Here is a 57,351-nt window from a genome sequence, read left to right as displayed (position 1 = left end):
GCGTCCGCTCGAAACACCAGCGCAAATCCGCGCCGACGATGCGCGCATGGCACAGAGCCTGGGTGCAGCCGTCCTGGCCATGCAGGCAGCGGGACAGCCGCTCGACACGCCCCTTGGCCGGGACCTGTTTGCGGGTGAAGGCAAGGACCATGTGGCCTTGTACGGCGGCTGTCATCAGGGCGGCTACTTCACGGTGGCCTGCCGGCTATTGGGCAGCAAGGGGTTGACCGAGGATTTCATCGGCAACAGCTATTTGCAGCTGGTGCGCTTCAACGAGCGGGGCGCAGTTGCGGAAACCCTGCTGGCACATGGCCAGAGCGAAACCGGACTGGATAACGTGACGCGCAACGCCGGCCTGCAGGACTATGCCGCCAAGCGTTGGCGCGCCTTCCCCTTCCACGATGCGGAGGTGCGCGCCGCCACCGTCTCACGTACCGTACTTACACCGTAACCAAGGATATTTATGCTGCGTTTTCTGATTCAACAATCGCGGGGCCTGCTGCTGGCCGCCGCCGCCGGCAGTGTGGCGCACGGTATTTGCGGCGTTGCGTTGATCGCCCTGATCAGCGAAGCGCTGAGTGCCAGTGCCGAGGCGCGTTCCGGCATGGCGGTCACTTTTGCCTTGCTGGCCCTGGGCTTGATGCTGACCCATATCGTCGCCTCCGTGCTGTTCGAGCGTCTGAGCCAGCATGCGCATGCGGAGCTGCGGCGCTATGTGAGCGGGCGAGTGATCGCCGCTGACTACCGCAACCTCGAATCGATCGGTTCAGCGCGCGTGCAATCGGCCCTGTCGGAGCATAGCGCCAATGTGGCGGCGTTTTTTGTGACCTTCCCGGCGATTCTGAGCAACGCCGTGGTGGTGCTGGGCTGCCTGGTGTATATGCTGCTGCTGTCGTGGAAAATCTTCCTGTTTGCGGTGGCGTTGATCGGCCTGGGCTCCTTCGGCTATCACCTCGCCAACCTGCGCGCGATTCGCCATCTTGACCGTGGTGCGGAAGAACAGGATCGTTTGTTCGGCCATTTCCGCTCCCTGACCGACGGCGCCAAGGAATTGCGCCTGCATTTCGGCAAGCGCAAGGTGTTCCGCGAGCAGGTGCTGGGTGCCTCGATCGAAACGGTGCGCAGCGAACGTGCGCTAGGCATGTCGATTTTCGTGATTTCGGCCAGCTGGGCGAACTTCCTGATTTATGCATTCATCGGTCTGGTGTTGTTTGTGCTGTTGGGGGATGCATCAAACCAGACCCGCATCATGACCGGCTTTGCGCTGGTATTCGTGTACATGGTCACGCCGCTGGAGGTGCTGCTGCTGAATATACCGCGCGCCAATCTGGCCAAGGCCTCGGCCACGCGCATCGATGAAATTACGGCCGGCATGAGCGACTCGGAGCAGGCTGTCAGCAGCGCCCAGGCCCAGCCACTGCAGCAGCTCGTGCTCGATCACGTTGAACACCGCTATTATCACGAGCAGAGTGATGATTTCTTTGCACTGGGACCGGTCAGCTTTACTTTCAAGCCGGGAGAGGTGGTATTTCTGGTCGGCGGCAACGGCAGCGGCAAGACTACGCTGGCCAAGCTGCTGGTCGGCCTGTATCCGCCGGAACGCGGCCAGATAGTCCTGAATAACCAGGGTGTCGATGACGCCAGCCGCGACCAGTATCGCCAGTTATTCAGCACGGTATTCTCCGACTTCCATCTGTTTGACCGCCTGCTGCACGGTGGCGAGGCTGGCGCCGACCTGGATGCACGGGGCAATCGCCTGATCGAGCGTCTGCATCTGCAGCACAAGGTACAGGTGCGCAATGGCGCGTTCACCACACAGGCCTTGTCGCAAGGGCAGCGCAAGCGTCTGGCGCTGGTTGTGGCCTGTCTGGAGAATCGCCCATTCCTGGTGTTTGATGAATGGGCTGCGGACCAGGACCCGGTCTTCAAGAATGTGTTCTATCTTGAAGTGCTGGCGGAGCTGAAGGCGCAAGGCAAGACTATTCTGGTGATCTCGCATGATGACCGCTACTTCCACGTGGCAGACCGCCTGATACGCATGGAAAACGGTCAGCTCAGCGAGGACACCGTGCCGCAACGTCCAGCGCAGGCGGCATGACTTCAGCACCACTGACTTTGCTTTGTCTGCCGAATGCCGGCGGCAGCGCCGCCATGTATCACCGATGGAAACGCCTGCTGCCGGACTGGCTGACGGTGCTGCCGATGGAGCTGCCAGGACGCGGCCATCTTGGCAGCCAGCCGCTCGTATCGGATTACGACGCCATGGTGACGCAGCTGGCTAGTGATTATCTCGCGCTGCCGCCCGGACGTTACGCACTGTTTGGTCATAGCATGGGCGGTCTGCTGGCCTATGGACTGGCACAGCGCCTCAGCCTATCGGTTGCGGGCAGAGCGCCTTGTGCGCTGCTGGTGTCTGCATCGGCCGCACCAACCTGCCGCAATCCGGTCGTCGGTGATCTGCGTGATGGTGCGTTGATTGCCGAAATGCGCAAGCAGGGCGGCACACCGGAAGAAGCGTTTGCCAGCGAAGAGTTGATGCAGATGGTATTGCCCGTGATGCGGGCGGACTATCAGGTCTGCGCCAGCTTCCAGCATGATGCGCGGCGCCAGCCGCTGGCGCTGCCGCTGCATGTGTTTGCAGGCCGGAGTGACCATAATACGCCGCAGCAGATGGCGGCCTGGCACCATGAAACGCAGGCCAGTTTCAGCCTGCACTGGTTCGACGGCGGCCATTTTTATTTGCGGGATGCTCCGCAGGAAGCGCTGCTGATGCATACCATTGAACGTCTACTGCATACGAACCGGATCGAGCGGACAGGCGCCGCAATAGTCCTGGCCGGGCAGGAGATGGTATAGGCAGCATTGGCTGTGCAGTGTAACCAGGCCGTCTGCAGCGGCCTGTTCGCCAGGCTTGGGTGAGGCGCGCTTGCGGCGCATATGCAGCGGATTTGCTTCGCCGCGCCATTGGGCATGATCCAGCAGTTGCGCGCGGTCGCTGTTTGCGGCGCCAGCATGGGGTTCGCCGAAGCTTTGCATCGCGTCGAACAGGAACGTCAGCCAACGCACCGTGTTCCCCCACATGATCTTCTGTGCCAGGCCGGACTGGCGGTTCAACTCGGCGAAGAACGGAGTCAAATGGCCGCGCAATAGTGTATCGTAGCGCTGTACCGCGTTTGTGCCAGGCAGTGACTCGCCCAGCTCGCGAATGTGGAATCCGGCCACCTCGCCATGAGGCGCCAGGCTCACGGCCATTTCGCCAGCGGGAAAACGATGATGCAGCAACGTGGCCGCCGCCACGAGCGGCGGTAGCAAGGCGGCCAGATAGCGGTTACTCCAGGCCGAGGCGGCAGGGCGCAGGTCGTGTACGCCGAAATTGTCAGCGGCTGCGCGTAGCTGGGTTGTGAGCAAATCCGGCTCGGCCAGCAACTGCGCCAGCGGTATGGCGGTTGCTGGAAATGTGGGCGCGTGAGACAGCGACTCGCCGTAGCTGCGCATCTCTCCCTGAAACAGGGGTTCAAGTAATGGGATCATGCCGGATAGACGAATGAGGCGGGCAGAAATTTGAAAACAGTATCAACCTTCGGCAGGGGGCATATGCAGCTACGCCTGCATTCCGCAGCCGGCGACTGCAATGTGCAGATGCTGCGCTATGACCTGGCTGCGTTTGATCCGTCGGCATTCGCTGATGCTGCTATCGTCATGCCGGTTTCGATCCAGCGCAGCGTAAAAAAGCGTCAGGCGGAATTCTTCTTTGGCCGGCTGGCTGCTGCGCTGGCGCTGCGGGAGCAGGGATATGCTGCCGTCGAAGTCGGGATAGGCGCCATGAGAGAGCCGATTTTCCCCGCCGCCGTGAAAGGGACGATTACCCATACCGATAGGGTTGCGGCGGCGGCGGTGTTGCCAGCGCATCGCTGCCGTGGCCTGGGAATCGATATCGAGCAGGCGATTGCGCCTGACGCCATCCACAGCGTCGAGCAACTGGTGCTGCAACCTGCGGAGCATGCCGTGCTGGCTGGTGTGAATGAGCTGGCATATCCGCTGGCCCTGGCGCTGGTCTTTTCCGCCAAGGAGAGTTTCTACAAGGCGCTCGCGCAGGCCGTTGGCCGGGTGCTTGATTTTTCGGCCTTGCGTTTGCTGTCCGTCGATCTTTCAGCGCAGCGCCTGCATTTCGTGACGGAAGAGATGCTCTGCGCTGACTGGCCTCGCGGCCAGCCATGTGAAATCGGCTTTCATCGGCTGGCTGCTGGTGAGGTGCTGACCATCTTTAGCTGGTAGACGGGATTTTGACGGCGGCCTTGCCCGCACCCAGCCATACGGCGCCAAATGCCAGGCTGCTACCCAATGTGACGTACACCATCGGTGCCGCACTGCCGTCGGACAGGCGGCTGGTGACCAGGCTGCATATCGCTGTCAGCGCCATCTGTATGAAGAAGAACAGGCCGGATGCCGACCCGGTGATGCTGGCATAAGGCTGCAGCACGCGGAACTGGCATGCCGGAATGGCGACGCCTACCGACAGCATGATGACGATGAATGGCAGGACGATGGCGGTTATCGAATCCCGGAAGAGCGTCGTTGCACTCATCAGCATGACGGCTCCCGCGATGTTCAGCAGGACGGCCCCGGAGATCAGGCGATCTGCCGGATGGCTGGCGGACAGGCGCCGGAAACCATGGGAGCCGCCAACGTATCCGGTGACAGTCAAGCCAAATACCAGGGCGTAACCGGTGGCCGACAGGTGCATGGTCCTTTGCAGGAGGACCGACGATTCGGCGACAAACGGGAAATAGGTGCAGTACACAAAGCTGATCGCCAACGCGTAGCGCAAAAAATAGCGATCGCTGAGCAAACGACGGTAGGTGCTCAGGATATTGGCTGAGGCTTGGACAGGGCGGGTTTCAGGCAGCAGCAATCCGGTCATGGCGAGCGACACGGTGGCCAGCAACCCCAGTCCGATGAAGACCCAGCGCCACCCGAGTGCGGCGTCGATCAGGCTACCGGCCAGCGGAGCGACTATGGGTGAAAGCGCCATGCCCATGGAAATCCTGCTTAGCATGGCGGCCTGCGTGCGCTGGTCAAACTGGTCGCGCACGATCACGCGTCCGGCTACGGTGCCGCTGCAGCCGCCCAGGGCCTGGAACATCCTGGCGATGATGATGGTCCCGGCGCTGCTGGCCGTTGCGCAGACCAGTGTGGCAAACAGATATAACAGGGTGCCCCATAGGAGTACTGGCCTGCGGCCGATGCGGTCGCACAGCGGGCCGCAGACCAGCATGGAAACCGCGTAACCGGCCATGTACAAGGTCAGTGTGAGCTGTAGCTGTGCGTCGGATGCATGCAGTGCATCTGCCATGGCGGGAAGCGATGGCAGGTAGGCGTCAATGGTCAGGCGGGGAAGACAGACGACGAGCAGCAGGAGGATGGTCCAGGTTCGTGGATGAAGATTTTTTGCGGACATGCCGATGCGTGGAGGGTTGGGTATTTTGCAAGTCTAGTGTCGCTGTGGTCTAATGCCCAGTACCGTTTGGCAGATTAATCATTGGACCACTATGGCACGAGGAAAGGCGGAACTTGCGCTGGACTTGCCGCGACCCGCGGCATTGCAGGCATGTTCTGAAGAGGAGGGCAGCAAGCAGGATATCGTCTACACGGCGTTGCGCGACGCTATTCTGGGCCGCTTGATTGCTGCCGGCGGCCGCCTGCCGTCGAGCCGGGCGCTGGCCGAGCGCTGGGGACTGTCGCGCGGGACGGTGGAAATTGTGTATGACAGGTTAGGCGCGGAAGCTTATGTGATGCGCATGCCCGGTTCCGGCACCCGTGTCAGCGCCGTTGTGCCGGACCGCTATCTGATCCCTGCCGGCCTGGCGCCAGTCCCGCGTTGCGCCGAGCAGGATGAGATCTATAAGACTGAGGAGGTGAGCGTGCGGGCGGGACGGGCGTTCGTGGCCCGGCTGGCCGATCCGGCGCTGTTCCCGATCTCTTCGTGGTCGCGGCATCTCGCCAGCGCTCTCAATGGCGCACATGCTGACGTGCTGTCGGCTGCCGATCCGCAGGGGCTGTTGACGTTGCGGACCCAGATCGCAGCTTACTTGCGCAGCTATCGGGGCATAGACTGCGATGCTGATGATATCGTCGTCCTGACCGGCATACGCCATGCGCTTGACCTGCTTGCACGTAGCGTGCTGCGCGCGGGAGACAAGGTCTGTGTCGAAGATCCTGGCTACGCTGCGGCGACGCAGATTTTTACCGAGGCTGGTGCGCAGGTGGTTCCCGTACCGGTAGATAGCGAAGGTCTGCAATGCGATCAACTGGACCGCCACACCGATGCGCGGCTTGTGTATGTCACGCCTGCGCACCAGTCTCCCACCGGCGTCACGATGCCGGTCACGCGCCGGCTGGCGTTGCTGGACTGGGCCGGCGCCAGCGGCGCCTGGATTATCGAAGATGACTATGACAGTGAGTTTAACTATCTCACTGCGCCATTGGCGGCGCTGAAGTCGCTCGATCATGGCGACCGGGTGGTCTACTGCGGCAGCTTTAACAAGACGCTGTTTGCGGGGCTGCGGGTCGGCTATGCGATCGTGCCCCGGCAGTTGAAACCACGTTTGCTGAAGCTGTGGCAAACCACGGGCCGTTCGGTCGGCGTGACAGAGCAACTGGCGCTGGCCGCCTGGCTCAAGGATGGCGGATTCATTCGCCACTTGCGGACATCCCGCCGTGCCTACCAGGAGCGCCGCGATGCGATTCTGGCGACGCTGGCGTCCCATGCGCCGGGACGCTACACGATAAGCGGCCAGCATGCAGGGTTCCACTTCGTTCTGTGGCTGCCCAAAGGGACGGACGAAGCCGGATTTTGCGCGCGCGCCGCGGCTGCGGGCCTTAGCCTGCAAGGGTTGCGCAGCCTATGCCGGGATACCGTGCCCGCTCCCGCCGTCATCATCGGTTATGCCGCACTGACGATGGCCCAGGCCCGCTATGGCGCACGCCTACTGGCAGATTTGCTGACCGGCTGATTCCATACTCCTGGTTGTGACACAAATGCTTGAAGCACTATTTATGCGTCTTTTGAACAGGAATAGTATTCACGCATAGACCCACGGGGGTGTCACGAAAGGAATGGTATGGCGAACATTGGCATTATTGGATCGGGCAATATCGGTGCGGCATTGACCCGTTTATTTACCAGGGCAGGGCATCAGGTGGCGGTGGCCAATTCGCGCGGGCCGGCGTCCTTGCAGGCGTTGGCAGGCGAGACTGGCGCACGCGCAGCGACGGTGGTGGACGCAGTGCGCGGTGCAGACGTTGTCGTCGTCACCGTGCCGATGGCTGCGGTCAGCACGCTGCCGAAAGACCTGCTGGAGAATGCGGCGGCGGATCTGGTGGTGATCGACACCAGCAACTACTACCCACAGCAGCGCGATGGCCTGATTGCCGACGTCGAGGCGGGGATGACCGAGAGCGGCTGGGTTGAGAAGCAGCTGGGACGTCCGGTCATCAAGGTCTTCAACAGCATCATCGCTCAGCACTTGCTGGACAAGGCCCGGCCACAGACGGATAGTGGCCGTGTCGCACTGGCGGTGGCCGGCGACAGCGCCCCAGCGAAAACGCTGGTGATGCAACTGGTGGACGACATCGGTTTTGATCCGGTGGATGCAGGCACGATGGATGAGTCATGGCGCCAGCAACCGGGCACACCGGGCTATCTCAAGGACTACGACATCGCCGGCGTGCGCCGTGCGCTGGCGGAAGCGACGCCGCAACGCAAACCTGAATGGCGCGCTACGCCGAACAGCCCAGGCACATTCGAGTCTCCAGCCTGAGCACATCGTTGATCTGCGCTTCGTCCATGCAGCGATCAAAAACGGATATTCATGTGCCAGAACGATACTGGCGTATGCGAAGAATGGGATGCGAACGAAGGCGGCAACAAGGCCGGTGCTGCAACTTGGCCAGATCAGGCTTCGCTCCACTGGCGCAGCAGATTGTGGTAGTGGCCAGTGAGGCCGATCGTCTCCTCGCAATCGCCCAGGCGCGCACGCAGGGCCTGGATGTTGCGGTCCAGATCGAGCAGCATGCTGCGGCGGCCATCGTCACGCACCATGCTCTGCGTCCAGAAGAAGGAACACACGCGTGCACCACGCGTCACTGGTTCGACGCGGTGAATGCTGGTTGAGGGATAGACGATCAGATCACCCGCAGGCAGTTTGACTTCATGTGTGCCGTAAGTGTCTTCGACGATCAGCTCACCGCCGTCATATTCGTCGGGATCGGTCAGGAACAGGGTAGACGAGACGTCGGTGCGCAGCCACTGCCCACCCGGATACACCCGGCGCATTGACCCATCCACGTGGTTGCCGTAATGTCCGCCATCGGCGTAGCTGTTGAACAGGGGCGGGCAGGTACGCTGCGGTAGCGCTGCCGAAAAGAATAGCGGGCTGCGCGCCAGTGCATCCAGCACGATCTGCCCCAGCTCTTTCGCCAGTGGCGAGTGTTCCGGCAACTGGCGGTTGCGCTTTACTTGCGCTCCCTGGTCGCCGACGGACTCGCGGCCATCCACCCAGTTGGCGGCATTCAGCTGACTGCGCATATTAGCCACTTGTTCTGGTGTCAGAAGACCTGGTATGTGTAACATCATTTTTGTATTTCTCCGTGTATGAATTTGTTGGCCAGCGAGGTAGCGCTTATTGGTTCGCTGAAGTAGTAGCCTTGTGCCAGATCGCAGCGCAGCTCACGCAGGAAATCGCGCTGCTGCACCGTCTCCACGCCTTCCGCCACCACCGTCAGGCCCATGCTGTGCGCCAGGGCGATGACTGCGCCGGCAATGGCCGCGTCGTCGGTGTCCGCCGGGATGTCGCAGACGAAGGAGCGGTCTATCTTCAGCGCGTGTATGGGGAAGCGCTTCAGATAGGAGAGACTGGAATAGCCAGTGCCGAAATCGTCTATCGCCAGCTGCACGCCCATGTCGCTCAGGCGCTGCAGGGTTTGCGCCGCACTGTCCGGTCGCTCCATCAGCACCGTCTCCGTGATCTCCAGCTCGAGGTAGCTGGCGGGGCACCCGGTATCCGCGAGCACGCGTGCCACCATGGCGTCCAGTCCATGCTGGCGGAACTGCCGTGCCGACAGGTTGACAGCGACCCGCACATCCGCCAGCTCCGCGCGATGCCAGGCCACCTGCTGTGAACAGGCGGTACGCAGCACCCATTCGCCGATCGACACGATCAGCCCCGTTTCTTCGGCGATCGCGATAAAGGCATCGGGCATGACCAGCCGCTGGCCATTGGGTTGCCAACGCAGCAGCGCTTCGGCGCCAATCATCTTGCCGCTGGCGAGGTCGATCTGTGGCTGATACATCAGTTGCAGCTCGCCCCGTTCCACCGCGTGCCGCAGGCCGCTCTCCAGCGTCAACCGGTCCAGCGTGCGGGCGTTCATCTCTTCGCAATAGAACTGGTAATTGCCGCGCCCCAGGGCTTTGGCCTGGTACATCGCGGCGTCGGCATTCTTGAGCAGTGTCTTGCCGTCGGCGCCGTCGCGTGGATAGAGGCTGATGCCGATGCTGCATGCGGGCGCCAGTTCGTGGCCCTGTATCAGCATGGGTTCAAACAGCGCGCACAGGATTTTCTGCGCCAGTGCAGCGGCCACCAGTTCGTGCGGAAGATCGGCCAATAGCACCACGAATTCATCACCACCCAGCCGGGCGACGGTATCGGCATCGCGGACCGACTGCTTGAGGCGGCGGCCGACTTCAATCACTACGCGGTCGCCGGCATCGTGGCCCAGGCTATCGTTGATGGTCTTGAATCGGTCCAGGTCGAGGAACAGCATGGCCACCAGGGCGCCGCTGCGCCGTGCCTGGGCAATGGCCTGCGAGACGCGGTCCAGCAGCAAGGTGCGGTTGGCGAGTCCGGTGAGCGCATCATGGCGGGCCAGGTGCATCAGCTCTTCTTCGAACTGCTTGCGTTGCGAGATGTCTTCGAGTACGGCGACCAGCGTGCCGGGCTGCATGGCCGTCACGGTGGCCTTGACCCACACCAGCCGTCCGTCCTTGCAGCGGTAACGCTTTTCGCGCGCCGAGGTTTGCAGGTCGCCATTGGCCAGCGCTTGCAGCAGCGGCGCGTCTATCTGCCAGTCTTCCGGCGAGATCAGGTCGGGCACGCGCATAGCCAGCATTTCGTCCTCGTCGTAGCCGAGAATATCGAGCAGCTTGCGGTTGACGCGCAACCAGCGGCCATCTGCTGTCACCTGCGCCAGACCAACGGCGGCTTGTCCGAAGGCCGCGCGGAAGCGTGCTTCGCTGGCCCGCAATTGCTGGCGGCCTGCCTGGATATAGGTGTCCAGCGCCAGGCCCATATCAAAGCTGACCACCTTCATCAAGGCATTGTAGGTAGAGATGAACTGCGCAGGGCGGTCGCGCAGGATGTCGTGCAGCACCGGCGCCAGGTCGCCCAGATATTTGCGATAGGCGCCGATGTACCACACCGGCTCCAGGCCGATGCGCTGGTGCGCCAGTCCGACGCGCAGCCGGTGGCGCACGTAGTCGCTACCGTATTCGCCGGCGGTCAGCGTCTTGAAGTAAGCGCCCTGCAGATGATGCAGGCGGTCCAGCACCACCGGATCGCTGAGTAAGGCCTGCAGCACCGGTATCTCCAGCAGGTGCCGGTAGAAGGCGGCGATGACGGCCGGCAGCCGTGGTTGCAGCAGTGGATGGATGTGGCGCAGCAGGGCCACATCGTCCGCTGTCAACTCGAGATAATGCAATCGCTGCTGGATCTCGTCCTCTCCGGGCATCATGTCCGCGACGGTCTGGTCCACTTCGCGAGTGTCTCCCTGCATGCCTCGTATCCTGTAGTAAGGCCGGCGTGCGGGATGCGCGCCGTACGCCAACCACCAGTCTAGCGTGCATACAGCGGCAAAAAAATGCTCTAGATCAAGTCAAGTCGATGGCCAATTCAGTTCGAAGGCCGTACCGCCCAGCGGCGACGAACGGCAGATGGCCATGCCGCCATGCGCCAGGGCGATGGCTTTGACCACGGCCAGACCGAGGCCGCTCCCGCCGGTTTCACTGCGCATGGACTGGTCGCCGCGCTGGAAGGCTTCGAACACATTGCGCGCCAGTGCGGCATCGATGCCGGGGCCCTGGTCCTCGACGCACAGCCGGCATGCGCCGTCGGCCACCGAGACGCTGACCCGCAAGATGCCCGGTGTGGCGTGCTTGCGCGCGTTTTCCAGCAATGCCAGCAGCGCCTGACGTATCCGCATCGGATCGCAGAACACGGGTTCGCGGCACAATTGCAGCTGGAGCTGAAAGCCTACCGCTTGCAGCAGCGGCTCGGCTAACTGGACCACGCTGCTCACTTCTTCTGCCAGATCGGCGCTAAGCCGCTGGAGCGGCAGGTGGCCGCTTTCCGCCAGCGCGACAGTGCGCAAGTCTTCGATCAGCCGCCCCAGTCCCTCGACCTGGGTCAGCAGGCTTTGGAACTGGCTCTGCTCTGGAGCGAACACGCCCTCGGTAATACCTTGCAACCGGCCCCGCAGGATGGTGACGGGGGTGCGCAGTTCGTGGGCGATGGCGGCGTTCCAGAACGCGCGGTGCTGCGCCATGTCCTGCAGGCGCGCGGCCATCTGGTTGAAGTCGTCCACCAGCTGTGCGGTTTCGCCCATCGCGTGTTCGTCGCTGGTGGCGCGTGCGGCCAGATTGCCCTGGGCGACCTGGCGCAGGCTCTCCGCCACCGAATTCAGTGGCGCCAGGATGCGCCGCGACAGTTTGCCGGCCGCCAGTACGGCGATCGCCAGCGAGAGCAGTGTGGTGACGACCAGCCAGATGGTTTCTTCCTTGGTCGGCCAAATGTCCATCGGGTCGGACTGGAACTCGGGTGAATAGCGCAGCAGCCACGCGTATAGCGCGTAAGAACTGATCTGCACCAGCAAAATGATACCCAGCGCGACCAGCGCCATCGACATGGAGATTTGCCGGCTGATGCCTGCATTGAGCTTCATGCACCGCTCCCGAGGCGGTAGCCGACGCCGCGTACCGCTTCCAGCAGGCCGCTGATACCCGCTGCTTCGACTTTCTTGCGCAGTTTGCTGAGATGGCTGTCCACCGTGCGTTCCAGCGTTTCGCCTTCCGGCAGGCAGGCTGCCAGCAATTCGGCGCGGCTGAAGACCCGCTTGGGCGCGCGCGCCATGTGCGCCAGCAGGCGGAATTCGGTCAGCGTCAGTGCCAGTACCTGGCGCGGCGTATTGTCGATACAGACAGCGGCCTCGTAGTGATCGAGGTCGATTTCGATGCCCTCGACGCGCAGCAGCTTGTGCGCCGGCGCGTTGGCGCCGGCGGTGCGGCGCAGCACGGCCTGGGTGCGCGCCACCACCTCGGCGGGATTGAACGGCTTGACCACATAATCGTCGGCGCCGATGCGCAGGCCCATCAGCTTGTCGAGATCCTGGTCCATGGCGGTCAGCATGATGACTGCGGTGTTGCCGCGCTGGCGGATTTGCGATAGCACGGACCAGCCGTCCAGCTGCGGCATCTGCACGTCCAGCAGCACCAGGTCCGGTTTCAGCATATCGTGCATTTCCAGCGCGCGGCGGCCGTCTGGCGCGTGCGCGACGCGCAGACCCGCACGGGACAGGTAGGCCATCAGGATCTGGGCGATCTCCGATTCATCCTCTGCCACCAGCACCAGCGCCTGCAGGTCCGGGTCGCCGCTGGCGCCCGGCAGTTCAGTATTCATGCTCATATCGTCATGATACTGCATCAGCTGACGCCCCCACCCAGCGCCTTGTAGAGGGCGATGGCGGACTTGAACTGGTCGCGGCGCAGGTCCAGCAGCGTGCTTTGGGCGCCGTAGGACTGGCGCTGCGCATCCAGCAGTTCCAGGCGGCTGTCCTGGCCGGCGCCGTAACGCAGCTTGGACAGGCGCTCGCGCAGCGCGGCGGCGTCCACCACGCGCTGCTGGGCGACGATCTGGTGCTGATAGGTTTCATTGCTGGCCAGCGCATCGTTCACTTCGCGGAAGGCGGTCTGTATGGCTTTTTCATACTGCACCACCGCGATGGAATCGCGTACCTTGGCCAATTGCAGCTCGGCGCGCAGCTGGCCGCCATGGAAGATCGGCTGGCTGATTTGCGGCGCGAACGACCAGCTGCGGTTGCCGCTTCTGAACAGCCCACCCATTTCGGCGCTGCTGAAGCCCATGGTGGCGGTCAGCGAAATCCGGGGGAAGAAGGCTGCGCGTGCCGCGCCGATTTCGGCATTGGCCGCAACCAGGCCTTGCTCCGCCTGCATAATGTCCGGACGGCGCACCAGCAGATCGGATGGCAGGCCGGCGGGCAGGGCGGTCATTACCGGTTGCTGCGCCAGCGGTACGCCTTGCGGCAGGCTGGCTGGCATTGACGTTCCGATCAACAGCTCCAGGTTGTTGCGCGCAAGGCGCAGCGCGCGTTCGCGGGCATGCATGTCCGCTTCGGCAGTCGCCACCTGGCCGGCGGCCTGCGCCACGTCGATGCCGCCGCGCTGTTGTGCGCGATGCAGGCGCTGGGTGATATCCAGCGCAACCCGCCAGTCTGCCAGCGTGCTCTGGGTCAGCAGCATCTGTTCCTCAGCGAGGCGCTGTTCGAGGTAGGCATCCGCGACCGCGGCGATGAGCGCCAGGCGCGCAGCGCGTTGTCCTTCCACCGACGCCAGATAGCGCGCCATGGCGGCATCCGACAGCGAGCGCAAACGGCCGAACAGATCCAGCTCAAAAGCGTTGATGGCCAGTCCGGCACTGCTTTGCTTCTGTATCGCACCTGCCGGCGCTTCCGGCGAGGAAGCGCGCTGGCGCGTACCGCCAGCGGTGGTATCCAGTGCCGGGTAGCGGTTGGCATCCTGGATCTGGTACTGCGCCTGCACGGCGGCCACGTTCAGCGTGGCTTCGCGCAGGTCACGGTTGTTTTCCAGCGCCAGTTCCACCAGGTGCTGCAAGGCCGGGTCGGTCAGCATCTGGCGCCAGCCCAGATCTGCAGCGTTGTCTGGCTGCGCTGCGCTGCTGGCGTAGCTGCTTGCCACTGGCAGCACAGGTTTGACCAGCGGGGGATTCATTGAACACGCCGACAGCAGCGCCAGCGTGACGGAAATACTCATTATTCGCATGGTGTGCATCGTTCTGCTCCTTTACCCAAACGCATACGGCCCAGGCGTTCCGCACCGCCGACGACGAGTACAAAGAACACCGGTACAAAGAAAATGGCAAATACAGTCGCCGCCACCATGCCGCCAAACACACCCGTGCCAATCGCGTGCTGGGTCTCGGCACTGGCGCCGGTTGCTATCATCAGCGGCACTACACCCAGTGTGAAGGCGAGGGACGTCATCAGGATAGGGCGCAGTCGCAGGCGTGCCGCTTCAATCGCCGCTTCCACCAGGCCCTTGCCTTCGGCGTGCAGCTGTTTGGCGTATTCCACGATCAGTATGGCGTTCTTGGCTGACAGGCCGATAATCGTAATCATGCCGACCTTGAAGAACACGTCGTTCGGCATTTCACGCAGGATTACGGCTGCCAGCGCACCGAACAGGCCCAGAGGCACGACCAGCATCACCGACAACGGAATCGACCAGCTTTCATACAGCGCCGCCAGTACCAGGAATACCACCAGCATCGACAAAGCCATCAGCATGGGCGCCTGTGCAGCCGAGGCCTTCTCCTGCAGCGACTGACCGGTCCAGGCGACGGCATAGCCTTGCGGCAGCTGCTTGACCAGACGCTCCATCTCGTCCATGGCGGCACCACTGGAGACGCCTTCCGCAGGGCCGCCGCTGATACGAGCGGCCAGATAACCGTCGTAACGCACCAGCTGCAGCGGGGTTTGCTCCCACACCGGACGCACGATTTCGCCCATGGCAACCATGCCGCCCGCGTTATTGCGGATGCGCATGGTGAGCACATCGTCCAGTTGCATGCGCGCGCTGGCATCGGCTTGCACGATCACCTGCTGCATACGGCCGGCGTTCGGGAAGTCGTTCACATAGGTCGAGCCGGTGGCGCTGGCCAGCATGTCGCTGACGGCGCTGAACGGTACGCCCAATGCTTCGGCCTTGCGGCGGTCGATCTCCAGCCGGATGCTGGAACCGGGCGGCAAACCTTCCGGGTACACGCCGGTCAGCAGTTTGCTCTTGGCGGCCAATGCCAGCAACTGATCCTGCGCTGCCTGCAGCGCAGCGATGCCTTTGTTGCCGCGGTCCTGCAGACGCAGGGAGAAGCCGGAGGAATTACCCAGTTCTTCAATCGCGGGCGGCATCACGCTCATAATCATGCCTTCGCGGGCGCTGGCCATGGCAGCTTGCGCCAGTTCGACTTCGTGTGCGGCGGTGGCGCCGTTGCGGTCTTTCCAGTCTTTCAGCATGGTGAAGGCCAGGCCAGCATTCGGGCCGGAGCCCGAGAAGCTGAAACCGATCAGCGACTGGTTGACGTCCACTCCCGGCCGGCTGGCGACGTGCTTTTCATACTGCCGGATGACGTCCAGCGTACGCTCCATGGTGGCATCCGACGGCAACTGGAACGAGGTCATGAAATAACCCTGGTCTTCTTCCGGCAGGAAGGAAGACGGCAGCAAGATAAAGCCCGCAACCACGCACGATACCAGCGCTGCGTACACCGCCATCACACGGCCGCCGCGTTTCAGCAGAGAGGTGGTGCGCGCCGTGTAGCTGGCGGTCAGGCTGTCGAATTTGCGGTCGAACCAGGCGAAGAAGCCTTTCTTCTTGTGGTCTTCCTCACTGATAGGGCGCAGCAGCGTGGCGCACAGGGCTGGCGTCAACGTCAATGCCAGGAAGGCCGAGAACAGGATCGATACCGCCATGGCCACCGTGAACTGGCGATAGATCACGCCGACGGAGCCGGAGGCCAGCGCCATCGGAATGAACACGGCCGTCAGCACCACGGTAATGCCGATCACCGCGCCGCTGATCTCGCGCATGGCGCGCGAGGTAGCTTCGCGTGGCGACAGCTTCTCGGTCGCCATCAGGCGCTCCACCGCCTCGACCACCACGATGGCGTCGTCGACGATGATACCGATGGCCAGCACCATGCCGAACATGGTCAGCACGTTGATCGAATATCCCGCCACCGCCATTACCGCAAAAGTGCCCAGCAGCGCGATAGGCGCCACAATCGCCGGAATCAGCGTGTAACGGACTTTTTGCAGGAACAGGTACATCACCAGGAACACCAGCACCATGGCTTCCACCAGCGTGCTGACCACTTTTTCAATCGACACCTTGACGAATGGCGCGGTGTCGAACGGGATGGTGTACTCCATCCCCGTCGGCATGGCTTTTGCCAGTTCGTCCATGCGGGCACGGATGGCGGCGGCGGTCTTCACCGCGTTGGCGCCGGGCGACATCGCAATCGAGGCGCCGGAGGTGTTCTTGCCGTTTTCACGCGCCTTGAAGGTGTAGTCGCGCGCACCCAGTTCGACGCGGGCGACATCGCCCAGCGTGACAGTGGAACCGTCGCGTTCCGCGCGCAGCACGACGGCTGCGAATTCCTGCGGCGTGCGCAACTGGCCTTGCACCGTCAGTGGTGTCGTGACCATCTGGCCCGAGACGGAAGGCGTGTCGCCCACGCGTCCCGGCGCGATCTGCACGTTCTGCTGGGCGATGGCGTTGGTCACGTCGCCCATGGAGATGTTGTGGGCGACCAGCTTGGCCGGATCGACCCACACCCGCATGGCGCGTTCGGCGCCAAACAGCTGTACACGGCCGACACCGGGCACGCGGCGCAGTTCTTCCACCACATTGCGGGCCAGGTAGTCGCCCAGTTCCTCTTCGTTGTGACCGCGTGTGGAGTTCAGGCTGATAATCATCAGGAAGCTCGAGGAGGCCGATTCCACGCTCAAGCCATTCTGGCGCACCGCCTGCGGCAGGCGCGGTTCGATGGCTTTCAGGCGGTTCTGCACATCGACCTGCGCCATTTCGGGATTGGTGCCAGGCTTGAAGGTGGCGCTGACCGAAGCTGAACCCGAAGTATCGGTTGACGACTCGAAGTAAAGCAGATTCTTCACGCCGGACAGTTCGCGTTCGATCAGGCTGACCACTGCATCATTCATGGTCTGCGGCGAGGCGCCCGGATACACCGCGCTGATGGAAACGCTAGGCGGCGCCACCGACGGGTAACGTGCGATTGGCAGATTGGGCAGGGCAATCAGGCCAAACAGCACAATGAATATCGCCACGACCCACGCGAAGATGGGGCGGCGGATGAAAAACTGTGACATGGTGTTTCCTTATTGTTGGGCCGCGGCGCCCGGCGCTGCGGACAGCTGGGCCGGAGCCTTCCACGCTTTCGGTGCAGTGGCGATGCCGGGTTGCAGGCGCTCGTGGCCTTCCACTACCAGCATGTCGCCGCGCTTCAGTCCTTCGCGCACCACATATTGATGGCTGATGACTTCACCGACGATGATCTGGCGCTGGGCTGCCTTGTTGGACTTGTCCAGCACCCAGGCGACGGCATGGCCATCCGGCGCGCGTTGCACGGCCTGCTGCGGCACCAGGATTTCATCGGATGCCGTGCTGCGGGCGATGCGCGCGCGCACAAACATCCCGGGCAGCAGCGTGCGGTCGGCGTTATCCACCTGGATGCGGATGGTGGCGTCGCCTGTGCCGGCATCCACGTTCAGGTCCGAGAACAGCACGCGGGCCTCGGCGCTGTATGGCTGGCCATCGGCGCCGAGGATGGTGGCGTGCTGGCCAGCAGGCGCGCGTGCCTTGAGGGAGGCCAGCATGGATGCCGGTTGGCGGACGTCCACGTACACCTTGTCGATTTGCAGAATCCGCGCCATCGGGTTGGCGTCGGACTGGCCAACCAGTGCGCCTTCGGACACCAGTTCGGGTCCGATGCGGCCGGAGATTGGCGCCTGTACCGTGGCAAAAGCCAGGTCCAGGCGGCGGCGTTCCAGCGTCGCGCGTGCCTGCGCGACGTTGGCGGCAGCCAGGTCGCGGTCGGAGACGGCGTCATCGTAGGCCTGTTGGCTGATCGCGTCCGCATCGATCAGTGTGCGCAGGCGTTCGGCCTGCCGTTTGGTGCGGGCCAGCGTGGCTTCGGCGTGCTGCAAGGCGGCGGCTGCGGTGTCGAATTCCGCCTTCAGCGGCGCGGGATTCAACTGGAACAGCGGCTGGCCGGCCTTGACTTCGGCGCCTTGCTCAAACAGGCGGCGCAGCACAATGCCGCCCACCTGCGGACGGATATCGGCGGTACGGAAGGCAGCCACACGGCCTGGCAGATCGTCGCTGAGGGTCACTTCCGCCGGCTTGATTGACAACACGGTGACCGCTGGCGGCGGCGTTTCTTCGGATTTATGCGGCTCACCGTTGCAGGCGGCCAGGGTCAGTACGGCCGCAAGCAGAGGCCAGGTCTTGAAATTCATAGTCGTTCCCACGAGCTTACAAAACCTGAAGCTTACTTAGTACTGTTGCAGGTTTTGTGTGGGAAGTGTGGAGATTTTATGGAGAAGGCGGAATTACAGCGCCTTGCTGCACATCTGGAATTCGGGATCGTCCTCGTAAGGACGGATCTCGAACTCTAGGCTGGCCATGAGCTTCAGCATGCCACGATTTTTGCGCAGCACGAGGCCGACGATCTCCGTCAGGCCGCGGTCGCGCGCGACGTTCATAATCTCCAGCATCAGGCGCGTACCCAGGCCCTGGCCCGAGAACCTGTCGTCAACCAGCAGCGAGAATTCGCAGCTGCTGCGGTCAGGGTTGGCGATGTAGCGCGATACGCCGATGATGCTTTCGGTTTCCGTGAAACTGCCGTCATCATCGGCAGTGCGGGTGGTCAGCACGGCGACCAGCGCCATTTCGCGGTCATAATCGATGAGCGAGTAACGCGCCAGCATCTGCGCCGACAACTCGCGCAGCGAGGATGCAAAGCGGTTGTAGCGCGACTGCTCCGACAGGCCGCGTACCAGCGCTTGCAGCATTTCGGCATCGGTGGGCTGCACTGGACGCAGCGTGTATTCGCCACCGCCGCGCATGGGCCACATGCTGGCGTAGCTGGCCGGGTAAGGCATGATGGCCAGCTGGTCGTAGCGCTGGGCGGAAGGCGGCGCAGCGCCGACCACCACGCGTGCGTCCACCGCCAGCACGCCGCGCTGGTCGACGATGAGCGGGTTGATGTCCAGCTCGCGCAGTTGCGGCAGTTCGCACACCATTTCCGAGACGCGCAGCAGGATGTGTTCAATCGCCTGCACATCCACCGCCGGCGCGCCGCGCCATTCGTCCAGTGTGGTGGCGACGCGGGCGCGTGAGATCAGGCGCTGGGCCAGGAACTGGTTCAGCGGCGGCAGTTCCACTGCGCGGTCGTTGAGCAGCTCCACCATGGTGCCGCCGGCGCCAAAGCCGATCACGGGGCCGAACAGCGGATCGCTGGCGACGCCAATATACAGCTCGCGGCCATCGCGCTTGCCTGCCATGCGTTGAACCGTCACGCCGTTGATGCGGGCGGCCGGCTGCAGGCGATGGACGTTGGCCAGCATGTCGTGATAAGCCGCGCCCAATGCGGCGGCATCCGCCAGGTCCAGCACCACGCCTTGTACTTCGGACTTGTGGCTGATGTCGGGCGAATCGATTTTCAGCGCAACCGGGTAGCCCAGCTGGGCGGCGATCAGTTGCGCTTCAGCGGCGCTACGGGCCGGCATGGTGGGCGTGATCGGGATGTGGAAGGCTGCCAGCAATGCCTTGGATTCCATCTCGGTCAGCACGCTGCGGCGTTCAGCCAGTACACTTTCCACCAGGCGGCGCGCACCGTCCAGGTCTGGCTTGGCCAGTTGCGACAGGGGCGGCGGCGTTTGCTGCAAGAGCTGCTGATTCTGATAGAACGCGGCGATATTGCCGAAACCATCGACCGCCGCTTCCGGCGTGCGGAAGCTGGCCAGACCGGACTGCGCGATCAGCTGGCGCGCGGACGTGACGAGTTCATCGCCCATCCAGCAGGTCAGTAGCGGCTTGTTCAAGCCGCGGCCTGCTTCGGCCACGCCGCGTGCGACGGCCAGCGGGTCGCCGTCCAGCTTGGGCGAATAGATGACCAGCAGGCCGTCGATGTTCGGATTCTGGGCGCACGAGCGGATTGCGGCCGCGTAGTGCTGCGCTCCCGCTTCCTCCGACAGGTCCAGCAGGTCGGTCAAGGTAGCGTAGGGCGGCAGTTCCGGCGCCAGCGCTGCGGCGGCTTCTTCGCCGGGCTCGCCCAGCTGCAGTCCCAGTTGATGCAGCCAGTCGGCCGCCAGCACGCCAGGGCCGCCGCCGTTGCTGATGACAGCCAGGCGCGGGCCGACCGGGCGATAGCGCGAAGCCAGGCATTTGGCGGCGGAGAACAGCTGCACGAAGGTGTTCACGCGCACCGCGCCAGTGCGGCGCAGCGCCGCATCAAATACTTCATCGCTGCCGATCATCATGCCGGAGTGGGTGGCGGCGGCGCGCGACGCGGCGGCGGCATTGCCGGACTTGATGATGACCACTGGCTTGGTGTTGGCCGTGCTGCGCAGCGCCGACAGGAAGCGGCGTGCGTCGGTAATGCCTTCCATGTAGATGACAATGCTTTCGGTGGCCGGGTCGGTGGCCAGGAAATCAAGTGTCTGCGCCAGATCGACCGCCGTGTTGGGACCGAGCGATACGACTGCCGACAGGCCGACAGCGTTGGTGCCGGCCCAGTCCAGGATCGCCGACGTCAGCGCGCCGGATTGCGAGATCAGCGCCAGGCTGCCGCTTTGCGCCAGCTTGCCCGCGACGCCCGCATTCAGGTGCAGGCGCGGACGCTGGAAACCGAGGCTATTCGGCCCAAGCAAATACATATCGTGCTTGCGGGCGATGGCATGCAGCTCGGCCGCCTGCGCCGTCGGTACGCCCGACGAAATAATCAGCGCCGACTTGCACTGGATGCGTCCAGCCACTTCCAGGGCAAAAGCCAGTTCCTCATGCGGCAGCGCGATGAGCGCCAGGTCGGCGCGCGACTGTACCAGGTCGGCCAGCGTGCCGGTCATGCTGACATCCAGGAAGGTGATGACGCCTTGATAACCGCTGTCGCGCAACTGGGCGCAGACGCTGCGGCCATAAACGTTCTGGCGCTCCGGCTGATCCGGCGGGCCGGCAAATACCACGATGGATTTCGGTGAAAACAGTGGGGTCAGATAGTGCAGATCCATGACGTTCTTCTGGGCAGTGACTGGCAGACCACACTATACGCCATGCGTCGAAAATCTGCGACGCCTTGACCTGGATCATGGATTTGCGCTGGGCCGATTGGCATAGTACAAGCCGCTAACAGGATAACAGGAGGAATCATGGAAACGACCGCTTTGAGCCCCGACATGGTGCTTGGTATCCCGCTCTTTGACGAAGCGCATGCGGCGCTGGCGGAGCAGATCCAGACGCTGCTGCATGGTCCCGACGAGGAGTTCGAAACGCATCTGGCGGCGCTGGTGGAGTGCCTGGAAGTGGACTTCCGGGTGGAGGAGCAGCTCATGGACGCGATTGACTATCCCGCCACGCGCAGCCATCGCGAACAGCATGCGCGCGTGCTGGCCACCTTGCATGGACTGCCGCCCGGCGATATCGATGCCGGCCGCAAGGTGGCAATGCTGATACTGCCATGGTTCCAGATGCATCTGGCGACGGCGGATACGGCGCTGGCCATCGCCTTGCAGATGGCCGGCCGCGCCGAAAGCGGATCGGCAGAAAAAGCGTGCCTGCCGCGCGCATCGCCCGCCGCCGCCGTGGCGCTGCCACGGCAGTGAACTAGTCTTCCAGCATTAGCGGCGTACCCGCCGCTACTTTCTCGACCTGGAGCCGGCCCGGCAAGTGATAGGCGCGCTGGCCCATCGTCAGCCAGCCGCGCCGCCGCATGGCGCTCAGACAGCGGCTCACCGTGGAGGAGGTCAGGCCCAGGTAGTCCGCGATGTCCTGGCGCGACATCGGCAGCGAGGCCTGTTCCAGCCTTTGCAGCAGAAACTGCGCGACCCGCTGCACCGCCGAGGTGCTGCGCAACATGGCCGCATGCTGCTGGTGACGTGCGATGGTGCCGCTCAACATCTGGCCAAACGCTTCGGCGCTGCGCGGCTGGCGGTCCAGCAAAGACAGCACCTGCGCGTAGGGCACGATGGTCACTTCGCAATCGGTCAGTGCCACCGCGCCTGCGTGGCGGTGCTGCTGGTTGAGCGATTCCAGTCCTACCCACGCGCCGCTGCCCAGGAATTCGATGATGTGCTGGCCGCCATCGCGGCCATGCTGATACAGCTTGATGTCGCCGCTGCGGATCACGTGCAGCTGCTGGTCCACTTCATCGGAAACGCGGAACAGGTGTTCGCCGCTGTGCAGGTGCACGCAACGCTGTTCCAGGCAGGTGTGCGGCACGGCGGCGGCGGGCGGTGCATCATCCCGGCACAGGCCGGACAGCGGGCAGCCATAACACGGGCTGACGCGGTCATTGGATACCACCAGTTTCAGTTTGCTCGCCATGATCAGCCCTCCGTGCCAGCGGCAGTGCGCTCCAGCGCTGCCGGATCAAGTAAGGTCAGGTCGCGCCGGTGAACCTGCATTACGCCCTGACGACGGAACTGGTCTATCAGCCGGCTCACACACTCGGCGCTGACGCCGATGTAGCTGGCGATATCGCAGCGTGACATCGGCAGCCGGAAACGCGATGCCGAATAGCCGTTATTGCGGTAGACCTGCGACAGATGCAGCACCAGGTCGGCCATGCGCTGACGCGAATGGGTGTGGTGCAGCAGTAGCGCGTCCTGCTGCGCGCGGCGGATTTCCGCCGCCAGCAAGGCATGCAGACCGGCGCGCTGCATGGGCTGGCTGCGGCCACGAAAGGCCTGGCGGTCCCAATCGATGCAACAAACTTCGCTGTCCTCGAGAGCGATGGCGCTGGTGCTATGGCCAGCGGCGCCCAGTGTATTCAAACCCAGAAATTCCGGCGCCATGGCGAAGCCGATGACCTGTTCTTCATGGCCGGGGCGTTCCAGCACCAATTTAAAACTTCCCGAGCGTATGCAATAAATGCGGTTGCCGGGAGCGTCGCCCGCGCGGTATAGCGCGTCGTGGCGACGGACCCGCATGCGATGGCCAGCGATCTGGTCGTCCGCCGCGGTGTCCCGGCAAAGATGCAAATGGATGCAGCGCTCGCAGTTGCTACGGTAATTATCGACGCGCATGCAACCCCGCTTAGTGCGCCATCAGGACTGGCAGCGTCATCGACTGCAGCACGCGGCGGGTGACGCCGCCAAGGACGATTTCGCGCCAGCGTTGATGGCCGTAAGCGCCCATGACCAGCAGGTCCGCCCCCAGATCGGCCGACAGCGACAGCAGCGCATTGCCGATATCCAGGCCGGCGGGCGTGTGCTGCTGCGTGACTTCCACCCGGACGCCATGGCGTGCCAGGTACAGGGCGATGTCGGCGCCAGGCTGTTCGCCGTGTACGCCGTACTGCGTCTGCGCGTTGAACACGGCCAGCGTAACGTGCTGGCTGCGGCGCAGTAGCGGCAGGGCGTCGGTCACGGCGCGCGTGGCGGCGCGGCTGCCATCCCAGGCGACCAGTGCGTGACGGTCGATATGGGTATAGCGGCCGGCGTATGGCACCAGCAGGACCGGGCGGCCACTGTGCAGCGTCAGGTGTTCCGGCAGCTTGCGCAGCCAGTCAGGCCCGGTCAGTTCGGGATCGCTCTGGCTCAGCACCAGCAGATCGGCGTAGCGCGACTGCAGTACCAGGCCGGTTTCGGAATCGTCGTCGCTGATGCGGCGCTCGAAACTGACGCCTGCGGCCTTGGCCTGGACCACAAAGCGGTCCAGCGCCTGTGCGCTGTTGCCGGTGACGGCGTCGATGTCGGTCGGGGCCAGCATGCCACCGTAACCGAAAGCGGCGTTACGGTAGCATTCCATGGTCAGGCCGGTGAACGCGGCGCCGACCAGATGCGCTTCGTGACTGAGTGCGACCTGGCAGGCCAGCTCGTAGCGGGACGCAGCGTGAGGCGACAGGTCGGCGTGAAGCAGGATATTTTTGTATGTCATGATGAGCTCCTTGTGATTGCCAATGTCAGGCTATCAAAGCGCATCGATAATTTTTATGATCTGGATCAAATTTCCCCGGATAAATTGTAGTAGGCCTTATTTCGCCGGACGCCGGGACAGGATCAGTGCCGCGATGCCCAGCAAGGCGGTGATCCACAACGGCAGCCGCGCCAGCGCCGTTTGCCAGCCCGATACCGTTGACATGGCCGCAGAAGGCGTAAATACGGGCACCTGATCGAAGTCGCGGAAGCCGTAGCCACCGAGGCAGGTCGCCGGACATGGCTGGCGTTCATCGCCCAATGCGGACAGCTGGATCACGCGCTGGAAGTAGTCGCGCAGCGTGCGTTGATGCTGCTCGACCTCCGCCAGAAAGTGCTGGTGACGTTCATGGCCGTTCCCGGCCAGCGCCGACAAGGACTGATATGCCAGGGTGACAGGGCTGAATCCCTGCAGGCGTTCAAACAGTCGCTGACGGTTTTCGCCAGCCTGCGCGAAGCGGCGATCCACTTCCGCCATCACGCGTTCCAGCTCCTGCGCCCTTTGAAGCCGGGAGACGCTGGAGGATACCTTGTCCAGCGAAGCCGCCGGTTTCCACTCCGGGTGGCTGTCGTAGAAGCGCGCCAGACTGACCAGTTTATTCGATGCCACCGCGTCGCCCGCATCGCGCAACGCCTGCACATAGCGTTCGCGCTGTGGCACCGGCGCCGCTGCCTGCACCGCGGCTGTCAGGGCGCCAGGCAGCAGGATGGCAAGGACCAGCCAGGCGCCGAAGCCGGCGAAAGCCGCCGTCATGCGGTTGCCGCAGGTCGCGCAGACCACCACTGCCACGGCGGCCCAGAACAGCGAATACAAGGTCACGACACCGCTCCACCGCGCCAGCGCCGTGTAACCGTCAGGGTTGGCGGGAACCGCGCCCGACGCCAGCGCAAGCGCGCAACACGTCAGCATCAGGAGCGCGCTTGCCGCGAGTGTGCGTGCGGCCGTCTGCGCGACCAGCATGCGCCCGATACGCACGCCCTGCAACTGCAAGGCGCGCAGCCGCAGGCTTTCCCGGTCTTGCGTCAGTACCGATGTGGTCAAGGACAGCAGTATCAGCGGCCAGAGATAGACGACAAAGAACATCAGATCGAAACGTCCCACGGCAAGCAAGGCGGGATGTTCGATTTCCAGTGCGGTGCGCGCGGACTCCATCGATTCCGCCCGTACCCGCACGTAGGCGGGAAGCAGGTCGGCCTGGCCGACCGCCAGCGCCGCACCCGCCATCTGCGGCTTGGCGGCAAAGCCTACATGCTCGCGGAAGACATAGCCACGGATATCGATGGGGCTGCGGAACCATTGAAGGCCGCTGAACTCCGCAGCATCGGGATGCGCAAAATAGCGTTGCGCCAGTGACTTGGCGTCATTCCGGGCCTGCGACTCCTGCATCGCAGCGGCATTCACGGCACTGCGGTTCTGGCGCTCAAAGCGATTGCCCTCGTACAGGCCAAATATGGCCAGCAGCAGCGCTGCCACTAACAGCATCAGCGTGCCGCGTTCGCGCAGCTGGCTGCGCAGATCGTAGACGATCAGTGTAAACAGTTGTTTCATCGTAGATTTCCATAACGAAGACGACGCAGACCGGCCGCGCACAGCAGCAAGCTGCCGGAAAACAGGACGACCAGCGGCAGCAAATGGCGTTGCAGCAGGGCGGCGAGATCCAAGGGCTGATAGGTAAAGCGGAACGGCGGCACACGATCCCATAGCGCCTGGTCGCCGTCGTAGCGGGCGCCGTTTTGCTCAGGGTGTGCGGTAATCGCCTCATTCAGTACCAGCTGTATGGTGCGGCGCTGCTGTTCCGCGCCGTTGACGAACTGGATATGGTGCTGCGTATCGCTACCGGCTGCCATGCCAGACAAGCCGGCTACCGCAGCGGACGGCGATATCCAGCCGGCCAGCGATGCAGCCTCGCTCTGGCGCCGCATGGCGTCAAACAGCTGGCCATAGTGCTGGTCAAAAATGCGGTCGCCATGCTCCTCGCCGCGTTGCAGGCTGATGCCGGCCCAATTCACCGGCAAGTCCCTGGCGTCTTTTACACCATATTTACGCAGCAGCTGCAGCTTGTCGCGGCGTGCCTGCTCCGGATCGTCCGGCATGCCCAATGCATTGTCCAGCGATGCACGGAATGCCTGCATGGAGGGCAGCGGCACCGCCAGCTGCGCCAGTTCTGCGGCGGCGCGCGGCACTACCAGCGCGGTGACGGCCCACAGCGCTATCAATACCGCCAGCGCAGAACGCAAGGTGCGCGTCCAGGCGGAGACACCAGCAATCAGCGCCGCCCACGTTGCCAGGTAAAGCAGGTAGCCCAATGCGAACAGCAATGCACGCAATGGCCCGTCACTGAATGGGCTGCGGCCATGCATCTGCCACTCCACGGCGCCGACGGCAACGCTGGCAGGAATCACCAGCGCCATGGCCATGCAGAACAGCACAGAGCCGCGTGCCATCGCGATGGCGCCGAGCGGCGCGGCATTGATGCGCAAGGCCGCTAGCGTGCCCCGTTCACGTTCCCCGGCAAACATGCCAAAGCCGAGGAAAATCATCGCCATGGGCGCCAGCACTTGCAGCACCAGGGCCGGATTCAGGCGAAACTGGCGATTGACACCCGGTTCATCGTTGGCGGGACGGTACACCAGCTCATTCTGCTTGTGCGCCTCCAGCCAGACGCTGGAGCCTACATAGTGTTCTATGCCCGGGTCCAATGCGGATAATGCCGACAGGGGCTTGAATACGTAGACGCCGTAGTGCGCCGCAGCGTGCGGGTATTTTTTGCCTTGCTGGGACCAGCGCTGCTGTTCCGCTGCCTGCGCACTGCTGCGCGCATCGAGCGCAGACTGTAATTCCAGCGAGGACAGCGCGGCCGCGCCAGCCGCCAGCGCCAGGCCTATGCCGATCACCAGCCACACGCGCCAGTCACGCCGCCGTTCGCGCCAGTCCGCAAGCCAGGCGGCGCCAAAAGCCAGCAGCCAGTGCGCCATGCCGCGGCGGCGGTCAGACGCGTCGGGCGAGGATGTCAAGGTAGTTGCGTTCAAGTTCGCCTGCATTCAAGTCTCCCAGTTTCCATTCCCCAGCCAGTTGGCCACCTACCAGCATGCCGCAGCGATCGGCCAGCTCCTGCGCGCGGAATAGATCGTGGGTTGCCATCAGAACCGCCGCGCCATCGTCGGCCAGCGTGCGTACCAGTTCACCAAAGGCCACGCTGGCCTCGGGGTCCAGCCCGGAGGTTGGCTCGTCCAGCACCAGTACCCTGGCGCCTTTGGCCAGCGCCATCACGATGCCGACTTTCTGCCGCATGCCTTTGGAATAGCCTTGTGCCATGCGGTGCCACGCATGTTCGGGAAGGCCGGCCCGCTCCAGCAACGCCTCAATCTCCGCACGGCGCGGCGTGCGCCCCAGCAGGCGCATGAAGAACTCGACGTTTTCCACGCCAGTCAGGCGTTCATACAGCGCGACGTTTTCGGCGATGTAGGCTGCATGTTCGACTGCTGCCTGTGCCGGGGGCAGGCCGGACCCCGCCAGCTGTATGACGCCGTCGTCAGCCTGGACGAAACCCAGCAGGCAGCCGATGGTGGTCGACTTGCCGGCGCCATTCGGTCCAAGCAGGGCATAGACCTCTCCGTCGTGGACGTGCAGATCCAGCCCATGCAGCACCGTGCGGTTGTCGTAGCGCTTCACCAGTTTTTGTATGCGTATCATGCGGGCTCCTTAAAAGGCGTAACGCACTTCGGCAAATAGCGTACGGCCCGGATAGGGGTGTAGCTGATATGCCTTGTTGTTATTCAGGTTATCGACACCCAGCGACACTTCGGTGCCCTTGACAGGCTTGAGCAGCAGGCGCACATCCAGTTGGCTCACACGCGAGACGCCGCCATAGACATCGGTGTTGTAGTCGGTATTGTTGATTTCGTTGAATTGCGGCCCCGAATAACGGTAGCTGGCCGCCAGGCTCCAACGGTCGGATGGTGCGTATATCAGGGTGCTGGCGGAGCGCACCCGTGGCACGCGCGACCAGTTCTTGCCGACTGACGGCAGATAGTTGGCGTTTTCAAGGATGGTGGATTTGCTGAAGGCGATATTCGCTTCCGCGCTCAGGCCAGGAATACCCAGGCGATCGATCTGGCCCACCAGCTCCAGTCCACGCGTACGCACGCGCCCGACGTTCTGCACATTGGTCACATTGGGGAAGACGTTTAGATTGAGCTGGCTCCAGATGGTATCGCGCACGTCGTCCTGGAACAGCGAGGCGCGCAGACTGCCCAATGCATAGCGCTGCTCGGCACTTAGCTCAAGCGCGGTTGACCGTTCCGGTTTCAGGTCGGGATCATTGACGGTGATGCTGCTGCCTGCCGCCGTTCCCTGGAACAGTTCCGCCACCGTTGCAAAGCGCGTGCCGCGTCCAGCTGACATGCGCAGCGTGGTTTGCGCATCCATATCCCAGGCCAGTGACAGCTTTGGCGACCACGCATGGTCGTTGCGGCGTGGGTAGTCCACGCTGGCGCCTGGAACTACGCGCTGCGTGCCGCTGCTGGCTTGCCAGGATTCCGCCCGCAGGCCCATGACCAGGTGCCATTGCTGCGTGAAATGCCACGCATCCTGTCCGTACAGCGCCAGGATGCGCGTTTCTCCGCCCACGTACTGCGTCTCTGTGCCATTGGCGTTGCGCCAGTCGGCTGTGGCGCGCGTCGACTGTTTGAGTTGATAGGTATCTGCGTGCAGGCCAAAGGTCAGTGCGTGATCGCCTGCGGCATTGCTGGTGCTGGCGTCCAGCGACTGGAAGCCGCTGCCGTCGCGTACCACAGCACTGCCTGCGCCACCGCTGGCCGCAAGCGGATCGGCCACCGTGGCATTGCGCTGTACATCGTCAAGGATGCGGTAGGCGCTGACGGTGACGCTGGCGTTCCATCCCGCCTTGTTACGCGTCTTTGCGCTGAATCCCAGCAGGGCGTGGCGCTCTTCGCGCGTGTATGGTGCAAATGCCGAAGTGGGAATGTTGAACACATTGATGCCATCGGTAACGCGGCCAGACCAGACGGCGTTGCCGGCGGCATCGCGCAGGAAGGTTTGATTGCGTGTGGTGCTGTCGTTGCTCCACCACGCCAGCATGGCTTCGGTGCTGATGGTGGGGCTGAAATCGTAGCCGAGCGTGACTTTGGCCGTGTTCTGGATCGTGTGATCGATGGCGCCAGTATTGGCGCCCATGATGGCGCGGCGTGTCCCGAATGGCCCGGTGTCGTAAGCGATGCCGGTGACTGGCGTCGCTGCACCGCCGCCGGTGACTGGCGTGGCGGCGTAGTAGCCCATCGGCTGGCTGGTGGCGTCCTGGTGATTCACCATCAGCTTGTACCAAAGTCCCGATGGCAGTTTATCCGCCAGCAGCGCGGAAGCCTGGTAGTTGCGGAAGTGGTCGGAGACGCCGTACTGGTCGTAGCTCTGGTCCTGGCCGGCAATGCGAACCGCGCCAGAAAACGCGGTCGGTCGGCTGGTGGTGACGGCAATGCTGGTGCCGATGGCGTTACCGGGATAAAGCGCGGAGTAGGGACCATACAGCACCTCGACGCGTGTCATTTCTTCCGGCGCGATCATGTTCCAGCGCGGCGCATCAAAGCGGCCCAGGAAGTTGGACAGCAGGTAGCCATCCATGTACACCAGCGCGCGCGGCGCCTGGGTGGTCGAGAAGCTGCGGCCGCCGACCAGCGCATTACGGTCGCCGCTGTAGCGCTTGCGGATCGTCATGCTGGGCAGATTGCGCAGCGCATCCTCGGGGTTGAAGATATTCTGCTGCTGGCGCAGCTCTTCCTGTGTTTTTGTGATGCTGGTGCTGGGCAGGTCCGGATCGAGCGTGCTGCGGGTGCTGTTGATGGTAATTGTCTGTAGTGTGGCGTCGTCTTCCGCCTGCGCGTAGTGAATCGTCAGGGCGAGCGGGATCGCCACGGCCAATGGCCGCATTATGGTTTTCATGGTCTGGAGTGAAGTGGTGTTAATGCAAGAGACTTGCATAATAGACCGGCTTGGTTGTTAACGCAACATGGTTGCATTAAATTTTCAGTCGGCCAGGGTTTTCCAGATCAGGACCAGATTCAGGCTGACGATGAGGCTCATCATGCCCCACGCAAGCCAAGCCACGGGACGCGGCGTGGCAAAGCGGCCCATGATGGCGCGAGAGCTGGTGTAGCGTATCAATGGCCACATGGCGAAGGGCAGCTGCAGGCTGAGTACCACCTGGCTGAAAATCAGCAGGCTGGTGACGCCGCGGTCGCCATACACGCTGGTAACCAGCAGCGCTGGCACAATGGCGACCGCACGCGTTAGCAGACGTCGCGCCCATGGCGCCAGCTTTAGCTGTACGAAACCTTCCATCACGATCTGGCCAGCCAGGGTTGCGGTGACTGAAGAACTCAGGCCGGCCGACAGCAGGGCCACCGCAAACAGCACGCTGGCCAGGGTCGCGCCAGTCAACGGGCCAAGCAGCAGATAGGCTTGTTCCAGATCAGCGACGCCTGTGTGCCCGGTGGTATGGAATACTGCTGCGGAAGTAATCAGGATGGCGGCATTGACCAGAAACGCCAGGCACAATGCCACCACGATGTCCACCGAAGCGAAGGAAATCGCTTTACGCGTGCCGTCTTCGCTGGTATTGAAGCGCCGTGTTTGCACTGTTGAGGAATGCAGGTAGAGGTTGTGCGGCATGACGGTGGCGCCGATTATGCCGATCGCCAGATACAGCATGCCGGGGTCGGTAACTGTCTGTGCCGACGGAATAAAGCCCGCCGCCACGGCATGCCACTCCGGCTGCGCCAGCAGCAGGTTGACGGCAAAGCACAGGAAGACGATGCCCAGCAATGCCATCACGAACGCCTCCAGATAACGGAAGCCGCGCTGTTGCAGCCACAGGATGACCAGCACATCGAGTGCGGTCAATACCACGCCATAGCTTAGCGGTATGTCGAACAGCAGCTTGAGCGCAATGGCGGTGCCGATGACTTCCGCCAGATCGCAAGCGCAGATCGCAACCTCGCACAGCAGCCATTGTGCCAAGGCGGAGCGACGGGACGAGTGGCGGCGGCACAGCTGCGCCAGGTCGGCTTGCGCCACAATGCCCAGGCGCGCGGACAGGATTTGCAGCACCATCGCCATGCAGCTGGACAGGCAGATAATCCACAGCAGCGTGTAACCGTAAGCGGCGCCACCGCCAAGGTCCGTGGCCCAGTTGCCCGGGTCCATATAGCCGACTGCGACGAGGTAGCCGGGGCCGATGAAGCCAAGGAAACGCCGCGACCATGGACCGTGACCGGCGACTGCCACACTGCGCTGGCCATTGGCGCCTGCTGGTTCGGCGGTGATTACGGGCGGCGTCATACATACTCCTGTTTCAAAAGGAAGAAATGCGTGGCGCCGGCGGGTTGGCTACGTCCTGGCTGCTATGGTACGACATTTCTCCGGCTTTTGCGCACTGGCGCGGCAGTGCGGTCAGGCGGTTGCCGCGCGTGCGGTTGCTGCATAACGTATCAGGGTGTCGCCAAAGCCGCCGCGCGCCTTGGCATCGCGGCGCGCACTGGTGTTGACGCGCGGCGCAGCGCTCCAGGCGAATTGGGCGCCGCTGCGCTGTAGCGCTTCCACCAGTGCCACGTCTTCGCTGCAGGCCAGCGGTTCGAAGCCGCCCGCACGCAGGTAGGCGGCAGCTGAGACGCCGAGATTGGCGCCGTGGATGTGGCGGTGGCCATCGGCGTCGGTGTAGCTGTTGCGGAAGTGATTGCGCAGCAGTTCAGCATCGTCCTGATGCGGCGACCAGTCGTCCACCGCGACGGTGCCGCAGACCACGTCCACGTTCAGGCGTAGCTGCTGCACCAGCCAGTCCGGCGAAACCTGTGTATCGGCGTCGGTAAAGGCCAGCCAGCGTGCGCCGAATTGCAGCAGATGGCGGGCGCCGGCCGCACGCGCGATGCCGACGTTATGTGCGTCCACGCAGATGCCGTCGATGCCTTGTTCCTGCGCGGCGTGCTGCGCGACGATGGCGAACGAGCCGTCCGTGCAGCTGTCCAGCGCGACGGTGATGCGTACCGGTTCGCCGCACAACGCGGAATGCCCGGCCGCGATGTGGGCCGCGTGCAGGCAGGCGTCGAGATAGCGTTCTTCGTTATGGGCGGGGATGATAATGCCTATCATGGCGAGATTCCTTCATGTTGGGCCACGGAGTGCGGGTTGTTCGACCACACATCCAGCAGGAAGTCGGCTTCCTGGTGGTTGACGATGCGATGCAAGGCCGGGCTGGCGTTGAATGCCGCGTGGATGGCGTCTGTGTCCAGCAGGCGGTCGGCAAAGGGACGACGCCAGTGACACAGCACGACCGCACCACCGGGCGCCAGGGTACGCAGGCAGCGTTCCAGCAATAGCGGCAGGTCGGCGGGCGGAAGGTAGTACGCCATCTCGCTGATGACGATGAGATCAAACTGCTCACTGGGCCACTCGCCCGGCAGATGCTGGCATTGCACCTCGACGGTGGCTACCTGCCTGGCGTTGACCGTGGTGATCCGCCGCCGTGTGAGTGCGACTGCTGCCGGCGATACGTCGCTGGCTGTGATACGGTCGGCACGTTCGGACAATGCTGCCGTCAGTTCTCCATTGCCGCAGGCGGGTTCAAATATGTGGCGGTAGCGTGGCGCGGGCAGGCTGGCAAGCAGCAGGCTGCGTTTGCGCTGCTCGTACCAGCGTTGACGGACCTGCCACGGATCGTCAGCCTGTTCGTACAGCTGCTGGAAATGGGCGGTGCTCATGTGAAGTAGACCTCATATGGACGCAGCAGCCTTGCCAGCACGTGCGGTGGCAGGACGGCTTCGTGACCGGCTTCCGGTTCGGCATGGAGCTGTGTGGTGAAACAGGCGGCAGCCCGGCGCTTGCCCTCCAGCTGCTCCGCGGTGAGCGACAACCGTTTTGCCCGATGCCACGGCACCCGGCGGTCGCCAGGCGCTGCCCAGTGCCATGTCCAGACGGGTGTTTCGACGAGGGTGGCGCCGCAGGCGCGCGCGGCCAGCGCAGTCGCCAGGCCACAGGCTTCGTGATCGGGATGCCCGTCCTGGCGCCAGGTAACGAAGACGACATCGCCCGGGCGCAGCAGTTGCAGCAGCAAATTGTGTAGCTGGTCCATGCTGGCGTTGACGCGACCATCCGCCAGGTGGGCGCGTACGCTGCGGATGGCGGTACTGTCGCTGAGGCCCAGCGCCTGCAAGGCGGCCTCGGTTTCCCGTGGCCGCAGCCGCGCCAGATCGCCGGCAGAGAACCGCCGCGAGCCGGGATGGCTGGCCTCACCATCTGTGACCGCCAACAGTACGATATGGCTGCCTTGCGCATGAAGTTGCTGCAGCAGACCGCCGCAAGCCAGCACTTCATCGTCCGGATGTGGCGCGACGATCACCGCGCGGCTGTGGGACGGCACCAGTTGCGCAGCGATGGTGCCGGGGAGATCGGCCAGCCCGCTCCATGCCTGCCATGCTGATTCGGGCGTGCCATGGCCCGTGATGAGGGGCTGCTCTGCAATCACGGCGCCCATGGCGAGGCCTCCTGGCGCGCCAGCATGCTGCCCAGCGATGCCAGATCGCGTTCGGCATGGCTCTGGCGCAGGAATACGGGCAGGTCTGCCGCCATGCGGGCAAAATGCGCGTTGCGGCACAGCGGTCCGGCGCCTAATGCCCTGGTCACGTGATGCAGCACAGTGTTGGCCGCAGCTTCCACTGCGAGACGCAGGCGCAGCGCGGGCAACGCCGCCTCGGCTTGTGGTGCGGCGTCGATCGCTGCTGCGGTCTGGCGCAGGAGCGCGGCTGCTGCGCTCATGGCGATGTCCACTGCGCCGAGATGGGCGAGTCGATGAGGGTCGGCATCCGGCCCGCCGGTGTGCAACTGATCGGCCAGCGATTGCGCCGCGCCGTACCAGCAGGCTGCGATACCGGCGCCGCCATGCCAGAATCCCGGCCGGCTCAGATAGGCGCCTGGTGCACCGACGGGTGTCGCCGGCGCGTCGTCAAACAGCACATCCACGCTGGCAGTAGCCGCCATGCCAACCGCATGCCAGCCTTCGTTGGTGATCGTCACGCCAGGGCCGCGCAAGGCGACAGCCGCCAGCCGGCGCTCGCCGTTGGCATCGAGGCAGCTGACCAGGGCGTGACTGAGTGCGGCGGCGCCGGAGCACCATTGTTTGCGTCCGGCCAGCACGTACTGGGCGTCGCCAGTCTGGCGCAGCGTCACTGCGGCGTTGGGCGGTTCGGCACACCACACGCCCCACGATGCGCCAGGATGATCGGGGCCTTGCAGCTCGGCCAGGATCGCCAGTGCGTCGGTATGGCCTTCATACAGCTTGAGCAGAGCCAGGTCATAGCCAGCCACCAGCGCCAGGCATTGCCAGCGTTGCAGCGTGGCGCCATGGCCGGGCAAGGGCAGCTGGTCAAAACCTTGGGCGATCAATTGTTTCAACTGCTCGCCGGGCGTCTGCAGAGCATCCAGCGCGGCCAGCGCGAGTGCCAGCGCTTGCTGCTGTGTGGCAGGCTGACGATGAAAGTGGGAGTGCGGATCAGGCATGCGCTATTCCTGTAATGCGTTGAGGCTGTCTGCATGATGGGGCGTGGCACCACCGTACGCCGTGCGTTGACGCACATACTGGCAGCGCGTGATCGGCGATCCTCAACTGGCGCACAATCAAAAGGAAGAAATCTATGGATGCCTGGCTGGACCTGTTGCAATGGCCGGCGATGGTGGTCACCGTGCTGGCGGGGCTGCTGGTCGCTTCCAGATCGCTACCCCGACGCAAGATCGGCTTCTATGCCTTCTTGCTGAGTAACGCCATGTGGATTGCGTGGGGCTGGTCCGATGGCGCGTACGCGCTGATTGTGCTGCAGCTGTGCCTTGCGGTGACCAACGTGCGCGGTGTGCTGAAGTCCGACCAGGACTAGCTGTAGCACTTTTGTGCGACAGACAAGCGCCTGATTCATCAATATCATTCCGCCATCATTTCTTTGGACGGAGGGTTGCATGAAAAAGATGATGTCGATACTGGCGGCGGCGCTAATGCTGTTGGCGGGCGCCGCGCACGCTGACCGCTATGATGCGGAACTGAATATCAATAAATACGGCAAAGTGGGCGCCAGCAATGGGCATGTGTCGTTTGTGCTGCAATCCGACGGCACGGTCAAGGGCACGCTGATGTCGTTATCCGGCCAGCCGTTCCAGTTTGGTTTCGACTCCAGGGAGCACCTGCTGACGAGGGACTATGTCCTCTCTACGGGCGACATCAAGGATATTGGCGCGCTGGCCTCCAGTCCTGACGATATTTATTCGATCGGCACCCTGCTGGGCAATTTCGAATCCGGCTTCACGTGCTACTACTGCGCGAAAGAGATCAGCTGGACCATCGCCGGTAAAAACGGCCTGGCCCTCACCTCGGTCAAGCAGGTGCTGGGTGGCGATGCGGATGCCGACTTCGCGCTGATCTCTTCTTTCGGGCCTGGCACCAAGAACGTGCTGTACGCCGGGAATGGCATCTACAATCCCGTGCCGGAACCATCCACGTGGGGCATGATGCTGCTTGGGCTGTTGCTGATGGCAAGCTGCCGCTCGAGGAACTCCACGCAGACGCGCACCTTTGCCGACCCGGCCAGCCTTTGAGGATAGACCGCCCACACATTGGCGCTCTGCGTGTAGTGCGGCAGGATCTGCACCAATTCACCACGGTCGATGTGTGGTTGCGCGTCCCAGCGAGAGCGCAGCACGATGCCGGCGCCTTCCACAGCCCATTGCAGCGCGATCTCGCCATGGTTGGAGGAAAGCGTACCGGTGACTTTGACGCTTTCCTCGCCAGCGCCGCCGCTTCCGCTACCACTGCTGGAGCGCAGAGCCCACACGCCAAACGGCAAATCGCGCTCCTTGATCGCCAGGCAGTTGTGGCCTGCGAGTTCTTGCAGCCTGCGCGGCGTGCCGTGCTGCTTCAGATACGCAGGTGACGCGCATAAAATGCGGTGATTGGACATCAGCTTGCGCGCGATCAGATGCGGTGCGATATCGTCGCCGACGCGAATGTCCAGGTCAAAGCCTTCGCCAACAATGTCAACCAGCCGGTCGAACACTTCAAAGCGCACCTGCAGCGATGGATGCGCCGCAACCAGGCGCGCCACCACCGGCGCCACCACATTGCGGCCGAAGCCAAAGCTGCTACAGATGCGTAGCAGGCCGCGCGGCACATCGCGCCGTTCGGCGACTTCGTGCAGCAGGCTGTCGAGGTTCTCCAGGATGGTCATGGCATGTGTGTACACGCGTTCGCCGTCCTCGCTGACGACGACACGGCGCGTGGTGCGGTGGAACAGCCGCACGCCCAGCATCTGCTCCAGTATGCCGATACGCTTGCTGATATAAGCGGGCGACATGCCCAGTTCCTCGGCGGCCGCCGCAAAGCTGGCCTTGCGGGCAGCTGCGGCAAAGACGCGCAGATCCTCGTTGTCGATACGATTGTTCACGATATGTGTTTTATTGAATCACAATGCGGTGCATTGTAAACGATGGAAAAAGCACTATGCTGCTACTTTCGATGAAGGGGGCAGTCATGAAAGTACACAAGATCGCGGTGCTGGCGGGCGACGGCATCGGCAAGGAAGTCATGCCGGAAGGGATACGCGCCGTGGAAGCCGCCGCGCGCCGCTTTAACATCGGCATCGAATGGACCACGTTTGAATGGCCGAGCTGTGACTACTATCTCCAGCATGGCAAGATGATGCCGGACGACTGGATGGATCAGCTCAAGGGCTTTGATGCGCTGTTCTTTGGCGCGGTGGGCTGGCCGGAGACGGTGCCGGACCACGTGTCGCTGTGGGGATCGCTGTTGAAGTTCCGCCGCCAGTTTGACCAGTACATCAATCTGCGGCCGGTGCGTCTGCTGCCCGGCGTGCCTTGTCCCCTGGCGAACAAACAGCCGGGCGATATCGATTTCTACATCGTGCGCGAAAATACCGAAGGCGAATACTCCAGCGTCGGCGGCCGCATGTTCGAAGGCACGGACCGCGAGTTCGTCTTACAGGAATCCATCTTCACGCGCACCGGCGTGGACCGCGTGCTGAAGTTTGCTTTTGAACTGGCGCAGCAGCGGCCGAAGAAGCACCTGACTTCCGCCACCAAGTCCAACGGCATTTCGATCAGCATGCCGTATTGGGATGAGCGCGTGGATGCGATGGGGCTGAGCTATCCGGAAGTCCGGCATGACAAATACCATATCGATATCCTGGCGGCGCGGTTTGTACTGTCGCCGGAGCGTTTTGATGTGGTGGTGGCATCCAACCTGTTTGGCGATATCCTGTCCGATCTGGGGCCGGCATGCGCGGGCACCATCGGCATCGCGCCGTCGGCCAATCTGAACCCCGACCGTATCTTCCCGTCGCTATTTGAACCGGTGCACGGCTCGGCGCCGGATATTTATGGCCGCAATATCGCCAATCCCATCGCCATGGTCTGGTGCGGCGCGATGATGCTGGATTTCCTGGGCCACAAGGAGGCGCATGATGCGATCGTCGCTGCAGTGGAGCGCTGCCTGGTCGATGGTCCGCGCACGCCGGACATGGGCGGTACCGCCACGACCACGGAGGTCGGCAAGGCGATCGCCGCCATCATCTGACCGTCAGCGGCGCCAGATGGTTTGCATCAGCGGCTTGACGCTGAAGCCATGCACCAGTATGGACAACATGATGACGCCCAGTGAAATGCCGGTCAGCTGGTTGGCCAGATCATCAGGCAGGCCGGCTTCTATCGCAAACACCAGGTAGAACAGGGAACCGATGCCGCGCACGCCGAACCAGCCGGTCATGGCGCGCATACGCATGCTGGTGGCGCTGCCGATCAGGCCAAGGTACACGGACAGCGGCCGCGCCACCACGAACAGGAACAGCGCCACGCCTATCGTTTCGTAAGGCAGGCGCTGGAGCGTAATCATGCCGCCCAACAGCAGCACCAGCGTGAGTTCCGACAGGCGCTCCAGGTGCTCCTTGAACACCAGCGATTCGGTGCTCACGGTGAGTGGCGGGGAGTTTGTCTCACTTGTTTTCGCGACTTCGGATTTGGTGACGTCTGGCTCCAGCAGACCATGACGGTCGCGCGGTGCACCGGCCAGCACCAGCTCCGTGCGACGCAAGGCGACGGCGGCAAAGAACACCGCCAGGAAGCCGGATGCCTTGATGAGGTTCGCCACGGCGAACACCACGGCGATCAAACCTAGTCCCACCAAATCGTCCATGATGTCGTGGCGTGGCTCGATAATGCGCAGCCGCCAGCTCAGGCGCGCCAGTCCCGCACCGAACAGCGCTCCGACGGTCACCGCGCCTGCAGTGCCCCAGATGACGTCCACCAGCAGCCAGCGCAAGTGATGCTGGCCGGTGTCGCCGATACCCAGCATGCCCAGGCCCAGGAGCACAAACGGGAAGGCGCTGCCATCGTTCATGCCGGCTTCGCAGGTCAGCGTGAAGCGCAGTTGTTCCTTGTCGCCAGCATGGCGCACCTGCACGTCGGTGGCCAGCACCGGATCGGTAGGGGCCAGTATCCCGCCCAGCAGCACGGCGGCGCCAGCGGGCAGGCGCAGCACGAAGTAGCCAAACAGTGCGACCAGGCCGACCGTGAGCGACATCGATATCCACGCCAGCCGCAGCGAGGCGTCCCAGCGTGCGAGCTTGAACGGCACCGGCATCTTGATCCCGGCGGAGAACAGGGAAATCAGCAGCGTGACCTGGGTCAGCATCTTGAGCAGTGCGGATTCCTCGGCTGGGTCGAAATTGAAGATGTTGAAGAAGCTGGGGCCGAGCAGTATCCCCACGCCCAGATAGACGATGGCGGAGGTGAAGGGTGAACGCGAAATGGTGGTCACGGCAAGACCACGCGCCAGCATTAACAAGCCCACCAGTAAGAACCATTGATTGGTGTTCATTCTTGCAGACTAAAAGCATTTATTCGGGTTGTCTGTGGGGCAGGGCACCCAGGCGCGGTTATACTGGTCGTATCATGACTAAATGTTGATTTCGCTTGCTGCGATGCTGCCCGTGCTGGCTGCGGCCGCGCCGTGCCTGGCCGTTCCCGCCCTGATCGAGCGCGATACGCAGTACGAGGAAGCGCTGCGCGTGGGCGATACCGCTTTCCTGAAAACGCTGCTGGCCGAGGATTATGTCTGGGTCCACACACTGGGTTCGCAGATCGAATCGCGCGACAGCCTGCTGGCGCGGCTGGCCAAACCGGTGGTCTACAAAGCGCGCTTCACCAGCGATGTGCATGCCCATACGCAGGGCGACACGGTGGTGCTGCGCGGCGTGAGCACCACGGAACAATGGAATGCGGATGGCACGACCTGGCGCACTAACCGTTACCAGTTCATGCGTACTTACGTGAACGTGGCAGGTCAGTGTAAGCTGCTGTCGGTACAAACCATGAATCTGAAGTGATGGAAGAATCGAGTATCAACGCCGTCGTCGGCGTGGCGTTGTCGCGCGCCGAACTGGAAGCGCAGCTGGAACTGGGCGTGCGCCGGTTTGAAAGCTGCGGCTTTGACGGGGAAGACCTGTCCCGCCTTGAGTTGCAAGGCTGTGTCTTTGAGCGCTGCACTTTTACCGACACCATCCTGTTTGCCTGCAAGCTGGCGGGTACGCACTGGTTGCGCTGCCGCGCCGGCGGCGCCGATCTGGAGTCGGTGGATGCAGTGGACGCGCGCTTTGACGCCTGCGATCTCAATAACAGCAAATGGCGCCGTGCCAAGCTGGCATCGGCCGCCTTCCATGGTTGCAAACTCACAGGAGCCTCATTTGAGGAGGCGGCGCACCTGGGCATCCATTTTGAGGAATGCCTGCTGGTGGGCGCGGACCTGCGCGGCTTCTCGTTCCGCAAGGCGGTCCTCAAGGAGCTGGATTTCAGCGACGCCTATCTGGCCGGTTGCGATTTCCGCGAAGCCGTGTTTGAAGGCGGCAGTCTGCGCAGCGCCACGCTCAAGCTGGCCAAGTTTCAGGGCGCGGACCTGCGCGGCGCCAATATGGAAGGGTTGAAGCTGACCGAACCTGGTCTGTTCAAGGGCGCCACCATCTCGCTGGCGCAAGCCGCAGGCTTCCTGCAGGAGATGGGGCTGGCTGTCAGGTAGCGCCGGCTTCTTCGTCGCGCAGCTGCATACTCATGCCGTCGCAGCTGTCCGACCATTGCGACAGCCATTGGGGCAGCGGCGGCGACTGATCCGGCACGCCAAGATCGCGCACGATGTCGGCCGGTTTCACCGTGCCTTTGGACGAGCGGAACACGCCGCGCATCACCACCACGCCGGCGACGCGGCCATCCTTGACGAAACGGTGTTCGAGGAAACTCCACTTGTCGTCCCAGCCCAGCATGCGGGTGTGGATTTCAAACGACTCGAATACCTTGAGTTCGCGGCGGAATTTGCCCCAGGCGTCGCCCACGATGGGCACAGCCTTGTGGCGCAGCGCGGTGCGGAACGCGCCCGTGCGCAGCACGTAGTCCATGCGGCCCAGGTCCGCGAGCGTGAAATAGCGGCCGTTGGTGACATGGCGGTTGAGGTCCAGGTCCAGCGGCCACACGCGCATGCGCACCACGGTAGTGGAAAAAGGATCGGCGGGCTTGCGCCATGGACGGCGCAGCAGCATCATAATCAGTCGAAACCAGAGATTCATCGTATCAGCAGGGAGTAGAGCACGGCCACCACTATATGCGAGGCGAATCTGATAAGGTAGGTGCAGAAATGACTTTTTTCATGCGAAATCTGCAAACCTCCCGCCATGCACCTGACCTTACTCCTGACTGACCAATGTTCGGCCGCCAGCGCCACCACCGCGCTGGAACTGCTCACCGCCGCCAATATGTTCGCCGAAGCGCCGGTGTTCGATGTGGTGACCGCTTCCCTGGACGGCAAGCCGGTGGACACGCTGCGCGGCCAGACTTTGCAGGCGGATGCCGCACTGGCTGACATTGCGCACACCGATCTGGTGCTGATCCCCGGTTTTCTGTTCACGCTGCGCGAAGCCTTGCCGGGCTTTGGGCGTTATGGCGACTGGCTGCGCAAGCAGCACGCACAAGGCGCGGTACTGGCCAGCATGTGCACGGCCACCTTCATGCTGGCGGAAACGGGCTTGCTGTCCGGCGCCCGCGCGACGACACACTGGGCCTTTGCGGATTTGTTCCGGCGCCGCTATCCGGATGTCCGCATGGATGAACGCGAGAACCTGTGCGAAGACAATCGCCTCATCACCAGTGGCGGTGCGACAGCGGCGATGGATTTGCTGCTGCACCTGATGCGCCGTTACGGCTCGCTGGAGCTGGCGCAGAAATGCAGCCGCTATCTGCTGATCGACCATGCGCGCAGCGAGCAGTCCGTGTACGTGATGTGGTCCATGCCCAAGAGCCATGGCGATGCCGACATCCTACGCGTGCAGAACTGGCTGGATGAGCATTACGACCAGCCTTTGCTGATCGATGCGCTGGCGCCGCGCTTCGGCTTTGGCGTGCGCAATTTCATGCGCCGCTTCAAGGAGGCGACCGGCTATACGCCGCTGGCCTACCTGCAAACGCTGCGTCTTGAGAAAGCCAAGCACCTGCTGGAATCCACGCGTATGAGCCTGGACAGCATTACCTTGAAAGTGGGGTATGAGGACAGTAATTCGTTCCGCCGCCTGTTCCAGCAGCGGGTGGGACTGCTGCCCGCGTCGTACCGGAAGAAGTTCCAGCCGCGGGCAGCATAGGGAGGGCTTACTTGTTCAGCAGCGAGTGCTTGCGGGCGTAGCCGAAGTAGATCACCAGGCCGATTGCCAGCCAGATCAGGAAGGCGACCCAGGTGAACCAGCTCAGATAGCACATCAGCGTCACGCAGAAGATCACCGCCAGTGCAGGAATTACCGGCACGCCAGGGCAGCGGAAGGCGCGCTTGAGGTCAGGGCGGGTCTTGCGCAGGATGACGATGGCGATCGACACCAGGCTGAAGGCCGCCAGGGTACCGATGTTCACCAGTTCATTGAGCACGTTGAGCGGCACCAGCGCGGCCAGGACACCGAACACGATACCGACCAGCCAGGTGCAGAAGAACGGGGTCTGGTAGCGCGGATGGATTTTCGACAGCTTCGCAGGCAGCAGGCCGTCGCGCGACATGGCGTAGATGATGCGGGTCTGGCCGAATGCCATCACCAGGATCACGGTGGTCATGCCCAGGATCGCGCCCAGGTCCACGAAGCCGGCGAACCAGTTTTCACCGGCTTTTTGCAGGGCCAGGGTGACCGGATGGTCGATGCCCAGGAATTCCTTGAACGGCACGATGCCGGTCATGATGGCCGAGACGATCACGTACAGCACGGTGCACACGGCCAGCGAGCCGATAATGCCGATCGGCAGATCGCGCTCCGGTCGCTTCACTTCTTCCGCCGCCGAGGTGACCGCGTCAAAACCGATGAAGGCGAAGAACACCAGCGCCGAAGCGCTCAGCATGCCGTTGACACCGTAGGGCATGAATGGCTGCCAGTTGGCCGGCGTGACGTGGCGTGCGCCAACCAGGATAAACAGCAGCACCACGCCGATCTTGATGACCACCATGATGTTGTTCATGCGCGCCGATTCGCGTACGCCAAGACTCAGCATCCCGGTCAGCAGCATCATGATGCACAGTGCTGGCAGGTTGATGAAGGTGGTCACGCCGGGAAGGGCGCCCGGTGCTGCAGTCAGTTCAACCGGCAGCTTCCAGCCAAAGCCGGACAGCAGCGACTGGAAGTAGCCCGACCAGCCGACCGACACGGCCGACGTTGCGAGGCCATATTCCAGCAGCAGGTCCCAGCCGATCATCCAGGCCGCCAGTTCACCCAGCGTGGCGTAGGAATAGGTGTAGATGGAGCCAGCCACCGGCACGGTGGAGGCGAATTCTGCGTAACACAGCGCGGCAAAGCCGCAGGCAATGGCGGCCACCACGAAAGACAGCGTCAATGCGGGACCAGCGGTAACAGCACCCGTGCCGGTCAACACGAAAATGCCCGTGCCGACGATAGCGCCGATGCCCATCAAAATCAGGTCCATAGGACCAAGTACTTTTGCCAGACCGCCCGGTTTACGGGCGACGGCAATCATGTCGTCAAGATTCTTCGTTCTAAAAAGGCTCAAAATAGCTCCAGTGCTTTATTTTTTAATTTCCATCGTGTCTCCCGGCGACGGCCTCGTGAGCCAAATCGGGCAAGCGCAGATCATACATCAATGCTATACGCTATACCGAAGCTGTTGTATTTTGTGTATCACTAGCTTCCTGGACTGGACAAGAGTACTGAAATATAGAGTAAAAATCTATCTTCCAACCGAGTTAAATTCAGTCCGGTGATCTCGCCGACGCGGCGCAAGCGGTAATCCAGGGTGTTGCGGTGAATGTGCAGCGCCTCCGCCGTGGCGGCCGGATGGCCGTCGTGGGCAAACCAGCAGGCCAGGGTGCGCTGCAGCATTTCCCGGTTTTTGCCGAGCTTTTCCATGGGCGCGCGCAGCTGGGCGGCCTGCCATCCACGGTTCAGGCCAGACAGCAGTACAGGCAGGACATGGTCGTAGTAACTGTACTGGTGCCGGCGCGGATGGCGCGCGCGGCCCAGCCGGGCGGCCGTCTTGGCGCTCTGATACGAGGTTGCCACGCCCGCCATGCCCTGCATGGCAATGCCCATGGTCAGCTTGTGCGGCTGCGGACAGAGTTCGCGCAGCAGGGCGGCAAGCGCAAGCAGCTGCTTGTCGGGACCGGGACCCGGAGCGTCGTAAAAATCGAGCAGCACCAGCTCATGCGGACCGGCGGCTGCGGTCAGCAAGGCGGGTGCGCGCGCCTGCAGGCGCAGTTGCAATGCCTGCAGATCGGTGGCGGCGGCGTTGCTGTCGTCCAGTTCCAGCAGATAGACCACGTGCGGACGCTCGAATTGCACGTCCAGCCGCCGCGCCCACGCCGCCAGGTCGGCCGGATTGGCATGTTCACCGTTGATGAGATTCAGGACCAGGGCCTCGCGGTAGCGCGAATTCCGTTGGAGCTCGCCCGCCAACTGGGCCTGTTCCAGGATCATCTCGGCGGTCAGGCGTACCAGTTCGCCGAACTGGCGCACCTCGTCCGGCGCGCCGCTCAGACCGACCGCGCCGCACAACTGGCCGTGGACCGTCAGCGGCAAATTGATGCCGGGCTGGGCGCCGTGCATATTCCGGGCGCTGGCATCGTCAATTTCCACCGTGAGCTTCTTGGCCAGCGCCAGCAGGGCGCCCGCATGCAGTTCGCCGATGCGGGCTGGATTGCCGCTGGCGATGATGCTGCCATTGGCGTCCATGACGTTGACGTTGTAGGGGATGATACGCATGGTGCGGGTGACAATGTCCTGCGCCAGCTCTGTGCTCAGTATATTCATACCGATGATTTTAGGGCATATGCACAAATTATGGCGCTAACCGTCGCCCATATTTGGGCGGTTGGCCAGTGCTTTTTTGTGATCGATTCCAGATAATCGGCGTATTATTAAAACACCGGAGACCTGCATGAGCACTTCCACCACCACCGCACAGGCGTGGCCGGCGGCGTCCGTTCTGGATGGCGCGTATAAAAAAGCCAGCTGGCACCTGATTCCGTTTATCTTCGTCTGCTACCTGTTCAATTACCTGGACCGCGTCAACGTCGGCTTTGCAAAGCTGGAGATGCTGGACGCGCTCAAATTGAGCAATACCGTTTATGGCCTGGGCGCCGGCATCTTCTTCATCGGCTATGTACTGAGCGGCGTGCCAAGTAATCTGATCCTGCATAAAATTGGCGCACGCCGCTGGATTTCGGTGATGATGGTGGCGTGGGGCGCCCTGTCTGCCGCCATGCTGTTCGTGGCTACCCCGACTTCCTTCTACGTGCTGCGCTTCTTTACCGGCGTGGCGGAAGCAGGCTTCTTCCCGGGCATGGTGCTGTACTTCACGCACTGGTTCCCGACCCAGAAACGCGGCCAGGTGATGGCCTTGTTCATGTCGGCGATTCCGATTTCCGGCCTGATTGGCGGCCCGCTGTCGGGCTGGATGCTGTCGCATTTCTCGTCCGGCCAGGGCGGCATGGCGGGCTGGCAGTGGCTGTTCCTGCTGCAAGGCTTGCCGACCGTGGTGCTGGGCATATGCGTGTACTTCTACCTCAACGACGGCATCGCCCAGGCCAGGTGGCTGAGCAGCGAAGAGAAGAATGCCATGCAGGCCGCGCTGGCTGCCGACGAACAGCAACGCGCCGCCACCAGCAATGTGGGCCAGTCGTTTGGCGCAGTGCTGCGCAATGGCAGCGTGTGGATGCTGGGCGTGATCTACTTTTGCATCCAGATGGGCGTGTATGCGATTAACTTCTGGCTGCCATCGATCATCAAATCGCTGGGCTTCGAAAGCGCGGTGACGGTGGGCTGGCTCAGCGCCATTCCCTATCTGGCGGCTGCCGTGTTCATGGTGTGGGCAGGCCGTTCGGCCGACAAGCGCCGCGAACGCCGCTTCCACGTATCGCTGCCCATGGTCATGGGCCTGACCGGGCTGATGATGGCGGCGAACTTCTCCAGCAATGCGCTGATCGTGATGATCGGCTTGAGCATGGCGACCATGGGGGCACTGGCGGCGCTGGCGCAATTCTGGTCGCTGCCTGCGGCCTTCCTGGGCAGCGCTGCAGCGGCGGGCGGGCTGGCGCTGATTAACTCGCTGGGCCAGATCGCCGGTTTCGTCAGCCCGTTCCTGGTTGGCTGGATCAAGGACGCGACCAACAGCACCGACGTGGCGCTGTATATTTTGTCCAGCGTGCTGCTGCTTGGTGCGATACTGGTGTTGCGCATTCCCGCCAAACTCGTTAATCGCTAAGAGCACCTGATGAAAATTGTAATCGCGCCCGATTCCTTTAAGGAGAGCCTGACTGCGCTGGCTGTCGCGAACGAGATCGAGGCAGGCTTTCGGGAAGTCTTTCCGGATGCGGAGTACGTCAAGCTGCCGGTCGCCGATGGTGGCGAAGGTACTGTGCAGGCGATGATCGATGCCAGCGGCGGCAAGCGTGTCGCCTTGCAGGTGACCGGGCCGCTGGGTACGCAGGTATCCGCCTTCTACGGTTTGATGGGGGACGGCCAGACCGCCGTGATCGAGATGGCGGCGGCCAGCGGCCTTGAGCTGGTAACGCCATCGCAGCGCAATCCACTGCGCACCACCAGCTTTGGCACCGGCCAGCTGATACTGAATGCGCTGAACGCCGGCGCGCGCCGTTTCGTGCTCGGTATCGGCGGAAGCGCCACCAATGACGGCGGCGCGGGCATGCTGCAAGCGCTGGGCGGCCGCCTGCTCGATGCGGCGGGCGCTGACCTGGAGCCGGGCGGCGGTGCACTGAGCCTGCTGGACCGTATCGATTTGTCGGAGCTGGACCCACGCATCCAGGACTGCACGTTTGATGTGGCTTGCGATGTCAGCAACCCGCTGGTCGGGCCGCAAGGGGCGTCCGCCATCTTCGGACCGCAAAAAGGCGCGACGCCTGAGATGGTGGCAACGCTGGACGATAACCTGCGCCACTATGCCAGCATTATCGCCCGCGACCTGGGGCGGCAGGTGGCCGACGTGCCGGGTGCCGGCGCGGGCGGCGGCATCGGCGCGGCCATGATGGTGTTCCTGGGCGGCCAGCTGCGGCCCGGCAGTGAAATCGTCACCGCCGCTGTCGGGCTGGATGCGGCGGTGGCCGCTGCGGACCTGGTCATCACCGGCGAAGGCCGCATCGACGGCCAGACCATCCATGGCAAGACGCCGATCGGCGTTGCCCGTGTCGCCCAGCGTCATGGCAAACCGGTGATTGCGATTGCCGGTTCCTTGTCCACTGGCGCGGCGGCTGTGCATGAGCATGGGATTCAGGCGGTGTTCGGCGCGGTCAGCCGCCCGTGTACCGTGGATGAAGCACTGGCTGCAGCAGCCGTCAATGTGCGTAGCGCGGCACGCAACATCGCCGCCACGCTACGGTTGGGGGCGGGGCTGGGCTTGTGATAGAGTAGTTTCCCATAGAGGTCATGGGGGCACACTTTTATGGCGCGAGGCGAACGGCCGTCGATTAAGGTGCGGATCTACAGCCTGGTCTGGGCCTGTGCCTTGCCGGCCATCGTCGGCTTTTCGTTGCTGACTGCGCACTTCATCGCGCGTGAAAGAGACCAGATCAGGCGGGATACGCTGATTACGGCGCGCGCACTGATCCACGCGGTGGACCGCGACCTCAATACCGGCATTTCGGTAGCGCTGGCGCTGGCGCAGTCCCCCAGCCTGGATAAAGGCGATTTCGCCGCCTTCCATGCCGAAGCCACGCGCGCGCTGCGTCCTGAATTCCCCGGTTTGAATTTTGTTCTCCATGACCGCAATTCGGTGCAGCTGCTGAACACGGTGCGTCCTTACGGTGGGCTGCTACCTGACCCCGGCAGTGCGGCGCGCATACGCAAGGTATTCGACACCGGCAAACCAGTCATTTCCGATGTCTTCATTGGCGGCGCACTGAAACGGCCGCTGGTCGCCATTCACGCGCCGGTGCTGCGCGGCGGTAAGGTCGTCTACTGTATTTCGGTGGCCTTTGTACCCGAGCGTCTGGGACAGGTGCTGAAAGAGCAGCGGCTGTCATCCGATCGCGTGGTTGGTATCTTCGATTCTCAGGGAGTGATTGTGGCGCGCTCCCACGACCCGGAAAAGTTCGTCGGCAAAAAAGGCTCGGCAACGCTGCTTGCTCAGATGCCTCTCAAACCGGAAGCGGCCATCGAGTCGATTACGCTGGAAGGTGTTCAGGTCTATTCCATGTATAGCCGCTCGGTGACCAGCGGCTGGACCGTGGTGATTGGTGTGCCGCGCAGCGTGGTGATATCCGAGATGCTGGCGTCGATCAAGTGGATCAGCTGTGTGGTGGCGCTGCTGCTGCTGGCCGGCTTTGGCGTGGCCTGGGTATTTGCCCGCAATATCGGGCGAGCCGTGGCGACGCTGTCGGCGGCGGCGTTGGCGCTCGGAGGGCGCGGCAAGGTCGAGTTGAGCGAGCGCCCGATGTTCCGTGAGGCCGATGATGCCATCCACACGTTGCAGCAGGTGGAGCAGGAACTTGAAGCGCACCGCAATCATCTGGAAAACCTGATTGAAGAGCGCACGCAGCAACTGCAAGCGGCGAACGCCGCCAAGGATGCCTTCGTGGCCAATATGAGCCACGAGTTGCGGACGCCGATGAACGCGGTATTGGGCATGGCGCATTTGCTTGGAACGACGCCGCTGTCGCAGGAGCAGAGCCGCTACCTGGAAATGATACGCGCCTCCGGCCAGTCACTGATGGGCATACTCAATGACATACTGGACTTCTCCAAAATGCAGGCGGGGAAGGTGGAACTGCACCCGGTGCGCTTCAAGCTGGACGACGTCATGCACTCATTGGCCACCATCATGAGCGTCAGCGCTGGCGAGAAGGAGCTGGAACTGTGCATCGGCGTGGACCCGGACGTGCCGCGCGTGCTGTTTGGCGACGCGCTGCGCCTGCAGCAGGTACTGGTCAACCTGGCAGGGAATGCCATCAAGTTTACCGAGAAAGGCGAAGTGGCCGTGTCCGTGCAGCGCGCTTGCGATGCGTCGGCGCTGAGGTTCACGGTGCGCGACACTGGCATCGGCATGAGCGATGAACAGCTGTCCCGATTGTTCTCTCCCTTCATGCAAGGCGACCTGTCGTTCACACGGCGTTTTGGCGGCACCGGCCTTGGACTCACGATTTCCAAGGGACTGGTCGATCTGCTGGGCGGAACCATGCAAGTCCGCAGTGAACCTGGCAAAGGGAGTGAATTCCAGTTCACGCTGGCGTTTGCGGCGGCCGAAGATACCGAACCACGCCCGCAGTGCAAGCTGCACGCGTTGATTGTCGACGATAACCAGACCAGCCGTATATTCATCAGCAAAACCATACAAGCCTGGAACTGGAGCAGCGACAGCGCGGCAACCGGCGAAGAAGCCTTGTTCCGTTTGCGCAGCGACACGCATTACGATGTGGTCCTGATCGATAGCCTGTTGCCCGGCATGGGAGACATGGCGCTGATTCGGGCGATCCAGGAACTGGCGCCGATTCCCGTGATCTGCATGGTCAACGCTTACACGCGCGGGAAGCTGATGCAGGAGATGGCAGAGGCCAGGGCGGCAGCGTTTCTGACCAAACCCGTTACTGCCTCCAGCCTGTTTGATGCCGTACAAACGGCCCTGGCGCCGACGCCTGATGCAGTCCGGCTGCCGCAGGAGCATGCCTTGCCTGACCTGCACGGCGTGCGTGTGCTGCTGGTGGAGGACAACCCGATTAACCAGAACGTCGCCAAAGGCATACTGGAACAGTCAGGCGCCTCGGTGACTGTCGCGGAGAACGGGCAGCAGGCGGTCGATCTGCTGGGCGATATAGGCTATGACCTGGTATTGATGGATGTGCAGATGCCGGTGATGGACGGGTTTACCGCGACGCGCAAAATCCGCGATGAACTGGGGTTGAGCTTGCCCGTCATCGCCATGACGGCGGGTGTGATGGAGTCGGAGCGCGAGCAGTGCACCAGCGCCGGCATGAACGATTTCATTCCCAAACCGATCGACGTGGAGCACATGTTCGCGACGTTGATCCGCTACCTTCCCGTCGGACGGCGCTAGCCTGGCTTGCGCCACTCCACGCGGTTGCGGCCAGCCTTCTTGGCCTGGTAGAGCAGCGTATCCGCAACGGAGAACAGTTCTGCGCTGTTTTCCGGCGCGGCGCAGTTCAGCGTGGCGCCGCCTGCACTCACAGTCAGCATCGGCGCGACCGACGAGGCTTCGTGCGGAATCTGCAGATCGACAATTGCCGCACAGATGGCGTTGACAACCTGCTGCGCCTGCGCGGCTTCCGTATCCGGCAAAAGCAGCACGATCTCCTCGCCGCCGTAGCGTGCCGCCAGGTCGGCCGGGCGGCGCAGGCCCGCCGCTGCCGTGCGGGCGACGGCACGCAAGGCGCGGTCGCCGGCGGGATGGCCGTAGAAGTCGTTGTACTGCTTGAAGGCGTCGATATCCAGCAGGGCCAACGACAGCGGACGGCCGCTGCGCCGGCTGCGCTGGCACTCTGCCTCGTACACTTCGTCAAAGCGGCGACGGTTGGCCAGTTCGGTCAGGCCATCGACATGGGCCAGATGTTCCAGCATGCGGCGCTGGCGTACCATCTGCAAGTGCATGGCCACGCGCGCCATCACCACCGTTTCGTTGAACGGCTTGGAGATGTAATCGGCTGCGCCCATCTTCAAGCCATTGGCCTCGTCTTCAGGGCGGCCCAGGCCGGAAATGAAGATCACCGTAATATGCGCAGTCTGGGCGTCCGCGCGCAAGCGGCGCAGCACCTCGTAGCCGTCCATGTCCGGCATCACGACGTCGAGCAGGATCAGGTCCGGCAGGTGGCGGGCCGCGCGTTCCAGCGTTTGTTCGCCGTTCTTTGCCAGCAGTACCGTGTGCTCGGGTTTGAACAGTTCGGCCAATACCTGGCGATTGACGACGTCGTCATCGGCTACCAGGACTTTTTGGGTTCCTGCGAAGTTCATGCGCTTTCTTCCAGTTCGTTGTGCAGCATGCGCGACAAGGCGCCCAATGGCGCCAGGGCGGCCTGATATTCAATGTCGTCCACTGCCTGCCTGATGGCGGCAATCTGTTCGGGGTAGCGCGCCATCACCGGCAGCGCGCGCAGTTCGGCCAGTACATCTTCGGCACTGGCGTCGTCGCTGCGCAGATAGGCTTCCAGGCGCGAGATGAGCAGGGCTGCGTCGTCGTCGCGGTAGCGCGTTGGCGCTGGCGGTTCGCCCAGCTGCGCCAGGCCGCCGACGACCAGGTCCAGGCCATCCGCCAGTTCCGCTGCGAGCATGGGCAATCGATCCTTGTGGTCGGTGCGCAAAGCCTGTTCGAAGGCCTGCGCCTGCGACGCAAGATGGAAGGCGCCAATGTAGGCTGCGGTGGACTTCAGATTGTGCGCCAGGCTGAAAAGTATGTCGTGGTGGCCGCCAGCCATGGCTTCGCGCACTGTCTGGGCGGCGGGTTGGTATTCCTGCAGGAAGCCGCGGATGCGTTTGTCCAGGCGGCCGCGCTGGCGGTCGACGCTGTCCAGCGCCAGTTGCCAGTCAACGCCGGGAATGGCAGGCAGCGGCGCGGTAGCGCCCACGTAGTCGATTGGTGGTGGCGCCATCTGCATGGTGGCGCTGGCCTGTGCGCGGCGGGCGGACAGGCGCGAAGGCGGTATCCATTTGATCAGTGTGCGGAACAGCTGTTCCGGCACAATCGGTTTGGTGACGTGGTCGTTCATGCCCGCGGCGATACTCCTGTCGCGGTCCCCGGCCATCGCGTAAGCTGTCATTGCCACGATGGGCAGATGCTCGAAGCGCTGCATGGCGCGGATGCGGCGGGACGCGGTGAGGCCATCCACCTCGCGCATTTGGACATCCATCAGCACCAGGTCGTAGTCTCCTTGTTCCACCATGCTTACCGCTTCGCCGCCATGTTCGGCAACGTCGATCTGCATGCGCGCGGCGGCCAGGAAGTCCAGCGCCACCTCGCGGTTGTTGGCGTTGTCTTCGACCAGCAGAATGCGCGCACCGTCCAGCGAAGAGAGGTCGCGCAGCGCCAGGCCGGCGCTGTCCGAGCGGCGCAATGGGCGCGCGGGCTGTTGCGGCGCCAGCGGCCAGTCCACCGGTGCGACGGTCTGGTCGGCGATGCCAAGACGGACGATGAAGCTGAAACGGCTGCCTATGCCTGGCGTGCTGCTGACCTGGATGTCGCCGCCCATCAGTTCCACCAGCTGGCGCGAAATGCTCAGGCCCAGGCCTGTGCCGCCATATTTGCGTGTGGTGCTGACGCCGGCCTGGTTAAACGACTGGAACAGGCCCGCCACTTGCGATGGGCGCATGCCGATGCCGGTGTCGCTGACCGAAAAGCGCAACGCGACGGTGTCCGCGGTCTTGTCCATCAAATCGACAGCAACGATGATTTCGCCGCGTTCGGTGAATTTAACGGCGTTGCTGGTGAGGTTAATCAGGATCTGGCTAAGGCGCAGCGGGTCGCCCACCAGGCGTGGCGGCACGTTGCTGTCCACACGCAGTTTCAGCTCAACGCGGGCGGCATCGGATTTGATGACGGTCAGGCTGGCAAGGTGGTCCAGCATCTCCTGCACTTCAAACGGCACGGATTCCAGCCCCAGTTTTCCCGCCTCGATCTTGGAGAAGTCCAGGATGTCGTTGATGACGGCCAGCAGATGCTCGCCTGCGCCCAGGATTTTGCCGAGGTAGTTCTGCAGCTTGGCATTCGGCTCCGTCATCAGGGCCAGGCGGCTCATGCCGATGATGGCATTCATAGGCGTGCGGATCTCGTGGCTCATGTGGGCCAGGAATTCAGACTTGGTCCGCGTCGCTTCTTCGGCACGCAGCATGGCGGTCTGCATGGCTTTGGTGCGCAAGCCGAGGATGCGGGTGAAGACCAGCATGTCGAACAGGTTCCCGAACTGCAGCGCGTGCATGCTCCAGAAACCGGCATCGACTTTGCCGCTGACGACCTGGCTCAGTACTGCCGACGAGGCGAAGCTGACGCCCCAGCCGAGCAGGAAGTAGACGCCGACCGCATCGCCACGGCGCGCGCGGAAGTAGGCGCCCGGAAGGCCCAGCAGCATGGGCATAACGCCCAGCGTGCTGACGATGACCACCAGCGTTTCCACGCTCATGATGTCGGTCATGTAGGCCAGCGCGCTGACAGCGCAGAGCGCGGCGCCAGTTTTCATCAGGCGACTGAAGATCAGGTCCTTGCCGGGACGTGCGAGGGCCTGCTCGACAAAGAGATAGGCGCCGCAGGAGGCGCCCAGTGCGAACAGGCCGCCGGCATGAATGCTCATCCAGGCACTGTCTGGCCACAGGTATTGATTGCCAAGGCCGAAGAACTCGACCGAGAACAGGGTGGTGCCGGCTACCAGCAGCGCAAACTTGGCGAACAGCGGCTCGCGCAGCGTCGCCCATTGCGTAAGGCTGTACAGCAGCAGGCACAGACTCAGGCCGGTCAGCACGCCTTGCAGCATCTGTTCGTTGAGCGCGCCGACATGGAAGCTGGCCGGGCGTGAAAGCGATATCGGCAGGATCATGGCGCCGACGTTGTGCACGCGCAGCAGCAGTACGTGTTCGCTGCCCGGCGTGAGGTGCAGCAGGGCGGCTGGCGTGCGGCCGCGTGGCGCGCCTGGCATATCGGGCTGCAGGTTGCCGATGACCTGGTGTTCCCTGATCTGGCCATCGGTGGCGACGTAGATGTCCACCCGGTTCAACACCGCATAGTCGATATTGAGTATCCACTCGCCGTCGCTGTGCGCAGGCAGAGCGACGGGAATGCGCAGCCAGATGATGTCCTTGTGTACGCCCAGCGTGGCGTAGGCGGAGTTGGGTACCGCATATTGCTCGATGCTGGCCAGCGCCTGTTGCGGCGTCAGCTTGCCCTCGGCATCGGACATGACTTTCACTGCCGGCCATGCTTCGACGTGGTCGCGCGCGTTATCCAGCAATAACGGTGCAGAACCGGCAAAGGCTGCGCCCGACATCAGCGTCAGCGCAAGGATCAGCAGCAGGCGGGCCAGAGTTTTCAGCATGGGATCAGAAGCGGTAGTCCAGTCGGAGGTCAACGGTGCGTGGATCGCTTGGCGTCAGCATGCCGAAGCTGTCGATGTTGATGGGGTGGACCTTGTTCTCGAGATTCTTCACCCGCGCCGTCACTGTCCAGGCGCCGCGCTGTGGGCGGTAGCGCAGCGTGGCGTCGCTTTCGGTGTACGAAGGTACGCGGTATTGCAGCAGCTGGGCAGGCACCGCGATGATGTAGGAAGCGCTGCGGCGCGCATTCACGCCAGCCGCCAGTTCACCGTTCGCCACCGGGAAGCTGTGTTCATAACCCAGCGTCAGCGTGTTGGACGGCGCGTGATCGAGCTTGTTGCCGGCCCAGTTGTGTACGCCGTCCGGGGTGTAGCGCACGTAATGCGCGTCCAGCAGCGACAACGCGTAGTTGAAGCGGTCACGCGCCGTGACCATGAACTGGCCTTCGGCTTCCAGTCCCTTGACGCTGGCTTCCCCCGCGTTACTGGTGACAAAGCGCGGCGCGCCGGAGACGATGGCGACGCTCGACAACTGCAGATTCTTGTAGTCGTATTTGAACACCGACAGGTTCAGGCTGGCCTTGTTGTCCCAGAAGCGGGTCTTCACGCCGGCCTCGTAGGAACGCACGGTTTCCGGCTGATAGACCAGCGCTTGCGCAGGCACCGCCAGTGCGGCAGGGCAGCTCAGTCCCAGCTGGTTGGCGCCAGCCAGGCAGCCGTCGTTAAAGCCGCCAGCCTTGTAGCCGGTGGCCACCGAGCCATACAGCAGCGTGCTTGGCGCCAGGTCGTAGTCGGCACCCAGGCGCCAGGTGTTCTGGTGCGTTGTCAGGCTGGCGTCGTTGAGCAGCTTGAAGTCGGTGGCGGGATTGAATGCCGCCGCCTGCTGGAAGTTGGTCGAGCCGATGCGCGACTTGTCGTCATGCGTTGAACGGATGCCTGCCGTGGTGCGCAGCTTGTCGGTGACGCGGTAGGTGGCCTGGCCGAAGATCGCCTTGCTGGTCGCAACGGTCGGACCGTGATCGAAGATGTAGTACGGCGGCAGGCCGATCACGTCCAGGTCATGGAAGGTGTACAGCTGCGACGACTGTTCGCTGAAGTAGTACAGGCCTGCCTGTGCGTTGAATGGCCCTTCGCTGTTGGTGGCCACGCGCAGTTCGTGCGAGTTCTGCGTGTAGTCGCCCAAGAAGCTCTCGCGCACGTTGAGCGCCAACGCCGGCTGCACGCGGTAGTAGAAGTTGGCCAGCTGGTCGTGATCGAAGCTGCGATGCGAACCAAGATAGTAGAGCGTGGCCGGTCCCAAGTCCCAGGTCAGGTCGGCGCTGATGCCGGAGGTGTTCTTGTAGCTGTGCGCCTGGGCCGGCGGCGCAATCGCCGCATTTGGTGCGATGAAGTTGTAGGTCAGCTGCGTACGCGTGCCGCTGCCGTACGGGACCGGCTTGCCGTCAGCCACACCTTTGTAGAAATTGGTGTCCGGGACGTAGCTGTCGTTGTTGTCGTCGACCTTGCTATGGTCGTAGCGCAGCACCAGCGTGGCGTCGCGCGTGATTTTCAGTTTGGCCGACAGGCGCGCGGACAAATCGTCGCGGTCCTTGCCCAGCTTGCGGCCGGTGTTCAAGCCGTTGGTGAGATAGCTGTCATGCTTGTTGTAGGCCATGGCGGCACGCAGCGACAGCATGTCGTTGACGGGCAGGTTGACCATGGCGCTGAGTTTGCGGCTGTTGTAGTTGCCGATTTCAGTCGCCACCCACGCTTCGAAGCGGTTGATGGGGGCCTTGGAAATCACGCTGACCACGCCGGCCGTGGTGTTACGGCCGTACAGCGTGCCCTGTGGACCGCGCAGCACTTCCACGCGTTCCAGATCGTAGAAGCTCAGGTTCTGGATTTGCGGGCGCGCGATGTAAATTCCGTCCAGCAGGAAGGCGGCGGAGGGATCGCCTTTTTCCGTGGTGTCGGCGTTGAAGACGCCGCGCATGGTGATGCGCAAGCCATCCGGCGCGTAGTCCATTTCCACGTTGGGCACGCGCGCGGCGATGGCGCCGGGCGTATCGATGCCGGCGGCGTTCATCTGCTCGGCGGTGAGCGTGGTCATGGACACCGGTGTTTTCGATTCCAGCGATGGCGAACGCTGGGCCGTGACCGTGACTTCCTGAATCTGGGCGCGCGCCGCTTGCGCGAACATGAGCGACAGGGAAAGGAACAGCAGTTTTGGGATAGCGGAGGCCGGTGCTTTCATCATTGTTATTTTCTAAACGACAGTTGCGTTTAAGATGCAAAACCCAAGAGCATATCATGTTGGCTTGCAAAAACGTAGTTGATAAAGCAACTATCTGGATAGAAAGATCACATTTACAGCACCGTCGGATTCCGTTGCCAGACGGCGTAGCAGAGGCACGTCGCAAAGCTCACCCAGCAGATGTAGGGAACTAACAACAGTCCAGCCCAGCGGTCGCGGCGCCAGAACGCGTGGATGGTGGCGGCGATCAGCAGCCACAGTAAAACAATGTCGCCAAACGCTGCCGCGCCCTCGTGCCAGGCAAAGAACAGCCAGGTCCACAGCGCGTTGACAGCCAGCTGAATTGTGTACAGCGCCAGTTCTGTGCGCGCAGTGCCCGGCGCGCTGGCACGCTGCACACGCCATGCGGCGATGGCCATGAGCGCGTACAGCGCAGTCCATACGGGAGCAAACAGCCATGGCGGCGGCGCCCAGTTCGGCCGTTCCAGATGCTGATAGAAGTCCTGTGCCTGCGCCGAGGCGTAGGCGCCGATGGCGGCAAAGATAAATGTCAATACCAGCCAGCCGGCGAGGGCAGGCAGCTGTAACGGTCGATGCGGGTCGTGGATCTGGGCTGTCATAGGGCTTCCTCCGGGTTGACGGTGGCATCATGGTCGCGGCCAGTGGTCGTGGGGTCTGTGCGGCATATCACGGATCTTCAATCTGGCGTTGAAGGTCATTCAAGGTCCAGGCCAATTATCGCCGCAATCGTCCAGGCGCAGAATGTGTTGGTCAACTTTATAACGGAGCACATCATGAAGAATCAGACGGTGGTGGTGATAGGCGGCCTTTCCGGCATCGGCAAGGCGGTGGCGGAGCAGGCGGCAGCGGCGGGCGCGCGCGTGATTGCGGCAGGTCGCCGCTCTGCGCCGCAGGTGGACATTGCGGATGACGCGTCGGTGCAGCGCTTCTTTGCCGAGGTGGGGGAGTTCGATCACCTGGTAGTGACTTCCGGCCCGGTCATCGCGTCGGCCCGCCTGGCCGATTTGAACGTGGCGGATGCCATGGCCGCGTTCAACGTCAAATTCTTTGGCCAGTTGCGCGCTGTGAAGTTCGCTGCGCCGTTCCTGCGCGCCGGCGGATCGGTGACGCTGACCTCCGGCCTGCTGGCGCGCAAGGCAGTGGCCGGCGCGTTGGGGAAGGCGACCATGAATGCGGCTGTCGAATCGATGGCGAAAACGCTTGCGCGTGAACTGGCTCCGCTGCGCGTCAATGTCATCAGTCCGGGCATGGTGGAAACCGGCATGTGGGGTGAAATGACCGACGCCGAGCGTGCTGCCATGGCGCAGCGCGCCGGCGGTGGCTTGCCTGTCGGACGCGTAGGCCAGCCTTCGGAACTGGCGCAGGCTTACCTGATGGTGATGCAGAACGGCTTCATGACAG

At 63.0% G+C, this 57,351-nt stretch carries 47 protein-coding genes and 1 pseudogene (2 of these 48 cut by a window edge); 17 read left to right on the top strand and 31 right to left on the bottom strand.

Annotated elements, in window-relative coordinates; genetic code table 11:
* The 3 genes in view from BUA36_RS06315 to BUA36_RS06305 are tightly spaced (at most 12 nt apart) and all read left to right on the top strand, a layout consistent with a single transcriptional unit that may run on beyond the window.
* Positions 1–451 carry the final stretch of a penicillin acylase family protein gene (locus BUA36_RS06315; protein ID WP_072782433.1) on the top strand. It extends 1,919 nt beyond the left edge of the window, so only the last 451 of its 2,370 coding nucleotides appear in the window; its start codon lies beyond the left edge, outside the window; its stop codon occupies positions 449–451.
* A gap of 12 nt (positions 452–463) precedes the next feature.
* On the top strand, positions 464–2,098 hold the full coding sequence (locus BUA36_RS06310; protein WP_072782431.1) for a cyclic peptide export ABC transporter: 1,635 nt from the start codon (positions 464–466) through the stop codon (positions 2,096–2,098).
* A complete protein-coding gene (locus tag BUA36_RS06305) occupies positions 2,095–2,856 on the top strand; it encodes a thioesterase II family protein (protein ID WP_072782429.1) in 762 nt (253 codons plus the stop codon). Before BUA36_RS06310 ends, BUA36_RS06305 begins: the two co-directional genes overlap by 4 nt.
* Here BUA36_RS06305 and fhuF read toward each other — a convergent pair.
* Positions 2,788–3,531: a siderophore-iron reductase FhuF gene (fhuF, locus tag BUA36_RS06300; protein ID WP_084560025.1), complete on the bottom strand. Its 744-nt coding sequence runs from the start codon at positions 3,529–3,531 to the stop codon at positions 2,788–2,790. The two genes, BUA36_RS06305 and fhuF, sit on opposite strands and share 69 nt — an antisense overlap.
* Positions 3,532–3,594: 63 nt before the next feature.
* Between fhuF and BUA36_RS06295 the strand changes: the two genes are divergently transcribed.
* Entirely contained in the window at positions 3,595–4,275 is a 681-nt protein-coding gene (locus BUA36_RS06295) for a 4'-phosphopantetheinyl transferase family protein (protein WP_084560024.1), read from the top strand.
* Here the strand turns inward: BUA36_RS06295 and BUA36_RS06290 are convergent.
* On the bottom strand, positions 4,265–5,458 hold the full coding sequence (locus BUA36_RS06290) for a multidrug effflux MFS transporter (RefSeq protein ID WP_072782425.1): 1,194 nt from the start codon (positions 5,456–5,458) through the stop codon (positions 4,265–4,267). The genes BUA36_RS06295 and BUA36_RS06290 overlap by 11 nt on opposite strands.
* Before the next feature lie 91 nt (positions 5,459–5,549).
* Between BUA36_RS06290 and pdxR the strand changes: the two genes are divergently transcribed.
* Complete coding sequence (pdxR, locus tag BUA36_RS06285; RefSeq protein ID WP_072782423.1) at positions 5,550–7,013, top strand: MocR-like pyridoxine biosynthesis transcription factor PdxR; 1,464 nt, start codon at positions 5,550–5,552, stop codon at positions 7,011–7,013.
* A 108-nt stretch (positions 7,014–7,121) separates the two neighbouring features.
* Entirely contained in the window at positions 7,122–7,820 is a 699-nt protein-coding gene (locus BUA36_RS06280; protein WP_072782421.1) for an NADPH-dependent F420 reductase, read from the top strand.
* Positions 7,821–7,954: 134 nt separating this feature from the next.
* On the opposite strand, the gene BUA36_RS06275 is transcribed toward BUA36_RS06280, so the two are convergent.
* The 8 genes from BUA36_RS06275 to BUA36_RS06240 all read right to left on the bottom strand — a co-directional run bounded on the left by BUA36_RS06275 (position 7,955) and on the right by BUA36_RS06240 (position 21,171).
* On the bottom strand, positions 7,955–8,635 hold the full coding sequence (locus tag BUA36_RS06275) for a Fe2+-dependent dioxygenase (RefSeq protein WP_072782418.1): 681 nt from the start codon (positions 8,633–8,635) through the stop codon (positions 7,955–7,957).
* Positions 8,632–10,830 carry a putative bifunctional diguanylate cyclase/phosphodiesterase gene (locus BUA36_RS06270; RefSeq protein ID WP_072782415.1) on the bottom strand — a complete coding sequence of 733 codons (2,199 nt, stop codon included), beginning with the start codon at positions 10,828–10,830 and terminating at the stop codon, positions 8,632–8,634. The genes BUA36_RS06275 and BUA36_RS06270 overlap by 4 nt, the downstream gene beginning before the upstream one ends.
* A 99-nt stretch (positions 10,831–10,929) precedes the next feature.
* Positions 10,930–11,994 carry an ATP-binding protein gene (locus BUA36_RS06265; RefSeq protein ID WP_072782412.1) on the bottom strand — a complete coding sequence of 355 codons (1,065 nt, stop codon included), beginning with the start codon at positions 11,992–11,994 and terminating at the stop codon, positions 10,930–10,932.
* Entirely contained in the window at positions 11,991–12,728 is a 738-nt protein-coding gene (locus tag BUA36_RS06260) for a response regulator (protein ID WP_072782623.1), read from the bottom strand. The genes BUA36_RS06265 and BUA36_RS06260 overlap by 4 nt, the downstream gene beginning before the upstream one ends.
* Before the next feature lie 23 nt (positions 12,729–12,751).
* The gene (locus BUA36_RS06255; RefSeq protein ID WP_072782620.1) at positions 12,752–14,128 is read right to left on the bottom strand and encodes an efflux transporter outer membrane subunit; all 1,377 of its coding nucleotides are present in this window, start codon (positions 14,126–14,128) and stop codon (positions 12,752–12,754) included.
* Positions 14,119–17,250 carry a multidrug efflux RND transporter permease subunit gene (locus BUA36_RS06250; RefSeq protein ID WP_072782409.1) on the bottom strand — a complete coding sequence of 1,044 codons (3,132 nt, stop codon included), beginning with the start codon at positions 17,248–17,250 and terminating at the stop codon, positions 14,119–14,121. Before BUA36_RS06250 ends, BUA36_RS06255 begins: the two co-directional genes overlap by 10 nt.
* 9 nt (positions 17,251–17,259) lie before the next feature.
* Entirely contained in the window at positions 17,260–18,399 is a 1,140-nt protein-coding gene (locus tag BUA36_RS06245; protein ID WP_072782406.1) for an efflux RND transporter periplasmic adaptor subunit, read from the bottom strand.
* A 93-nt stretch (positions 18,400–18,492) separates the two neighbouring features.
* Positions 18,493–21,171: a bifunctional acetate--CoA ligase family protein/GNAT family N-acetyltransferase gene (locus BUA36_RS06240; RefSeq protein WP_072782403.1), complete on the bottom strand. Its 2,679-nt coding sequence runs from the start codon at positions 21,169–21,171 to the stop codon at positions 18,493–18,495.
* A 138-nt stretch (positions 21,172–21,309) separates the two neighbouring features.
* Between BUA36_RS06240 and BUA36_RS06235 the strand changes: the two genes are divergently transcribed.
* Positions 21,310–21,762 (top strand): bacteriohemerythrin, encoded by a 453-nt coding sequence (locus tag BUA36_RS06235; protein WP_208861858.1) that lies wholly within the window; start codon positions 21,310–21,312, stop codon positions 21,760–21,762.
* Position 21,763: 1 nt separating this feature from the next.
* Here BUA36_RS06235 and BUA36_RS06230 read toward each other — a convergent pair whose 3' ends face one another.
* The 12 genes from BUA36_RS06230 to BUA36_RS06175 form a co-directional block, all read right to left on the bottom strand.
* Positions 21,764–22,483 (bottom strand): Crp/Fnr family transcriptional regulator, encoded by a 720-nt coding sequence (locus tag BUA36_RS06230; protein WP_084560022.1) that lies wholly within the window; start codon positions 22,481–22,483, stop codon positions 21,764–21,766.
* 2 nt (positions 22,484–22,485) lie between these two features.
* Entirely contained in the window at positions 22,486–23,184 is a 699-nt protein-coding gene (locus BUA36_RS06225; RefSeq protein WP_072782400.1) for a Crp/Fnr family transcriptional regulator, read from the bottom strand.
* A gap of 10 nt (positions 23,185–23,194) precedes the next feature.
* The gene (locus BUA36_RS06220; RefSeq protein ID WP_072782397.1) at positions 23,195–24,037 is read right to left on the bottom strand and encodes a universal stress protein; all 843 of its coding nucleotides are present in this window, start codon (positions 24,035–24,037) and stop codon (positions 23,195–23,197) included.
* Between the two features lie 96 nt (positions 24,038–24,133).
* Complete coding sequence (locus tag BUA36_RS06215) at positions 24,134–25,624, bottom strand: DUF3526 domain-containing protein (RefSeq protein ID WP_072782395.1); 1,491 nt, start codon at positions 25,622–25,624, stop codon at positions 24,134–24,136.
* On the bottom strand, positions 25,621–27,105 hold the full coding sequence (locus tag BUA36_RS06210) for a DUF3526 domain-containing protein (protein ID WP_167544261.1): 1,485 nt from the start codon (positions 27,103–27,105) through the stop codon (positions 25,621–25,623). The genes BUA36_RS06215 and BUA36_RS06210 overlap by 4 nt, the downstream gene beginning before the upstream one ends.
* Positions 27,065–27,769: an ABC transporter ATP-binding protein gene (locus BUA36_RS06205; RefSeq protein WP_072782389.1), complete on the bottom strand. Its 705-nt coding sequence runs from the start codon at positions 27,767–27,769 to the stop codon at positions 27,065–27,067. Before BUA36_RS06205 ends, BUA36_RS06210 begins: the two co-directional genes overlap by 41 nt.
* 9 nt (positions 27,770–27,778) lie before the next feature.
* The gene (locus BUA36_RS06200) at positions 27,779–30,031 is read right to left on the bottom strand and encodes a TonB-dependent receptor (RefSeq protein WP_167544260.1); all 2,253 of its coding nucleotides are present in this window, start codon (positions 30,029–30,031) and stop codon (positions 27,779–27,781) included.
* Between the two features lie 84 nt (positions 30,032–30,115).
* Positions 30,116–31,429, bottom strand: coding sequence for an Nramp family divalent metal transporter (locus BUA36_RS06195; RefSeq protein WP_072782383.1), 1,314 nt, complete (start codon positions 31,427–31,429; stop codon positions 30,116–30,118).
* Between the two features lie 111 nt (positions 31,430–31,540).
* On the bottom strand, positions 31,541–32,236 hold the full coding sequence (locus BUA36_RS06190; protein ID WP_072782379.1) for a glycosyltransferase family 2 protein: 696 nt from the start codon (positions 32,234–32,236) through the stop codon (positions 31,541–31,543).
* Positions 32,233–32,844 (bottom strand): class I SAM-dependent methyltransferase, encoded by a 612-nt coding sequence (locus BUA36_RS06185; RefSeq protein WP_072782376.1) that lies wholly within the window; start codon positions 32,842–32,844, stop codon positions 32,233–32,235. Before BUA36_RS06185 ends, BUA36_RS06190 begins: the two co-directional genes overlap by 4 nt.
* A complete protein-coding gene (locus tag BUA36_RS06180; RefSeq protein ID WP_072782373.1) occupies positions 32,841–33,617 on the bottom strand; it encodes a PIG-L deacetylase family protein in 777 nt (258 codons plus the stop codon). The genes BUA36_RS06185 and BUA36_RS06180 overlap by 4 nt, the downstream gene beginning before the upstream one ends.
* The gene (locus BUA36_RS06175) at positions 33,605–34,639 is read right to left on the bottom strand and encodes an acyl-CoA dehydrogenase family protein (RefSeq protein WP_208861857.1); all 1,035 of its coding nucleotides are present in this window, start codon (positions 34,637–34,639) and stop codon (positions 33,605–33,607) included. The genes BUA36_RS06180 and BUA36_RS06175 overlap by 13 nt, the downstream gene beginning before the upstream one ends.
* Positions 34,640–34,773: 134 nt before the next feature.
* On the opposite strand from BUA36_RS06175, the gene BUA36_RS06170 reads away from it, so the two are divergent.
* The gene (locus BUA36_RS06170; RefSeq protein WP_072782369.1) at positions 34,774–35,010 is read left to right on the top strand and encodes a hypothetical protein; all 237 of its coding nucleotides are present in this window, start codon (positions 34,774–34,776) and stop codon (positions 35,008–35,010) included.
* A 79-nt stretch (positions 35,011–35,089) separates the two neighbouring features.
* A pseudogene (locus BUA36_RS31525) lies at positions 35,090–35,647 on the top strand (hypothetical protein); the annotation flags it as partial.
* Here the strand turns inward: BUA36_RS31525 and BUA36_RS06165 are convergent.
* Positions 35,599–36,567 carry a LysR substrate-binding domain-containing protein gene (locus BUA36_RS06165; RefSeq protein WP_072782366.1) on the bottom strand — a complete coding sequence of 323 codons (969 nt, stop codon included), beginning with the start codon at positions 36,565–36,567 and terminating at the stop codon, positions 35,599–35,601. The pseudogene BUA36_RS31525 and the gene BUA36_RS06165 overlap by 49 nt on opposite strands.
* An 86-nt stretch (positions 36,568–36,653) precedes the next feature.
* Between BUA36_RS06165 and BUA36_RS06160 the strand changes: the two genes are divergently transcribed.
* Positions 36,654–37,715, top strand: a complete 1,062-nt coding sequence (locus BUA36_RS06160) for a tartrate dehydrogenase (protein ID WP_072782611.1) — start codon at positions 36,654–36,656, stop codon at positions 37,713–37,715.
* Positions 37,716–37,718: 3 nt separating this feature from the next.
* Here the strand turns inward: BUA36_RS06160 and BUA36_RS06155 are convergent, their stop codons facing one another.
* Positions 37,719–39,014, bottom strand: coding sequence for a cation:proton antiporter (locus BUA36_RS06155; RefSeq protein WP_072782363.1), 1,296 nt, complete (start codon positions 39,012–39,014; stop codon positions 37,719–37,721).
* 82 nt (positions 39,015–39,096) lie between these two features.
* Between BUA36_RS06155 and BUA36_RS06150 the strand changes: the two genes are divergently transcribed.
* On the top strand, positions 39,097–39,522 hold the full coding sequence (locus BUA36_RS06150; protein WP_072782360.1) for a nuclear transport factor 2 family protein: 426 nt from the start codon (positions 39,097–39,099) through the stop codon (positions 39,520–39,522).
* On the top strand, positions 39,522–40,208 hold the full coding sequence (locus BUA36_RS06145) for a pentapeptide repeat-containing protein (RefSeq protein WP_072782357.1): 687 nt from the start codon (positions 39,522–39,524) through the stop codon (positions 40,206–40,208). Before BUA36_RS06150 ends, BUA36_RS06145 begins: the two co-directional genes overlap by 1 nt.
* Here BUA36_RS06145 and BUA36_RS06140 read toward each other — a convergent pair.
* Positions 40,201–40,749, bottom strand: coding sequence for a thioesterase family protein (locus BUA36_RS06140; protein WP_072782353.1), 549 nt, complete (start codon positions 40,747–40,749; stop codon positions 40,201–40,203). The genes BUA36_RS06145 and BUA36_RS06140 overlap by 8 nt on opposite strands.
* 105 nt (positions 40,750–40,854) lie before the next feature.
* Here BUA36_RS06140 and BUA36_RS06135 point away from each other — a divergent pair, with 105 nt between their 5' ends.
* Positions 40,855–41,814: a GlxA family transcriptional regulator gene (locus BUA36_RS06135; RefSeq protein ID WP_072782350.1), complete on the top strand. Its 960-nt coding sequence runs from the start codon at positions 40,855–40,857 to the stop codon at positions 41,812–41,814.
* 7 nt (positions 41,815–41,821) lie between these two features.
* Here BUA36_RS06135 and bcaP read toward each other — a convergent pair whose 3' ends face one another.
* Together bcaP and BUA36_RS06125 are read right to left on the bottom strand one after the other, a co-directional pair.
* Entirely contained in the window at positions 41,822–43,213 is a 1,392-nt protein-coding gene (gene bcaP / locus BUA36_RS06130; protein ID WP_072782347.1) for a branched-chain amino acid transporter BcaP, read from the bottom strand.
* A gap of 131 nt (positions 43,214–43,344) precedes the next feature.
* Complete coding sequence (locus BUA36_RS06125) at positions 43,345–44,469, bottom strand: sugar diacid recognition domain-containing protein (protein ID WP_072782344.1); 1,125 nt, start codon at positions 44,467–44,469, stop codon at positions 43,345–43,347.
* Positions 44,470–44,596: 127 nt separating this feature from the next.
* Here BUA36_RS06125 and BUA36_RS06120 point away from each other — a divergent pair, with 127 nt between their 5' ends.
* From BUA36_RS06120 to BUA36_RS06110, 3 genes are read left to right on the top strand one after another with little or no spacing between them, the layout of a single operon-like run.
* Entirely contained in the window at positions 44,597–45,922 is a 1,326-nt protein-coding gene (locus BUA36_RS06120; protein WP_072782341.1) for an MFS transporter, read from the top strand.
* Positions 45,923–45,931: 9 nt separating this feature from the next.
* Positions 45,932–47,077 (top strand): glycerate kinase, encoded by a 1,146-nt coding sequence (locus tag BUA36_RS06115; protein WP_072782338.1) that lies wholly within the window; start codon positions 45,932–45,934, stop codon positions 47,075–47,077.
* Positions 47,078–47,116: 39 nt separating this feature from the next.
* Positions 47,117–49,723, top strand: coding sequence for a hybrid sensor histidine kinase/response regulator (locus BUA36_RS06110; protein ID WP_072782336.1), 2,607 nt, complete (start codon positions 47,117–47,119; stop codon positions 49,721–49,723).
* On the opposite strand, the gene BUA36_RS06105 is transcribed toward BUA36_RS06110, so the two are convergent.
* The 4 genes from BUA36_RS06105 to BUA36_RS06090 all read right to left on the bottom strand — a co-directional run bounded on the left by BUA36_RS06105 (position 49,720) and on the right by BUA36_RS06090 (position 56,549).
* Complete coding sequence (locus BUA36_RS06105; RefSeq protein WP_072782334.1) at positions 49,720–50,634, bottom strand: diguanylate cyclase; 915 nt, start codon at positions 50,632–50,634, stop codon at positions 49,720–49,722. The two genes, BUA36_RS06110 and BUA36_RS06105, sit on opposite strands and share 4 nt — an antisense overlap.
* Positions 50,631–53,699, bottom strand: a complete 3,069-nt coding sequence (locus BUA36_RS06100; RefSeq protein WP_084560018.1) for a hybrid sensor histidine kinase/response regulator — start codon at positions 53,697–53,699, stop codon at positions 50,631–50,633. The genes BUA36_RS06105 and BUA36_RS06100 overlap by 4 nt, the downstream gene beginning before the upstream one ends.
* Before the next feature lie 4 nt (positions 53,700–53,703).
* Positions 53,704–55,932 carry a TonB-dependent receptor gene (locus BUA36_RS06095; RefSeq protein WP_229255623.1) on the bottom strand — a complete coding sequence of 743 codons (2,229 nt, stop codon included), beginning with the start codon at positions 55,930–55,932 and terminating at the stop codon, positions 53,704–53,706.
* Between the two features lie 110 nt (positions 55,933–56,042).
* Positions 56,043–56,549 (bottom strand): TspO/MBR family protein, encoded by a 507-nt coding sequence (locus BUA36_RS06090; protein WP_072782330.1) that lies wholly within the window; start codon positions 56,547–56,549, stop codon positions 56,043–56,045.
* 174 nt (positions 56,550–56,723) lie between these two features.
* Between BUA36_RS06090 and BUA36_RS06085 the strand changes: the two genes are divergently transcribed.
* Positions 56,724–57,351, top strand: the 5' portion of a protein-coding gene (locus BUA36_RS06085; RefSeq protein ID WP_072782329.1) for an SDR family oxidoreductase. It continues 38 nt past the right edge of the window; only the first 628 of its 666 coding nucleotides appear in the window; it begins with the start codon at positions 56,724–56,726; the stop codon falls past the right edge of the window.

Origin of the sequence: Duganella sacchari (assembly GCF_900143065.1) — a bacterium.
GTDB classification, from domain to species: Bacteria; Pseudomonadota; Gammaproteobacteria; order Burkholderiales; family Burkholderiaceae_D; genus Rugamonas; species Rugamonas sacchari.
Note: the sequence above shows the minus strand (reverse complement) of the source record. Positions and strands in the feature narration are given on the sequence as shown.

Excerpts from the sequence above, each read along its gene's own strand:
- BUA36_RS06310 (WP_072782431.1), top strand. The coding sequence starts at position 464 with ATGCTGCGTTTTCTGATTCAACAATCGCGGGGCCTGCTGCTGGCCGCC.
- BUA36_RS06305 (WP_072782429.1), top strand. The coding sequence starts at position 2,095 with ATGACTTCAGCACCACTGACTTTGCTTTGTCTGCCGAATGCCGGCGGC.
- fhuF (WP_084560025.1), bottom strand. The coding sequence starts at position 3,531 with ATGATCCCATTACTTGAACCCCTGTTTCAGGGAGAGATGCGCAGCTAC.
- BUA36_RS06295 (WP_084560024.1), top strand. The coding sequence starts at position 3,595 with ATGCAGCTACGCCTGCATTCCGCAGCCGGCGACTGCAATGTGCAGATG.
- BUA36_RS06290 (WP_072782425.1), bottom strand. The coding sequence starts at position 5,458 with ATGTCCGCAAAAAATCTTCATCCACGAACCTGGACCATCCTCCTGCTG.
- pdxR (WP_072782423.1), top strand. The coding sequence starts at position 5,550 with ATGGCACGAGGAAAGGCGGAACTTGCGCTGGACTTGCCGCGACCCGCG.
- BUA36_RS06280 (WP_072782421.1), top strand. The coding sequence starts at position 7,122 with ATGGCGAACATTGGCATTATTGGATCGGGCAATATCGGTGCGGCATTG.
- BUA36_RS06275 (WP_072782418.1), bottom strand. The coding sequence starts at position 8,635 with ATGATGTTACACATACCAGGTCTTCTGACACCAGAACAAGTGGCTAAT.
- BUA36_RS06270 (WP_072782415.1), bottom strand. The coding sequence starts at position 10,830 with ATGCAGGGAGACACTCGCGAAGTGGACCAGACCGTCGCGGACATGATG.
- BUA36_RS06265 (WP_072782412.1), bottom strand. The coding sequence starts at position 11,994 with ATGAAGCTCAATGCAGGCATCAGCCGGCAAATCTCCATGTCGATGGCG.
- BUA36_RS06260 (WP_072782623.1), bottom strand. The coding sequence starts at position 12,728 with ATGAATACTGAACTGCCGGGCGCCAGCGGCGACCCGGACCTGCAGGCG.
- BUA36_RS06255 (WP_072782620.1), bottom strand. The coding sequence starts at position 14,128 with ATGCGAATAATGAGTATTTCCGTCACGCTGGCGCTGCTGTCGGCGTGT.
- BUA36_RS06250 (WP_072782409.1), bottom strand. The coding sequence starts at position 17,250 with ATGTCACAGTTTTTCATCCGCCGCCCCATCTTCGCGTGGGTCGTGGCG.
- BUA36_RS06245 (WP_072782406.1), bottom strand. The coding sequence starts at position 18,399 with ATGAATTTCAAGACCTGGCCTCTGCTTGCGGCCGTACTGACCCTGGCC.
- BUA36_RS06240 (WP_072782403.1), bottom strand. The coding sequence starts at position 21,171 with ATGGATCTGCACTATCTGACCCCACTGTTTTCACCGAAATCCATCGTG.
- BUA36_RS06235 (WP_208861858.1), top strand. The coding sequence starts at position 21,310 with ATGGAAACGACCGCTTTGAGCCCCGACATGGTGCTTGGTATCCCGCTC.
- BUA36_RS06230 (WP_084560022.1), bottom strand. The coding sequence starts at position 22,483 with ATGGCGAGCAAACTGAAACTGGTGGTATCCAATGACCGCGTCAGCCCG.
- BUA36_RS06225 (WP_072782400.1), bottom strand. The coding sequence starts at position 23,184 with ATGCGCGTCGATAATTACCGTAGCAACTGCGAGCGCTGCATCCATTTG.
- BUA36_RS06220 (WP_072782397.1), bottom strand. The coding sequence starts at position 24,037 with ATGACATACAAAAATATCCTGCTTCACGCCGACCTGTCGCCTCACGCT.
- BUA36_RS06215 (WP_072782395.1), bottom strand. The coding sequence starts at position 25,624 with ATGAAACAACTGTTTACACTGATCGTCTACGATCTGCGCAGCCAGCTG.
- BUA36_RS06205 (WP_072782389.1), bottom strand. The coding sequence starts at position 27,769 with ATGATACGCATACAAAAACTGGTGAAGCGCTACGACAACCGCACGGTG.
- BUA36_RS06200 (WP_167544260.1), bottom strand. The coding sequence starts at position 30,031 with ATGAAAACCATAATGCGGCCATTGGCCGTGGCGATCCCGCTCGCCCTG.
- BUA36_RS06195 (WP_072782383.1), bottom strand. The coding sequence starts at position 31,429 with ATGACGCCGCCCGTAATCACCGCCGAACCAGCAGGCGCCAATGGCCAG.
- BUA36_RS06190 (WP_072782379.1), bottom strand. The coding sequence starts at position 32,236 with ATGATAGGCATTATCATCCCCGCCCATAACGAAGAACGCTATCTCGAC.
- BUA36_RS06185 (WP_072782376.1), bottom strand. The coding sequence starts at position 32,844 with ATGAGCACCGCCCATTTCCAGCAGCTGTACGAACAGGCTGACGATCCG.
- BUA36_RS06180 (WP_072782373.1), bottom strand. The coding sequence starts at position 33,617 with ATGGGCGCCGTGATTGCAGAGCAGCCCCTCATCACGGGCCATGGCACG.
- BUA36_RS06175 (WP_208861857.1), bottom strand. The coding sequence starts at position 34,639 with ATGCCTGATCCGCACTCCCACTTTCATCGTCAGCCTGCCACACAGCAG.
- BUA36_RS06170 (WP_072782369.1), top strand. The coding sequence starts at position 34,774 with ATGGATGCCTGGCTGGACCTGTTGCAATGGCCGGCGATGGTGGTCACC.
- BUA36_RS06160 (WP_072782611.1), top strand. The coding sequence starts at position 36,654 with ATGAAAGTACACAAGATCGCGGTGCTGGCGGGCGACGGCATCGGCAAG.
- BUA36_RS06155 (WP_072782363.1), bottom strand. The coding sequence starts at position 39,014 with ATGAACACCAATCAATGGTTCTTACTGGTGGGCTTGTTAATGCTGGCG.
- BUA36_RS06150 (WP_072782360.1), top strand. The coding sequence starts at position 39,097 with ATGTTGATTTCGCTTGCTGCGATGCTGCCCGTGCTGGCTGCGGCCGCG.
- BUA36_RS06145 (WP_072782357.1), top strand. The coding sequence starts at position 39,522 with ATGGAAGAATCGAGTATCAACGCCGTCGTCGGCGTGGCGTTGTCGCGC.
- BUA36_RS06140 (WP_072782353.1), bottom strand. The coding sequence starts at position 40,749 with ATGAATCTCTGGTTTCGACTGATTATGATGCTGCTGCGCCGTCCATGG.
- BUA36_RS06135 (WP_072782350.1), top strand. The coding sequence starts at position 40,855 with ATGCACCTGACCTTACTCCTGACTGACCAATGTTCGGCCGCCAGCGCC.
- BUA36_RS06125 (WP_072782344.1), bottom strand. The coding sequence starts at position 44,469 with ATGAATATACTGAGCACAGAGCTGGCGCAGGACATTGTCACCCGCACC.
- BUA36_RS06120 (WP_072782341.1), top strand. The coding sequence starts at position 44,597 with ATGAGCACTTCCACCACCACCGCACAGGCGTGGCCGGCGGCGTCCGTT.
- BUA36_RS06115 (WP_072782338.1), top strand. The coding sequence starts at position 45,932 with ATGAAAATTGTAATCGCGCCCGATTCCTTTAAGGAGAGCCTGACTGCG.
- BUA36_RS06110 (WP_072782336.1), top strand. The coding sequence starts at position 47,117 with ATGGCGCGAGGCGAACGGCCGTCGATTAAGGTGCGGATCTACAGCCTG.
- BUA36_RS06105 (WP_072782334.1), bottom strand. The coding sequence starts at position 50,634 with ATGAACTTCGCAGGAACCCAAAAAGTCCTGGTAGCCGATGACGACGTC.
- BUA36_RS06100 (WP_084560018.1), bottom strand. The coding sequence starts at position 53,699 with ATGCTGAAAACTCTGGCCCGCCTGCTGCTGATCCTTGCGCTGACGCTG.
- BUA36_RS06095 (WP_229255623.1), bottom strand. The coding sequence starts at position 55,932 with ATGATGAAAGCACCGGCCTCCGCTATCCCAAAACTGCTGTTCCTTTCC.
- BUA36_RS06090 (WP_072782330.1), bottom strand. The coding sequence starts at position 56,549 with ATGACAGCCCAGATCCACGACCCGCATCGACCGTTACAGCTGCCTGCC.